This is a genomic window from Desulfatiglans sp., assembly GCA_012513605.1.
Taxonomy (GTDB): domain Bacteria; phylum Desulfobacterota; class DSM-4660; order Desulfatiglandales; family HGW-15; genus JAAZBV01.
In genome coordinates this window covers 1-57,671 of the sequence record JAAZBV010000002.1, presented here as the reverse complement: position 1 = coordinate 57,671, position 57,671 = coordinate 1, and the positions used below count along the sequence as shown (strand labels likewise).

At 42.0% G+C, this 57,671-nt stretch carries 51 protein-coding genes (1 of these 51 running past the window's edge); 19 read left to right on the top strand and 32 right to left on the bottom strand.

From position 1 onward, the window contains the following. From GX654_00420 to GX654_00390, 7 genes are all read right to left on the bottom strand, one after another. Positions 1–812: the 5' portion of a hypothetical protein gene (locus GX654_00420; GenBank protein ID NLD35316.1), read on the bottom strand. The gene continues 85 nt to the left of window position 1, outside the view; only the first 812 of its 897 coding nucleotides appear in the window; its start codon is at positions 810–812; the stop codon falls past the left edge of the window. Positions 813–907: 95 nt separating this feature from the next. Continuing rightward, a complete protein-coding gene (locus tag GX654_00415; GenBank protein ID NLD35315.1) occupies positions 908–1,699 on the bottom strand; it encodes a thioredoxin domain-containing protein in 792 nt (263 codons plus the stop codon). Positions 1,700–2,011: 312 nt separating this feature from the next. Further along, positions 2,012–2,863 (bottom strand): hypothetical protein, encoded by an 852-nt coding sequence (locus GX654_00410; protein NLD35314.1) that lies wholly within the window; start codon positions 2,861–2,863, stop codon positions 2,012–2,014. 60 nt (positions 2,864–2,923) lie between these two features. After that, positions 2,924–3,442, bottom strand: a complete 519-nt coding sequence (locus GX654_00405; protein ID NLD35313.1) for a hypothetical protein — start codon at positions 3,440–3,442, stop codon at positions 2,924–2,926. A 132-nt stretch (positions 3,443–3,574) separates the two neighbouring features. After that, positions 3,575–4,207 (bottom strand): hypothetical protein, encoded by a 633-nt coding sequence (locus GX654_00400; protein NLD35312.1) that lies wholly within the window; start codon positions 4,205–4,207, stop codon positions 3,575–3,577. A gap of 69 nt (positions 4,208–4,276) precedes the next feature. Continuing rightward, a complete protein-coding gene (locus tag GX654_00395; protein NLD35311.1) occupies positions 4,277–5,104 on the bottom strand; it encodes a hypothetical protein in 828 nt (275 codons plus the stop codon). Between the two features lie 60 nt (positions 5,105–5,164). Next, entirely contained in the window at positions 5,165–5,905 is a 741-nt protein-coding gene (locus GX654_00390; GenBank protein NLD35310.1) for a hypothetical protein, read from the bottom strand. A 1,282-nt stretch (positions 5,906–7,187) separates the two neighbouring features. Between GX654_00390 and GX654_00385 the strand changes: the two genes are divergently transcribed. The 4 genes from GX654_00385 to GX654_00370 all read left to right on the top strand — a co-directional run bounded on the left by GX654_00385 (position 7,188) and on the right by GX654_00370 (position 10,024). Further along, a complete protein-coding gene (locus tag GX654_00385; GenBank protein ID NLD35309.1) occupies positions 7,188–7,553 on the top strand; it encodes a hypothetical protein in 366 nt (121 codons plus the stop codon). A gap of 81 nt (positions 7,554–7,634) precedes the next feature. Further along, positions 7,635–8,051: a hypothetical protein gene (locus GX654_00380; protein ID NLD35308.1), complete on the top strand. Its 417-nt coding sequence runs from the start codon at positions 7,635–7,637 to the stop codon at positions 8,049–8,051. Positions 8,052–8,293: 242 nt separating this feature from the next. After that, positions 8,294–8,719 (top strand): hypothetical protein, encoded by a 426-nt coding sequence (locus GX654_00375; GenBank protein NLD35307.1) that lies wholly within the window; start codon positions 8,294–8,296, stop codon positions 8,717–8,719. Between the two features lie 18 nt (positions 8,720–8,737). Continuing rightward, a complete protein-coding gene (locus GX654_00370) occupies positions 8,738–10,024 on the top strand; it encodes a hypothetical protein (protein NLD35306.1) in 1,287 nt (428 codons plus the stop codon). A 447-nt stretch (positions 10,025–10,471) separates the two neighbouring features. Here the strand turns inward: GX654_00370 and GX654_00365 are convergent, their stop codons facing one another. The 4 genes from GX654_00365 to GX654_00350 all read right to left on the bottom strand — a co-directional run bounded on the left by GX654_00365 (position 10,472) and on the right by GX654_00350 (position 15,097). Continuing rightward, complete coding sequence (locus GX654_00365) at positions 10,472–10,981, bottom strand: hypothetical protein (protein ID NLD35305.1); 510 nt, start codon at positions 10,979–10,981, stop codon at positions 10,472–10,474. A 333-nt stretch (positions 10,982–11,314) separates the two neighbouring features. After that, positions 11,315–12,577, bottom strand: a complete 1,263-nt coding sequence (locus tag GX654_00360; GenBank protein NLD35304.1) for a DUF3237 domain-containing protein — start codon at positions 12,575–12,577, stop codon at positions 11,315–11,317. Between the two features lie 858 nt (positions 12,578–13,435). After that, positions 13,436–14,359, bottom strand: a complete 924-nt coding sequence (locus GX654_00355) for an alpha/beta hydrolase (GenBank protein ID NLD35303.1) — start codon at positions 14,357–14,359, stop codon at positions 13,436–13,438. Between the two features lie 468 nt (positions 14,360–14,827). Then, entirely contained in the window at positions 14,828–15,097 is a 270-nt protein-coding gene (locus GX654_00350; protein NLD35302.1) for an HU family DNA-binding protein, read from the bottom strand. Between the two features lie 518 nt (positions 15,098–15,615). On the opposite strand from GX654_00350, the gene GX654_00345 reads away from it, so the two are divergent. Continuing rightward, entirely contained in the window at positions 15,616–15,783 is a 168-nt protein-coding gene (locus GX654_00345; GenBank protein ID NLD35301.1) for a YHS domain-containing protein, read from the top strand. Positions 15,784–15,858: 75 nt separating this feature from the next. On the opposite strand, the gene GX654_00340 is transcribed toward GX654_00345, so the two are convergent. The 4 genes from GX654_00340 to GX654_00325 form a co-directional block, all read right to left on the bottom strand. After that, on the bottom strand, positions 15,859–17,616 hold the full coding sequence (locus GX654_00340) for an efflux RND transporter periplasmic adaptor subunit (protein NLD35300.1): 1,758 nt from the start codon (positions 17,614–17,616) through the stop codon (positions 15,859–15,861). Positions 17,617–17,634: 18 nt separating this feature from the next. Beyond that, positions 17,635–19,017: a TolC family protein gene (locus tag GX654_00335; protein NLD35299.1), complete on the bottom strand. Its 1,383-nt coding sequence runs from the start codon at positions 19,015–19,017 to the stop codon at positions 17,635–17,637. A gap of 20 nt (positions 19,018–19,037) precedes the next feature. Next, positions 19,038–22,832 carry an efflux RND transporter permease subunit gene (locus GX654_00330; protein NLD35298.1) on the bottom strand — a complete coding sequence of 1,265 codons (3,795 nt, stop codon included), beginning with the start codon at positions 22,830–22,832 and terminating at the stop codon, positions 19,038–19,040. A gap of 178 nt (positions 22,833–23,010) precedes the next feature. Then, complete coding sequence (locus GX654_00325) at positions 23,011–23,244, bottom strand: hypothetical protein (protein ID NLD35297.1); 234 nt, start codon at positions 23,242–23,244, stop codon at positions 23,011–23,013. A 155-nt stretch (positions 23,245–23,399) separates the two neighbouring features. Here GX654_00325 and GX654_00320 point away from each other — a divergent pair, with 155 nt between their 5' ends. The 9 genes from GX654_00320 to GX654_00280 all read left to right on the top strand — a co-directional run bounded on the left by GX654_00320 (position 23,400) and on the right by GX654_00280 (position 30,600). After that, positions 23,400–23,723, top strand: a complete 324-nt coding sequence (locus tag GX654_00320) for a hypothetical protein (GenBank protein NLD35296.1) — start codon at positions 23,400–23,402, stop codon at positions 23,721–23,723. Positions 23,724–24,044: 321 nt separating this feature from the next. Further along, a complete protein-coding gene (locus GX654_00315; protein ID NLD35295.1) occupies positions 24,045–25,118 on the top strand; it encodes a hypothetical protein in 1,074 nt (357 codons plus the stop codon). Between the two features lie 166 nt (positions 25,119–25,284). Then, complete coding sequence (locus tag GX654_00310; protein NLD35294.1) at positions 25,285–26,187, top strand: hypothetical protein; 903 nt, start codon at positions 25,285–25,287, stop codon at positions 26,185–26,187. 45 nt (positions 26,188–26,232) lie between these two features. After that, on the top strand, positions 26,233–26,772 hold the full coding sequence (locus GX654_00305; protein NLD35293.1) for a DUF3237 domain-containing protein: 540 nt from the start codon (positions 26,233–26,235) through the stop codon (positions 26,770–26,772). 1,303 nt (positions 26,773–28,075) lie between these two features. Continuing rightward, complete coding sequence (locus GX654_00300) at positions 28,076–28,549, top strand: hypothetical protein (GenBank protein ID NLD35292.1); 474 nt, start codon at positions 28,076–28,078, stop codon at positions 28,547–28,549. A gap of 327 nt (positions 28,550–28,876) precedes the next feature. Continuing rightward, positions 28,877–29,227 carry a hypothetical protein gene (locus tag GX654_00295; GenBank protein ID NLD35291.1) on the top strand — a complete coding sequence of 117 codons (351 nt, stop codon included), beginning with the start codon at positions 28,877–28,879 and terminating at the stop codon, positions 29,225–29,227. Positions 29,228–29,507: 280 nt separating this feature from the next. Then, the gene (locus GX654_00290; protein NLD35290.1) at positions 29,508–29,645 is read left to right on the top strand and encodes a hypothetical protein; all 138 of its coding nucleotides are present in this window, start codon (positions 29,508–29,510) and stop codon (positions 29,643–29,645) included. Positions 29,646–29,797: 152 nt separating this feature from the next. Then, positions 29,798–30,112, top strand: coding sequence for a YbjQ family protein (locus GX654_00285; protein ID NLD35289.1), 315 nt, complete (start codon positions 29,798–29,800; stop codon positions 30,110–30,112). 8 nt (positions 30,113–30,120) lie between these two features. After that, positions 30,121–30,600, top strand: coding sequence for a YbjQ family protein (locus GX654_00280; protein ID NLD35288.1), 480 nt, complete (start codon positions 30,121–30,123; stop codon positions 30,598–30,600). A 270-nt stretch (positions 30,601–30,870) separates the two neighbouring features. Here GX654_00280 and GX654_00275 read toward each other — a convergent pair whose 3' ends face one another. The 9 genes from GX654_00275 to GX654_00235 all read right to left on the bottom strand — a co-directional run bounded on the left by GX654_00275 (position 30,871) and on the right by GX654_00235 (position 41,955). Continuing rightward, a complete protein-coding gene (locus tag GX654_00275; GenBank protein NLD35287.1) occupies positions 30,871–32,334 on the bottom strand; it encodes a trimethylamine methyltransferase in 1,464 nt (487 codons plus the stop codon). An 87-nt stretch (positions 32,335–32,421) separates the two neighbouring features. After that, the gene (locus GX654_00270) at positions 32,422–33,318 is read right to left on the bottom strand and encodes a glycine/betaine ABC transporter substrate-binding protein (protein NLD35286.1); all 897 of its coding nucleotides are present in this window, start codon (positions 33,316–33,318) and stop codon (positions 32,422–32,424) included. A 32-nt stretch (positions 33,319–33,350) separates the two neighbouring features. Next, positions 33,351–34,091, bottom strand: coding sequence for an ABC transporter permease (locus GX654_00265; GenBank protein NLD35285.1), 741 nt, complete (start codon positions 34,089–34,091; stop codon positions 33,351–33,353). Beyond that, positions 34,079–34,756 carry an ABC transporter permease gene (locus tag GX654_00260; protein ID NLD35284.1) on the bottom strand — a complete coding sequence of 226 codons (678 nt, stop codon included), beginning with the start codon at positions 34,754–34,756 and terminating at the stop codon, positions 34,079–34,081. Before GX654_00260 ends, GX654_00265 begins: the two co-directional genes overlap by 13 nt. A 33-nt stretch (positions 34,757–34,789) precedes the next feature. Beyond that, positions 34,790–35,914, bottom strand: a complete 1,125-nt coding sequence (locus tag GX654_00255) for an ABC transporter ATP-binding protein (protein ID NLD35283.1) — start codon at positions 35,912–35,914, stop codon at positions 34,790–34,792. A gap of 29 nt (positions 35,915–35,943) precedes the next feature. Then, positions 35,944–37,275 carry an FAD-binding oxidoreductase gene (locus GX654_00250; protein NLD35282.1) on the bottom strand — a complete coding sequence of 444 codons (1,332 nt, stop codon included), beginning with the start codon at positions 37,273–37,275 and terminating at the stop codon, positions 35,944–35,946. A 69-nt stretch (positions 37,276–37,344) separates the two neighbouring features. Further along, a complete protein-coding gene (gene asnB, locus GX654_00245) occupies positions 37,345–38,964 on the bottom strand; it encodes an asparagine synthase B (protein ID NLD35281.1) in 1,620 nt (539 codons plus the stop codon). A 221-nt stretch (positions 38,965–39,185) separates the two neighbouring features. Next, positions 39,186–39,683, bottom strand: a complete 498-nt coding sequence (locus GX654_00240; GenBank protein ID NLD35280.1) for a MarR family transcriptional regulator — start codon at positions 39,681–39,683, stop codon at positions 39,186–39,188. Between the two features lie 139 nt (positions 39,684–39,822). After that, positions 39,823–41,955 (bottom strand): AsmA family protein, encoded by a 2,133-nt coding sequence (locus GX654_00235; protein ID NLD35279.1) that lies wholly within the window; start codon positions 41,953–41,955, stop codon positions 39,823–39,825. Between the two features lie 318 nt (positions 41,956–42,273). Between GX654_00235 and GX654_00230 the strand changes: the two genes are divergently transcribed. From GX654_00230 to GX654_00220, 3 genes are read left to right on the top strand one after another with little or no spacing between them, the layout of a single operon-like run. After that, the gene (locus tag GX654_00230) at positions 42,274–44,691 is read left to right on the top strand and encodes a hypothetical protein (GenBank protein NLD35278.1); all 2,418 of its coding nucleotides are present in this window, start codon (positions 42,274–42,276) and stop codon (positions 44,689–44,691) included. Further along, positions 44,691–45,641 carry a glycyl-radical enzyme activating protein gene (locus tag GX654_00225; GenBank protein NLD35277.1) on the top strand — a complete coding sequence of 317 codons (951 nt, stop codon included), beginning with the start codon at positions 44,691–44,693 and terminating at the stop codon, positions 45,639–45,641. The genes GX654_00230 and GX654_00225 overlap by 1 nt, the downstream gene beginning before the upstream one ends. Positions 45,642–45,662: 21 nt before the next feature. Beyond that, positions 45,663–48,656, top strand: coding sequence for a DUF748 domain-containing protein (locus GX654_00220; GenBank protein ID NLD35276.1), 2,994 nt, complete (start codon positions 45,663–45,665; stop codon positions 48,654–48,656). On the opposite strand, the gene GX654_00215 is transcribed toward GX654_00220, so the two are convergent. From GX654_00215 to GX654_00190, 6 genes are all read right to left on the bottom strand, one after another. Beyond that, a complete protein-coding gene (locus GX654_00215) occupies positions 48,657–50,018 on the bottom strand; it encodes a PQQ-binding-like beta-propeller repeat protein (protein ID NLD35275.1) in 1,362 nt (453 codons plus the stop codon). A 2-nt stretch (positions 50,019–50,020) separates the two neighbouring features. Then, positions 50,021–50,440 (bottom strand): putative toxin-antitoxin system toxin component, PIN family, encoded by a 420-nt coding sequence (locus GX654_00210; GenBank protein ID NLD35274.1) that lies wholly within the window; start codon positions 50,438–50,440, stop codon positions 50,021–50,023. Beyond that, positions 50,437–50,664, bottom strand: coding sequence for an AbrB/MazE/SpoVT family DNA-binding domain-containing protein (locus GX654_00205; GenBank protein ID NLD35273.1), 228 nt, complete (start codon positions 50,662–50,664; stop codon positions 50,437–50,439). Before GX654_00205 ends, GX654_00210 begins: the two co-directional genes overlap by 4 nt. An 84-nt stretch (positions 50,665–50,748) precedes the next feature. Beyond that, positions 50,749–51,459 (bottom strand): RNA pseudouridine synthase, encoded by a 711-nt coding sequence (locus tag GX654_00200; GenBank protein ID NLD35272.1) that lies wholly within the window; start codon positions 51,457–51,459, stop codon positions 50,749–50,751. Next, positions 51,456–53,333, bottom strand: coding sequence for a U32 family peptidase (locus GX654_00195; protein NLD35271.1), 1,878 nt, complete (start codon positions 53,331–53,333; stop codon positions 51,456–51,458). The genes GX654_00200 and GX654_00195 overlap by 4 nt, the downstream gene beginning before the upstream one ends. 131 nt (positions 53,334–53,464) lie before the next feature. Next, complete coding sequence (locus GX654_00190; protein ID NLD35270.1) at positions 53,465–54,598, bottom strand: substrate-binding domain-containing protein; 1,134 nt, start codon at positions 54,596–54,598, stop codon at positions 53,465–53,467. 264 nt (positions 54,599–54,862) lie between these two features. Here GX654_00190 and GX654_00185 point away from each other — a divergent pair, with 264 nt between their 5' ends. Together GX654_00185 and GX654_00180 are read left to right on the top strand one after the other, a co-directional pair. Beyond that, positions 54,863–55,852, top strand: a complete 990-nt coding sequence (locus GX654_00185; protein ID NLD35269.1) for a hypothetical protein — start codon at positions 54,863–54,865, stop codon at positions 55,850–55,852. A gap of 148 nt (positions 55,853–56,000) precedes the next feature. Beyond that, complete coding sequence (locus GX654_00180; protein NLD35268.1) at positions 56,001–56,288, top strand: zinc-ribbon domain-containing protein; 288 nt, start codon at positions 56,001–56,003, stop codon at positions 56,286–56,288. Between the two features lie 316 nt (positions 56,289–56,604). Here GX654_00180 and GX654_00175 read toward each other — a convergent pair whose 3' ends face one another. Together GX654_00175 and GX654_00170 are read right to left on the bottom strand one after the other, a co-directional pair. Beyond that, on the bottom strand, positions 56,605–56,808 hold the full coding sequence (locus GX654_00175; GenBank protein NLD35267.1) for a hypothetical protein: 204 nt from the start codon (positions 56,806–56,808) through the stop codon (positions 56,605–56,607). Positions 56,809–57,187: 379 nt separating this feature from the next. Beyond that, on the bottom strand, positions 57,188–57,505 hold the full coding sequence (locus tag GX654_00170; GenBank protein NLD35266.1) for a nucleotidyltransferase family protein: 318 nt from the start codon (positions 57,503–57,505) through the stop codon (positions 57,188–57,190). Between the last annotated feature and the right edge of the window lie 166 nt (positions 57,506–57,671).

Below are 57,671 nucleotides of genomic sequence, written 5' to 3'. Positions count from 1 at the left end.
TTTCTCATCTTGAACATATGGAAGTCGGGAAGAGTAACAAAATGTACATAGGCAACCACAACCCCAGCCTCAACATCAACCAGCGGGATACGTCTGGGCTTGTGCTTAATAACAAGCCCTTTAGGCGAGCAATCACCTGGGATATATTCTTTTCCTTCAAAAAAGCCACCTTTTGTTGTCATATACCCATTTTCCCAGCGGTGGCAGGGTTTGGCAAATGGGGTACCATATATAGGCTTTCTGGTGAACATATCAAAGTAATCATCGGCTGCGGCTATCATTGCTAGACGTGAACTACGTTCTTCAATTGGGAGAATTCCTTCCCAATCCTGATCTTTTGTTTCTAATACAGCAATAGCTCCTCCACGTGGAGTATGTTTCATAGCAAATTCCTTTTCGCGTGCAATAATCGATTCTATTTCAGTGATCTTTTCGTTTTCATACTGAAGCCTGACTCCCATAAGTATCGGTCGAAATTTTCCTTCTTTATTCTTTTCTTCTATAACTGCCTGTGTGTGTGTACCGCAATTATATGTATCTATGAGATGACGAGTCATTAGTACTTTGCCAGCTGTTTTCCAGAGCCCATTACCTACCTTGGTTTCCACTCCGTTCTCCGTGTATTTTACATCAGGAGAAAAGGGCATCAATGAAGGGTCATTTGCTGCAAGGGCATCAAAATATTTATTTGCAAGGCTTTTTAGATTTGCTCTCGTGGAAAAGCTGTCTTTAGCCGAGGCTGTGCCAATAAATATTACGAAAAGAGCAATAAAAAAAACAGGCACTGTCCGCAAAACCTTGGATACAAACATTATTCAAACCTCCAATTTTTTAAAAAATAAATATATAATTTGCTTGTATATAGTCGCTTTATACTTATTTTCTATTCTATTAAAATCACAATGCTCTATATTTTATTTTTATTTAAGTCTGCCAAAACCGTATCTATAACCATTTGAAAATTGGCTAATGGCAAAGCTCCTTGTATAAAAGATATTCCTTTTACTTTTTGTGGGTTAGAGTGATCTTTTGAAGCAAGAACAAAACATGGAACACCTGATATTTGCAGCTTTGAAGCTAATTCAAGGTTTTTAGCTAATTTTTCATTATAATCTTTGCTTGCCATACAATTTTTAAATTGATTTATATCAAGATCAATAGAGGTTGCAAGTGATGTAAGATCGTTAATTGCGTCCTGGTTAGACATCATTTCATTATGCATTTCTATAAACTTACCTTGTTTGGAAGCACAATAGGCAGCTCCAACAGCTTCATTTGCCATATTATGACCGGGAAGTGGTTTATCCATAAAAACATAACGTAGTTTTCCTGTTTTTATATATTTTTCAAAAATATCAGGATATGTCTCTTTTGTATGTCGGGCACAAAACGAGCATTGATAATCGGAAAATTCAATTACTACTAATGGCGCTGATTCGTTACCAATCACCGGATTATCCCCAAGTTCAAACTCAACATTATAAACAATGGCTCTCGATGGGACCGGCATTGTTGGATTATTACCTTTAAGGAGCATATCTTTTATAAACTTTATTTCTTCATGCAAAGCTTTTTGCCCCTCCTTTATTTCATCTAATTCCTTTTTTAGTTCAGGTGTAATATCTTTTGCAATAACAATGTTGTGTACACCTAGCAATAACAGCATCACAATCAAGATTGTTCCAAATTTATACAACATGATTAACTTTCCTTTCTCAATCAATTTCTTATGGATAACGAATATTTATTTTAATTGTTAGCTATAGAACGTTAAGAATAAAACATGATTTTAATCGATGAATTCAATACTGCCACATTTTTTCCTGAATTAAGTAAAGATACTAAATGGCTCTCACTGCTTGTAAATACATCCAGAGAACCGTTTAGTATCTTTCATCTCAAATAAATTCCAATCAGCATATCCGATTAGTTCATTATTATTAATAATAAATATTTAAAATTCAAATGGTAATATATAAAATATCAACTTTATTTACATACCTAATTTTGGTTATTCTTCAGCGTTCATCATTCTTATAATCTCCTCCTGGCGTGCTTGCTCAATAACCGTTAAGGAGTGGATATATCTTAATTTTCCGTTGACAATGTAAAAAGTATGTGAATCAGGGTTTCCATGGTATGCGCCATATTGGGCACTTGAGTCTGTTTTTCCAAAATAACAGAATACATTTACCACCCCACTTTTCTCATCAACAAAGTATTCCCGCTCAACATTGTCCAGTGCGTAATTAGCAAGAACAGCTTTGCAGCTTGGGTTGGTGTCGTTTCCTGAATATTTTTTCCCTCCCTCAAGGTGGGCGCAAGGGTTACCCCATGGAACATCTATCTTCTCATATGTGAAATAATCAAAATATGCATCAGCCGCTTTTATTAATCCATCTCTTCCTATCCTGTTTGGATTATGTTCACTCCAGTCTTCTTTTTTTGCTGCTTCTAAAAATCCTTTAGCATCAAATTCCCAATCACCGTCGGTCGTCACTATTGCAGCGATCTTTGTAACCATATCATCTTTCACTTGAATTTTAATATCTATGACATACGGATTAATATCGTCATCAACAATAACTTCAGCGAATACTGTACATGTTTCAGTGTCATAAAAGTTCCGTTGGAATGAGATTGGTAATGCTGTATTTAAGATACTTTCTGTAGAACTTATCTCCTGTTTGTTCTGATTGAATACAGTTGAATTATTTATAGGCAAAAGACTTGGCTCTCCCGCCTTCTGTGCATTAAAATATAAATTCGCATATTTTTTTAAATCGCCTCTTGAACAATCCTTGGCATTTATTGGTGTAATAAACAATATCGAGATGATACCAAATATAATTAGTTTGATCATTTTTACCCCCTGTTTTTCATTAAATGTGAGAAGTTTTTAACATGTTTCCAGATATTTTCATTAGTTACGTTTCTCTCTTTTATTTATGTCACTTTTTAATAAATTTTGTTCTTTCTCAATAGTGGCTCCTTTTTCATTTGCTAGTTGGATTAAATATCCCTCAATATTATTATTCTTCATCTTAAATAATTTTGATGAAATTCCTCCCTCAGAATATATACGTATATATTTTCCATTAATATCATAAGCTTCAATAAGTTCATTTGAACTATCTCTAGCGCTAACTGAAATGCCCATATAATTTGATTTATGATATTGCTTATATTCTATCAGTCTGCCTTGGTGTTTCTCTTTATCATCAGATGCAATTCTTGTGGTATTTTTCATCTCTGTATCAATCATATTTCTCAGATTATTTACCTCATCATTATTTAATTGGTAATTTGGATTCTTAACTCCAGAGTATAGACTGATCATAACCTCCCATTTTACTTGATTGGAGGCTATACTTACCTGTGAAGTTAATATAAGGGTTATAACTGTTAATAAAATACTTTTTATATATCTGTTATTCATCATTTTTTCTTCCTTTCTTATATATTTATTATCGAATAATAAACTCAGTGTCTTTGCTTTATTCAAATATTAATTTTGTATACCGATACTAAAACGGGTTATTATCAAAACCGAATAATAACAATAATAGAGATTTTATTGTATCGGAGCGCCTGTAGCCCCCTGCTCTGTAGTACCTGCACAATAACAGAAATATGTACCTCCAACTGTATAACCTAGTGAGGCTGCAGCATCTTCAGGATCGGTTATATCTCGCCAGTCATCATAATCATAATAATTTATAGCAAAACTTGAACCTCGCTTATGAGACCATTCACCCCCTGGTCCATCCTGCCGATAAAAGTGAACATCGCCAGGAATAGATGGATTATTTGGATCATATGGTTTAATAGCCATATATACTTTAGTTCCCCCCGTTAGACAACTTCCCGATGCTGAACTAAGACTTATATTCAAAGTCAATTTTTTTTTCATATCAGCCAATACGCGACTGACCATTTCACCTTCATCTTTCAAACAACAATCAGTTGCATCAAATGGGAAGCATTCATCAAAACCTGATCCATATCCAGGAGAATGTGGGAATGTACTTTTCATCGTGTTAAATGCGTAGCTATAACAGTTATTATTAATCCTGACATCATAAGTATCCCATGGAGAACTTTGATAAACAGGACCAACACACTGAGCATATATGTATATGCCACAACCTATCAATAAGACAATTATCACAGTGCCTAGAATCATTTTCTTTTTTATTTTAGTCATTTTTCCCCTCATCATAAATTCGATTTTTTGCTGTAAACTTACAAATTCAAAATCTTGTATTTAGTAACATTATTTATTTCTAAAAGAATTATAGAATTCGCGATCTAGTTCAATGCTTTCATTTACTTCATCACCCGGTAGATGACCTATTGGAGCATCGTTAGGAACCATAGGTTCGTTTTTAATTATCCTTTCTTTTATATTTTTCTGCATTTTCCAATAATGTGATCCGGATATATAGTCGTACCATGGTGAGCTTACTGGAGGAAGTTTATCATTTGCTAGAATATTAATTTGTGGAATAACAGGGTCAATTATTATTGGAAGAGCTTTTAAATCGTATTGAGGATAGACTGCGAATGCTTTGTATGAAATTTCTTCATCATCGAATTGTACCTTTACAAAGTACTCTAGATAAAATGCCTTTTTTCCAAAATCCTTATTAAAGGTACTATCTTTAACATCGATACTATCAGACCATTGTACCTGATACATTAAAGAACAGATATCATCATTGTTAACGCATTTTTCTATCCGATCCAGTTCCAAATACTTGCCATGCCTTTTTTTAATAAATTCATTATATACGTTCTGAGTTGTATATCGCATATCTGTGATACTTACTTTTAAATAATCCTTTTCCCTTACATTTAAATTATTCTCATTATTATAATTATCTTGTTCGGCTGTCTGATATCTAACTAATCTTGCATATATATCCAATATTTTACTGTCCATATCCCATGAATGTTCAACACGTAATTCAATGGAGTTTTTTAGATTATGTGGTTCTTTCCTTTTCTTTTCTTCTGCCGACATGGAAATTGACAGGCAACTAATTATCATTACTAAAATGATACACTTGAACACTTTCCAGAATGATCTTTTTTTAAACATATTATTTTCTCCTCACAGAGTTTGGCAAATAGATGGAGCCCCTAAATTGATTCATTGTCTCTATTTCACAGTAATGATTTTCTCATTTTCAACAGCTTTATGAAGCACTACAAGAAAGTCAGTTATCAAAGCGTTTGAATATCTCCTGACCATCGGATCATTTCTATTCAAATTTATGGGGAATATAGAATTTGAACTGAAATCCATTCCGTATATACTTTGTACCCCTGCAGAAAGATCATAATATTGATCATCATCTCCTTTATTAAGAAAGATGATGTAGTTTTTATCATTGTCTAATAATCTGGCATCAACTGGTACCTTAGTCACAAATACTCCATCTGCATATCCCCAGCTTCCACCCTGCCTTCTGATTTTGATGACACTACCGCTAACAATATCTCCTTTTGCAGCTTCTTGGACAAATACCTTGGATACTGTATAAATTTCTTCATTATCATCAAGGTAACTCTTGTTCTCAATGATTTTACCTATAATAATATCCTCAGAATACCTGATTAATGTTTGAATATTGGGGACAATGGTCCCATCGTTTAACTTAAAGGCAATGGTCGCAACTTGTCTCCCGCTCCTATCTATCAACGCCTTTGCCTGCATATATAATTTCCCCTTTGGTAGAAATTTTTTGTAGTATTCTCCCTCATGAGCATTTAATGTACTCACTTTATCTTCAGCCTTCTCCCCATTTGATGCTATAGAAGTCCCAATGCATATAGCTGAAAGGCTCATAACAATACATAGCGTGAGTATCAGTTTATCCAACTTACTGTTTTTATACATATTAATAGCACCTCCTAAACCTACCTTTTAATAAATATTATTTTAGGTTAATAGCAAGGACAACTCATATCTGGAACTGAGTAATATCCATTTTCTATTATATAGCCGTTTCCCATACCGCAAAAAATATTATTATATCCGTAAATAAAAATTTCATATTGCGTATACAAGAAAGTACATCTAAGTCCAGGAGCACAACATTGACTCATTGTGAGGGGGAAGGAATATACATAAGCAATTTGATATTGCGGAGCACATGGATTTGATACAATTTCACATGTGCAGTTGGATGGATTCCAAATACCTTGCTGTGCAACACATTGATTTGCTAACATAGAATCGCAACCTCCGCATTGGCAGTTATAGGGATCTACAACTCGCCCTATGCTGCTGCAATAAGCTGCTATTGAAGAATTACACCCTTCACAGGTGCATGATGATGAATTAAAGACTCTATTCTGTGCTATACATTGGGCTTCAATAGCAGGATTACAACTGCATGTGCAAGTTGTCGGATTCCATATTTTACCAGAAGACATGATACATGTATTTGCCGTGGATGAATCGCAGCATACCTCTGCATAAGCAACTGTTGCAGGCAAAATGGTGCAACATATAAATAAAAACAACATTAGGTATTTTTTAAAAATATTTTTTTTCATCTTATATAATAACACTCCTTTCCTTTAAAATATAGATTTTGAATACTTGAATTCTTATAACTATTTTGAATTCAAAATATTTTCAGCACGCTCTTTTAAAAAAAATGTTGTAAATCGATAAACTAAAAAAGACTTCTCAGGAGCTAGGATAGATTGCCGAAGTAAAACCCCCCTCCCAAGGAATTATGAAAAACGTTATCGGTAATTATCTGCCTGTTAAAAACAAAAACAGAAATATATGATCGACCTGTTACTGTCAAGAACAAATAGTAATAAATTTATTTTTTACTATTACCTTTATCTCTTCACACCTGCTTGCATTTCATTCGAATGCTGCTAACATTCCGCACCTATGGCGCTGTTGATAGAGCTTTCAGCGCACAGGCGACAAGCTAAGGCGAAAAGCAAAAGCCTAAAGAAACAGCTCACACAGAGGTGCAAAGAACACTAAGTAAATCAAATGCTTTACATAACATTTTTATATTTTTTAACTTTGTGAGCTTTGTGACTTTGTGTGAAAAATGATTTATTGACACTTGCCCCGATTTTACTATACCCTTCAAATATTCAATAAATTCCAAGGTCCCTTAATATCTGTTTATTATACTATGGGTCGCCGTATGATATTTAAAATCTCCGGATATATCCTTTTCCTGCTCCTGTTACAGCTTATTTTAACCCTTACCGCCTGCGGGGAATCTTCAAAAGATAGCACGCCTGATAACAGGTCCAGTGATGCACACGGCTCTTCTGTTATAAACTGGGGAGAGGAAGTAAACCTGGATGAAATGATAGCAATGGCTAAAGAGGGGAAGATCAAAGAGATACAATGGCATGTATTGCCTAATATCCTCAGGGCAGAGACCGGGGATGGAAAATTCTTCCACCTTAAAAACGAGAATAAGGGGGTAGACCTTCGCAACACACTGATAAAATCAGGTGTCAGGATAGGAGATGGAGGCATAGAGTTCAAACACCTTTTCTGAGACTGAAAAGGCCCTGGTGAATAGCCCTGGTTCAGGGCTACCGATAATCAATAACGACAGAAAGAGAGGATTGCAGATAAAATGATGACACTTGCAATTAATGGTATTGCACTGCTGCTGTCAGCAGTCGTTGTCGGGATAGCAGTTTATAAATGGCATATCATCAGGGACAGGAAACAGATCCTTTCAATTACTGGCAATGCCCTGAAAAATAAAAAAGCTATCATAAGCGGGGTTATTACAGCAGCCCTTTACCTGGCCGTATTTATCTTCATGGGAGGCAAAGGCGGCAGGGTTCATCTTCTGTTCGGGCAGGTGATATGGAACACAACACCGTCTGATATGGCTAAAGGGTTTATACTCTCAATCCTGGTAATGATATCCATTGCGCTCTTTGTTTTCGGTATTGGGGTACTGGGCGCTGAACAATCCGGCAGGAAAAGCGGCATGGGATTTTTCGGATCCCTGCTGGCATTAATTGCAGCCTTCTGCCCCTGATGACTTCCAATATTATCGGCCCTGGGCGGGGCCGCGGGCGCCATGTTTATAAGCTTCTGGGATGTTCTTGCTGTTATATCGGCAGCATTATTGATTTTGAGTATCTTATATACGGCTGCAAGGCTGAAAGCTGCAAAAGGCTGAGGCTGACCATCTAAAAAGGTCCTGGTTCAGGGCATTGGGATGGCAGATAAGACAAACAAAGAAAAGAACAAATTATCAACTAAAGGAAAGGAGGGATCATGAAGAGGAATAAAAATGGTTTTTTTATCACCCTGTTGGTAATCCTGGCAATGCTTTATTCATGCGGCAGTGAGCCGCCTCAAAAGAGTGATATGGATATAAAACCTGCCGCATCTCCAAAGGTTACCCTGACAGTGCTGAACCCTCAGGGCCATGTAAAAAAGGATAAAGTCCTTGCGCCACGTCTGGACACACTTGAGGGTAAAAAGATCGCCATGTACCTGTCAGCTACGCCTGACCAGGTGTACGCGGGCAAAGGGGCAGAACTCTATGATATGCTGGAGAAGATGTTCAAAGAAAAATATCCTAACACACAGGTTGTTCACTATGCTGAACTGCCCATGAAGTTTATGCCGGAAAATGAGGTGGTGGATGCAATTATCGCTGAAAAACCCGACGGGGTTGTGGTCGGCTTTGGGGGGTGATGAGGGTGCATCGGTGCGATGGGTTCCATCGCCATTACTCTTGAAGAAAAAGGTATCCCGACTGTTACACTCTATAACGAACGCCACGAAGAGCGTTTTATGGGCGTAGTTCTTTCAAAGGGGTACATAGATTATCCTGGCATCAATTTTAATGAATATGAGACCTTTACATCAGAAGGCATAAAGGGGCTGGCCCCTGAGGCATTTCAATTTATTGAAAAGGGGCTGATGAACTGGAGGCCTCAACACATGATTCTTAAAGATGATAAATGGGTCCCCTCAGAAGAGGCCTTTACCTATACTGAACAAACCTTTCTTGAAGCAGAGGAAAGTTTCAACAGCTCTTACCTTGAAATGGGCTGGGGGGATGGGCTACCCCTTGTCCCGCCCACCCGGGAACATGTGAACACAATGCTGGGTGGCACACCCATTTCCCCTGAGACAATAATCGGTATCTGGGGGCCATCCAATGCGGAATTTTCTATCGAGAAGATTGCAGTTGTATCGGCAATGGCAGGCGCCAGACCGGAATATATGCCTGTAATTATCGCGGCCTTAAAGGCCATAACCTCTGTCAAATGGGACAGCTACTGGCCCGTGATGAGGTCTGCGGCCCCCCTTGTTATTGTGAACGGCCCCTATGCAAAGAAGATAGGGATCAATTCATCCTCAAATGCATTTGGGCCCAATCACAGGTACCCTGCCAATGGCTCCATAGGCCGGGCCGTAAATCTTGCACTCTCCGTTATCCCCGGAAACGGGAGAGGTATAAAGCCTTCAAACCTGGCGGGAAACACCGGCACATATGCAGGCATTGTAATAGCCGAATCCGAAGATGTGTCATCCCTTGGCGCGGGATGGGAGCCGGTGAGTGTTCAGCTCGGCTACCCGCCTGAAACAAACCTTGTTACTGTGCTTGGTATAGACCAGATGAATATGAGTGTTATGGGGTCATTAGCGAATCTGGCAGCGGGCATTGCGCCCAACAAGGATATCTGGCCACAAAGCCAGAAGGTGTGGGAGGAGCAGTATGCAGGGGTACTGGTGGTTACAGAGATGCAGAGGGTGACTGCCGGTCTGATGGGGGATGCCACCAAGGCAGGCTATGCAAAGGAGTTATGGGACATGGCCCGTGTACCCTTGGAGAAATTTAAAGGCCTGGTTCTGACAGACGAATTTGGAAGGCCCACTGAACCGGGTAACTTCGTTAAAACGTTACTCGCTGAACAGGATGTCATTAAAAAAGGGGTGCCAGTGGCGGCAGCACCAGGGAATTTCCTTGTTGTGGCTACGGGCGGGCATTGAGGCTGAGCGCCCTTTTCGTGGCTCGGTGCGAGCCGCTGGATGAGTGTCCCGGTTTCAGTGAAGATTGAACTGCCCTAGTTTTTAAATCAGCATCTATGAAGCCTTTGAGCCCTGAAGATTAAAACCTTCAGGGCTTTAAAAAACTTTTATATGAATTATGCTTGCTCCTATAGTGGGTGTAAATGTTGTTTAACATGTCGCCCCGATGGGGCTTTGTTTTGTCTAATAATCTATTTTCTATTAAGATGCTACCCCTACGGGGCTAAATAAAACACTTCTAATCATGTCATGTTATAGCAACACAGATGTGAAATATTAACCATCATTTAGGTGTTACTGCTATAGAGAAGCAATAACAGCACCGTAGGTGTGGCATGTTAATAGCACTATGTGTATCATTTTAATTATCAGCCCCATAGGGGTGACATGTTTTAGAACAACAATTTTCTACTTTATCAGGTTTCCTGCATCATCAATCGGTTTTCCATCCACATTCAGTCTCTGTGTACTGCCCGGTTTGAATTTACTGTACTGCCCGCATAAGGTGATGTCCTGAAAAATTATGGGCTTTTCCTTGTCGTATATTTCAACAAACCTTAAAGGGCAATGGAGCATCATGGCCTTAACAAAGATAATGGTAGACTCTTCTATTATTATTTTTTCCAGGTGTTCCATATCGTGACCCAGATAGAGTTCAACTACCCCGCCCAGTTCACCCCTGTTTAAAGGGTCTGATCCGCAGAAAAACAAGAACTGGTCATAATCGTGATAAAAGGTCTCCCCTTCCATGGTAAATGGGTGGGTAATAAGCCACGAGGCAATATTGAAATTACTCTCTCTATTCTGATTTATGTACAGTATGGAAGGATTATTGGGTGCAGTTCCAAAAAGATTATCAGGAGGTGTTACAACAGCGCTTTTAAAGACATATTTACCAATATCAATATTCATTGACATAAGGCACTCTCCAATTAAGTTTTCGATAATAAATAACAGCGTTCAATATAGGATTCGGGAGCTGCCGCCCTGATCTGTTCCAGGTGGCTTGCCTTAAAAGAGCCTTCTTTGAGCAGCGGGTCATAAAATATCCCGATTTTACCAGTGTGTGCCAGTTTCATATATCGTCTTTACTTGATGAACCCTTTTTCCCAACTCATCCACCGTTCGTACCAAGCTACTGCGGTGGACGAATCGGGCAAAGAATCAAATCTTTAATCTGTAACTAATTCACACCATCTTTCAAGGCTTATAAGTCTACTATCTTTGGTACTTTTTTTGCCTTGATCCTGATCACTTCACGCTTTCATAAAAGGTAAGTGATACACCACCCGAACCCATTCCCGGAGGCGAACTCAGGTACAGCCCGTTGTTCAGATATGCGTATTTGCTGTCCACCCTCGCCTCAAATGTGGGCGCCAGTTTTCCAAACCCTCCGGCATTACGTACAATGATCACCTCACCGTCGCTGGTCTGCCACAAATAGCGCGCATCGATCGTTGCCGGGTTAGAGAGGTTCTGGTAGTCCGCACCCGCAGCCAGCACCTTTCCCTCAATCTTTCCGCTGACTGTCCCGCCGGTGATGGGGATGATGTTGCGGTTGCTCCTGCCTGTCTCTCCCACCATCTGGCCCGGGCTCAGGGTTACATTCTCTTTGATCAAGAGTTCACCCTGTTTCTCATCCATTGATGCCCTACGGTAGTCCCAGGACTGGTCCTGAAACCCCGACGGCTTTGATACCCTGATCGAGTTTACCTCATCCGGCTTCATTGCGACTTTCGATACATCAAATATACTTATCTTCATGGTTCCTGCTTTTAGGTCCAGCTCACGTCTCCCGGCAAACTTCCCCGTGTTCAGCCAGCTATGGCTGCTGGCGCTCGACGCCTCAAATTCCGGCACTATCCTTACATCGCTGGGATCCGCTGCAGCTCCTGCGATCCTCAGGTAGATGTACTTACCATCGTCGGCCTGCAATACGAATATCTCTTCAACCTCCATTGCGCCGTTTGAAAAAGACAACTGAAAGTCCAGGCCCCCGAACATCACTGAACCTTTTATCTTCTCTCCGGTTATTGTTCCCCCCTTAACAACATAAACGACCCTGTCTCCATAGGGAGTCCTGCCCATATTATAGGTCTGATCCAGTTTCATATCAGCAACCAGAACAGGCTTTCCCTGTTCAGGCACAGGTATGCCGTCTGCCATCCCGCATTGCCATGACTTGTGTGGAATCAGTATCTTCTCCATTCCTGTATACTCACCTTCCCCCTGCGTCACCCCTGCCTGAGCCTTTAAACCGCTCTGAGGATAATCAATAACCGTTTTCCAGGCCAGCTCCTGCAGGGCACGATTGAAATTTTCTTCCCGATATTCCGGCTTGCCGGCATTTTTCAGTATACCTGGGACAGGCAGGCCAACCGGGCTCACGCCGTACATGACTGCAAAATGCAGATAGGCGTTCAGGGCAATTACCGGTTCAGTGGGATGTCCGATAACATCTTTGAATACCTCCCCCTGGTCAGTCATACCCGGCATCTCTTTATTATAAATCATTGACCTTAAAGCATTGTGTGCCTGGGCAGTCGGAACAAGGTAAACAACAGTCCTGCCTGCTTCCCGGTTTAGCTTCATGGCCAGCTCTTCGGCTGACCTGTTGTTTTTGATATTGATTTTGGCAATCTCTTCGGGGGTTTTGTTGTAATCAGGTTTGCTTCCGAACATGCCTCCACCAAAACCTCCTGGCCCGCCTGCCCCTTTAGGCGCAGGTTTACCTGCAGGAGGTGCACCCGGAGGAGCGCCTGGAGCGCCGCCTCCTGGGCCTCTTCCGAACATGCCGCCCATCATGCTTTCCATGTCATTGTTATCCACCAGACCCATACCTGGCCATGATATCTGGATATAGAACTTTGTATTCGGGTTATGCTCCAGACCCAGTTTAACAAAGTTGTCAATACCCGGGTCAGGCATGCCGATTGGAGACATGACAAAGGCCTCTACTATTCCCTCCTTAAGGGCCTTTTTCGCCTGATTCTGATCGTCGGGCAAATCCCAGTGCTGTGATGTACGTGACACACCAAGGCGCTGGATGCCCAGGACCTTATGGTCTTTGATGCCGTAGAATCCTGCAATCTCGGCCAGGACAGGGGGCATATCCCACATAAGACTGTGGGATGCGTAAAAGGCGCTCTTTCCATCAGGAACCTTTCCTGTTTGGGCAAGAGATGTCCCTGAAACTATAATTAAAAATAATGTGAATAATAAAAATATCTTTTTCAATCTTTAACCTCCCGGTCTGTTAGTAAAAAAGAGGGAAGAGCATAAATAAGTTATGAGCTGCAGAATAGTTATTTCCTTATTTATACTCCCCCTCTAAATTAAAAAACTGGTACTTTATATGCTTATTGTAGCGTTTTAAGGGATCATCTTTTTTTCATATTTCCACCCTTCACGAGTGCACATACCGCAGTCTGAGCCTGTGAACATCTTTTCACCAGCCTTGTCTTGCTTCAACTGCCATTTCAACCATGCTGTGGCAACCACTCCAAACTCGCCGCCATTCGGCTCATGATATGTACCGCCGTGCCCTACATCATAATTAGCAATGGCCACAGGGACCTTGTCAATCTTTGCATAATCATCAATGGCCTGCGGGTAGGCAATATCAGTCGGCCCACCGATGATATAGATTGTGGGCGAATGCAGTTTTGCAAGGACCTCTTTACCGACTTCAGGCATATTCATGAGCGGGGCACCTGCGCCTGCTTTCGGCGCACCCGCATTAGGCATGCCTTCTTTAGGCATACCCTCTTTAGGTGGCGCCATTTTTGGCCTTCCGCCAGGGCCGAAAAGCCCGCTGTTCATTACCATGAGTGTCTTAATACGGGGATCAGGGGCAACCTCAAGTGCCTGGAGGCCGCCGCAGCTCATACCCGCTACTGCGATCTTTGATGGGTCCAGTTTACCATGGTATTTACTGTCTTTGCGCGTGTTCTCAGCCGTTGCCCAGTCAATGGCCTCAATCATCTGGGCGGATTTAGTGCCGCTGCCCATACCCATCATGCCGCTGCCTTCAGTCTTGGATTCTGCAACATAGGGGCCAAGGGCAAGAACAAGAAAACCATGTGATGCCACTTCAGCGAGGAAGTTGGCGTGCATACGGGAGGAACTGGAGCACCCTCCATTGCCCCATGCCATCACCGGCATAAGATTCGATTTACTAAATGGGCTCAAGTCCTTTGGCCGGTAAATTGTATGATTGGGTAAACTTGCATCACCTTCTACAATTGCCACAGCATAAGGCCCTGAACCCTCTGTCATCGGCCCCATTTTAGGCATACCGGCTGGTGGTTGAGCGAACGCATTCGCTATAATAAAACAAAATGCACATAACAATACACATACAAATCTACTCATACCCTTTCCTCCTGTTTCTATGTTAATAAAAAGACAAGCTGTTTTACTGATTTCCGATCATCCCTGCGACCTTATGTTAAAAAATCAGCCTTTCACTGCTGTTCAAAATGAAAATATTTCTCTTTTTGGTGTGGAGTATATGGCTCCATGTTTTGTATGTCAATATACATTTCTTTTCCTTTCGAGGGGGTAGCCATGTGGAGGGAACAATTAGTGTCGTATTAATGATGTACTGTCAACCATAGACGCATAAAGCTATGACAGGACAAGACGGCGTGAGAGGAAGAGACCATAAAAAAAGCCTTCATCCGGGTAATAAACCCGAGTAAAGGCTTTTTAAGTGAAATATGTTTTCCGGAGTATTGTGTTCCTTGAACCCCTTTCTCCCAACTAGTTCACAGCGTCTTTCAATGCCTTGCCGGCTAAAAACTTCGGAGCATTCTTTGCCTTGATCTTGATTGCCTCTCCGGTCTGGGGATTACGGCCTGTACGCGCCTTCATTTTGTTTACCTTGAAAGTGCCAAAACCGACCAGTGTAACGGTACCCTTCTTTTTAAGTGTTTTGGTAATAGAATCAAAAATACAATCTACCGCTGCTTGTGCCTCTTTCTTTGTGCTTACAACCTTTGCCACTTCATTAATCAAATCGCCTTTGTTCATGTTTTACGCTCCTTTTAAAGTTGTTAATAAAGCTGATAGGGAATTATGGATACTTACAACTAAAATGCAAGCATAAACTGATAAATAATGCACTTTTTCCAATAATAACATAGCTCCTAGCGTTTCTGTTTTATGCAGCAAACAAATGTCAAGAAGTTACCGTTACGAAAGTTACTATTGACATACAACATATCCATCCTTATGTTTTTTTAACAAACTGGATATTTTCCAGTAACTCAGTAAAGTTACATCAGTGAGTACATGAAAGATATGCACATAAATCGGTTTGTATTAAATTTCACAATGAAACCTTATAGTACCGCTTAAATGTGTGCATATTTTAAATTATAGGAAAGGATAAAACAGTGATGAATAAGGCTATCAAACTATTGACCGTAGTAGTGCTGATAACCGGCGTTTATATTCTTGCCGGTTGCGGCTCAGAGAACGACGACCACGCAGGACATGATCATGCGGTTCACAATCATGCTGCCCAGCAGGCCGAAGGTGAGGCAGCAATGACGGGCGAGCAGACACTATGCCCTGTTATGGATGCGCCCATCAATAAGGAATATTTTGTCGAATATAAAGGCAAGATGGTCTATTTCTGCTGTCCCGGCTGCGAAAAACAGTTCCTTGAAAATCCTGAAAAGTATCTCCATAAGCTGCCGCAGTTTAAGCAGTAGGATTTTACAGAGGTTTTTATTGTGGCGTAGGGCCAGAGGCATGGACTTTGCAAAGTGCCTGCAAATGTGATGGGACTAGTGCTGATGCCCCTGAATTTGTTTTGACTTTGATCCGATTTCCCCTTTTCCTCTGACTATCTTTTTTACCTCACCGCAAGTAAGCATTGCATCACCAAAGTAGGGATTCCTTATCTCCTCAAATTCGCTCAGCCAGTATGCTCCCCTGTTATTCAATGCCATTGAACAATATGCCACATAAACAGTCTCTGTCTGTGTCCCGAATGTCTCTATGGTTTCAATAATCTGGTTTGATAACAATGAAAATATTTCACGCTGTTTTTCAATCTCTTCAGCCTGCTGCAATTGTTCCGCGTTTTCTTTTACTTTGGCCTGATGCTCCATCCAGACCGGGTGAGCCTCTTTGCTAAGTAATTTCATCTCCATTTTATTCAGGTTAGTCTCAAGTTTCCTTGCATTGGCTTGTGTCAGTTGAAAATTGCCCTTAACCAGACTGTTTTTTATTTCAAAATATTGGTTTACAAATTCTGACAGATGTTCCTTAAACATATCGGGCACATCAATACTGTCATATGCTTCACGATTCATCATACTGTAGTTGCCGCTTAGTTGCGCTGCCGCATCAATGGCGAAAACCCCGTTCGTAACAATTTCTTCACCTTCGGCCAGACCGCTTTCCACAATATAATATTCACCCAAAAAAGCGCCCAAGGTAATTTCTCGCATTTCAAAGGCGGGAAATTCGGTATTCGTGACCTTCACATATACAACAGAACGTTTGCCTGTCCACAAGAGTGATGATTTCGGGATTACGAGAGATTTATCACTTACTGACAAGCCTGCTTTGACTCTGCCTTTTACAAACATTTCAGGCTTGAGTGTGTTTTGGGGGTTGACCAGTTCAGCCCTGACTGATGCTGTTCTTGTCTGGGGATTGATTAATGGATCTATAAAAGAGATGCTGGAGGTAAATTCCTTCCCCGGGATAGATGCAGCCGTGAAGATAACCTTTTGGCCGACCTTCATAAATGGAAGGTCGCTTTCGTAAGCATCCAGCAAGACCCAGACATTGCTCAGGTCCCCTATTTCAAAAAGAGGTGTGCCTTTATTTACAAAATCGCCTTTGGTAATATATCTTCTTATCACTATGCCTGACTGGTCAGCATAGAGATCAAATTCTGTCAGCACATTTCCACTGTTTTCTATTTCCAAAATCTGCTTTTCGGTAATTTTCCATAAACGCAGTTTTTCCTTTGATGCATTGTAAAGCGCAGGATTAATACCCTTGAGTTTTAAAAATTCGATAAGCTCTTTTTGCGCAGTAACCAGTTCAGGGGAATAGATGCTTGCCAGTTTTTGCCCTTTATTAACCGGCTGCCCGGTAAAATCTACAAAAAGTTTTTCAATCCGGCCTGAATAATTTGCCGTTATTGTTGCCAGTCTTTGTTCATTGATGGCGATTTTACCTGTAAGGTATACTTCGTGTTCAGGCGAAACTGTTTTTACCCTTTGGGTTTGTACGTTTGCCAGCGCTATTGCTTGTGGCGACATTGAATACACAAAGGGACTGCTTTCTTCCGACCCTGATTTTGTAGTCAAGGGGATTAAATCCATTCCGCAAATCGGACATTTGCCCGGTCCGTTTTGACGGATCTGCGGGTGCATGGAACAGGTGTAGGTTGTCTCTTTAACCTGTTCGTGAATATGGGTTTTTTCAGAACAGTGATCTGTTTTAAAAAGCAGCCATCCTGAAAATAGACCAGCAATGAGCACTAGGCCGAATTGAAAAAATTTATTTTTTAATAGTTGTTTCATTTCTGTTCCTTTTAAGTTTTAACGCCCCATCAGCCGTTGTATCATGGCAACTGCTATGTTCCCGTCAATGAGTGCATCCAGATATTTTAAGCGGTAATCCAAAAGCTGCTGCTGCATTCTCAGCACATCTTCAAAACTGCTTCCTTCGGTGGTGTATTGCACCATGAGAATATTCAAGACCTGATCTGCAAGTAAGGTCTGGTCTTGATACAACTTTGACCTGCGCTCTGCATCTTTGTAATCTTTCAGGACATCTTCATAATTCACAATTAACTGGTTACTCACATCCTGCCTTTGTTCAATGACTGATTGACGCATAAAGGCAGATTCATTGACAGATGCTCTATATTTTTTTCGCCAAACCGGAATGGTAACAGTAAACATCGGCATCAGCATATCCTTTCCATTATCCATACTTTCGCTATTGGCCCTCGGTTTGAAAATATCATATTGCAGGCCCACTCCAATCATCGGCAGACCCATTTTCTGATTCATTTTTCCCTGTGCAATGTAGGCTGCCTCTTCCTGTTCCAGCATTTTCAACATCGGGTTATTGTCCCTGATGCTGTCAGGGATTTCATTAAGAGGCGCCGGCAATGATGAAGCCAGGATCGTATCAGGTAATATTACAGGTTCTTCTTTGTATCGGTTGAGCAGTTGATTGAACCGGGCAATGATTGGAATTTTACTATCTCCCAACAGTGAAAGGCTATTTTTGAGTTCGTTAATCTCCATCTGCACACGCAGCACATCAATCATACTGCCGCTGACAACCATATTTTTCATTCCATCTGCTTGCGGCATATTTCCGGAGGAAGAACTCCCGGTTGATGTCTGTCCCCGCATACCCATTCCGCCCATACCGGTTCCCGGAATATTTATGTTTTGATTGCCTGCCCCCCCCATTCTGTCGGAGCTGCCTGAATTGCTGCTGCTCTGTCCGCCGCTTTTAAATTTTGTTATGGCAACCTGCTCCATTGTCTTGAGCAACTCGATATTTTCACTGGTAATGGCAATTTCTTTTTCCAGTAATTGCAAAGCATACCAATTTGCCCGCACTTCATAAAACAGCATTGATTTGGCTTCATTAAACTCTTCAAATCTGGCTTTTGCCATACAGGTCATTTCATCTCTGGCTGCTTCCAGTGTTCCGAACCACGGAAACATCTGCATCAATGAGATTGATCCTGTCTGATCACCAATATAGCGTTCCATCGGCATTATAAAATAACTGAAACCAAGTTGCGGGTCAGGCAGTGAACCGACCTGCGGCACACGTTCCAATGCTGCCTGATACTGCAGGTATTTTGCCTTCAGACTGGGATTGTTTTCTGCCGCAATTACCAGGTAATCGTCTAACAATTTCCCGGTGGCCGTTCCCGAGATGGCAAACAGAAGCAATATGGTTATCATCTTGATTTTCATCTTATATCTCTTTTAGTTAGATATTCCTCCCGGCTGGCGTACAACACGGGAACAACAAACAACGTAATTAAAGCAACTGCCATGCCCCCGAAAGCGGGAATTGCCATTGGTATCATTATATCAGCGCCCCTTCCGGAAGATGTAAGGATCGGCAGTAATGCCAGTAAGGTGGTTGCTGTGGTCATTAAACAGGGTCTTACCCTTTTCATTCCTGCCTCCAGTACTGCTTTCCTTATTTCAAAAATATTTTCAGGCTTATATTTTTTGAAACTCTGCATCAGGTAGGTTGAAATAACCACCCCGTCATCCGTGGCAATCCCGAACAGGGCAATAAAGCCCACCCAGACCGCTACACTCAGGTTATAGGTTTTCATCTGGAACAGTTCCCTGATATTGATCCCAAACATGGAGAAATCCATAAACCAGCTCTCACTATACAGCCAAAGCATTACAAAACCACCTGAAAAGGCAAGGGTAATAGCAGAAAAGATCATCAATGATGTTGAAGTAGAGCGGAATTGAAAATAGAGTATAAGAAAAATAGCTGCCAGCACCAGAGGTACTACGATTGCCAGACGCTTTTCCGCCCTCACCTGATTTTCGTAACTTCCTGAAAATTTATAACTCACTCCTGGTGGAACCTTTAATTCTCCCGAGGCGATTTTTGCTTTCAGAAAATTGTCAGCATGTTCAACTACAGTGACCTCCGAAAATCCGTCTTGCTTATCTAAAAGCACATAACCCACTAAAAATGTATTTTCACCCCTGATCATCATCGCTCCAGGACGATATTCAATTGCCGCAAGATCGCCTAATGGTATCTGTTGCCCGGTGGGTGCGGGGATTAAAACCCGCTTCATAGCCTCAGGATTGTCCCGCCATTCCCTGGCGTATCTTGCCCTTATGTTATACCGCTCACGCCCTTCAACGGTGGTTGTTAAGGGCATTCCGCCCAGTGCCACCTCCAGATACATTTGAACATCGGCAATATTCAACCCGTAGCGGGCAATGGCGGTGCGGTTGATATCAATTTCCAGATAGGGTTTACCCAGACTTCTGTCAGCATAAACCGCTTCCGGTTTTACTGACGGCACCTCTTTAAGCAGTTGTTCAATTTCCAGGCTGAATCCCTCTATGCTTTTGAGGTCAGGGCCAAAGACCTTTAACCCCATTGGCGCCCGCATTCCGGTTTGAAGCATCACCAGACGGGTTTCAATGGGCTGCAGTTTAGGCGCTGATGTTACTCCCGGAATATCGTCAGTGGCATTCACTATTTCATTCCAGATATCATCAGGAGTTTTAATGTGATCCCGCCACTGACGAAAATATAGTCCCTTATTGTCAGGAATGAGTTCACCTTTATTATCTTTAATAAATTTCCTATGTTTATCCACTTTAAATCGAATCGGATAACCGTTTTCATCATTGATGTATTCGGTTTTATAGAGAATAATATTTTCAAACATTGAAATAGGTGCCGGATCAATGGCAGTTTCCGCACGCCCGGCCTTCCCGACTACCATTTCCACCTCCGGGATTGCTTGCACGCGCATATCCAGTTGCTGAACATATTTTATATTGGCTTCTACGCCAGAATGAGGCATTGAGGTAGGCATCAGCAGAAATGACCCTTCATTCAGGGCCGGCATAAATTCCTTCTCGATTCCAGGGAAAGTATGCGACAGGGAACTCCAGACCGGGGTTGTGCGGATGTTCCAGCCTCTCTTGTCCGTCATTTTCGTGATAACACTAAAAACTCTGTCAAACCCCAACCAGATATTCACACCAAACAGAATTATCAATAGAGGCAGAAACAGGAAAATCTTTTTATGCCCCAGGCACCAGTTTAGAATAACAGGGTAGCCGCGGATGAACAGTTTGAAGCCACCCAGAACCACCACGATGATTAAAGCAATAAAGAGAAAATTTAACAGCAGGCTATTTGCTACACCTAATGGCATCCATTCCACAGCTAATAACAGCGATACAGCAATAGTCACAATGGCGATAGTTACTGTATTGTGATAATTATTGATAAAGGTATTTAGATTTTCAGAGGGTAATTTTTGCTCTACTGCAAGGTTTCCAAGGATGTTATTTACACCTAAAATAAATAATACAAAACCGGCCCATATTGACCACCATAAAACGATAATACCTGAGATGGTTAAAAGAATATTCAACGCAGCACGATAAAGGTTTCGAATAGTTTTAAGAGAAAACATCCAATAGGCGAAAGCAGGCATCATGAACAGGGTGATGACCAATGCCGCTGCCAGTGCAAAGGATTTGGTATATGCCAGAGGGCCGAACAGCTTCCCCTCGGCAGCCTGCAGGGTAAATACTGGAAGGAAGCTCACTATGGTGGTTGAAACTGCTGTCAGGATTGCGGAAGCCACTTCAGTAGAGGCATTGTAAACCGTTTCAATCAGTGGCTGACCGGGCGGGGCTTCTTCATTATGCCGCAGGATATTTTCCATCAGAATAATGCCCAGATCCACCATCGTCCCAATTGCGATGGCAATCCCTGAAAGGGCGACAATATTGGCATCTACTTTCAGGTATTTCATCATTATGAAACACATTAACACGGCAAGGGGCAGCAATGCAGAGATCATGAGGGAGGCCCGCAAATGGAACACCATAATAATGATAACAATAATGGTGATCAGTATTTGCAGGCTTATTGCCTCATTGAGTGTGCCGAGCGTTTCATAGATCAATTCGGTGCGGTCGTAAAAGGGAACAATGGTGACTTTTGATACAGTGCCCTCCTCCAGTGTTTTGGAGGGCAGGCCCGGACTTATCTCATTGATTTTATCTTTAACGTTTTGAATTACCTTCAAAGGGTTATCGCCATACCTGGCGATTACAACACCGCCCACGGCTTCCGCCCCGCCCTTGTCAAGGAACCCGCTATGCCCACGAGATGCAGGGCCTATGTTTACTTTGGCAATATCACGGATACGAATCGGAATATTGTCAGTGACCTTAACTACTGCCTGTTCCAAATCCTGTAACCTTTTTACATAGCCTAAACCTCGAACATAGTATTCCACCAGATTCATCTCAACGGTGTTTACCCCGATGTCAAGGTTGCTGCTTCTGATGGCTTCCATGACCATCATCATGCTTACATCGTGAGCTTTCATAGCCACCGGGTCAAGGTCAACCTGATATTCTTTTACAAACCCGCCAATGGAAGCGACTTCTGAAACACCTTCGGAAGCAGTAAGACCATATTTGACATAAAAATCCTGGATGCTTCTCAACTCGTGAGTGTCCCATCCTCCGGCGGGCCTTCCATTTTCATCCCTGCCCTCCAGTGTGTACCAGTACACCTGCCCCAAACCAGTGGCGTCAGGGCCTAAAGCAGGTGAAACACCCTGCGGCAGAATATCTGACGAAAGGGAGTTGAGTTTCTCCAAAACCCTTGTCCTGCTCCAGTAATACTCTACGTTTTCATTAAAAATGATGGCAATGAATGAAAGCCCGAACATGGAGGTGCTTCGCACAGAGGTAACTCCGGGCAGCCCCAGCAATGCAGTGGTAAGCGGATAAGTAATTTGGTCTTCTACATCCTGGGGGCTTCTTCCCATCCATTCGGTGAAAACAATCTGCTGATTTTCACCAATATCAGGAATGGCATCCACCGGGACAGGATCTCTCGGCAGAAAATCAATATTCCAGTTAAAGGGAGCTGTTACAATGCCCCAGGCCACAAACAGCGCAAGTAAAAGCACTGTAATGAGCCTGTTTTCAAGGAAGAATCTTATCAACTTATTAAGCATAATTCAGTCCTTTGAGAAGCGCTTAATATTTATGTTCATTATGGTTTGCGCCTTGTTCGTATTTACAGCACACAGACAGCTTATAAAAACAGCATCATCAGCTCTTTCCTATTCATTTCATTGAGTATTTTGTAACTATCATACAAAATAAAATGAGCAGCGCACACCTGTTTTTTTATTATTCTCTTTTATTGTACGCACTCTCCAATTCAGCAAGGTCAAACTTCTTCATTCTTAAAATGTATCTGTAACCCCATACTTCAAATGAGACCACATCCACATCACCCGAAGGGGTATCATGCAAAGTCGTCATATTGATCACCCTGGGACCATTCCCGAAGACATCACCATAAAATTCAGCCGCCTCCCTGGCCTCCTTGTCAAACCACAAATGTGGAACTATTCTCTGCATACATCCCTCCTGATTAAATTTTGAAATGATATATTAATCACCTGCTCTTTTCGTGTAAATCAGGTGGATACTGTATTCTCAGAAAAGTTATCGTATATATGTTGTCAGTTGGATAAGTGTTTGCGATTTGAATCAATACAATGGGTTTACAGTTAATGGGTTGGAAAGGAAAGGGAAAAGAGGTGGGAGCTGATCGCAATGATGCGCTTGATACTCGATGGTTTACAGGGAATGATAAGGATATGATTTGTAATCTGCTTGACTGCATCCAGGAACCTTTAATATCGCAACGCTGGCCACTCTCCAATACAATTTATGAGTCAGTCGGCATTTCAAATGAATTTGTAATATATCCTGGCGTTACCCACACAATAACTACTGAGATGTTTAATGATCTGCTGCGATTTTTTGAAGCTCATCGTCCTCCGCCAAACAGAGCGAATCCGGCAATTTTCATGCTGTTATTGGATGACAAGTAATAGCAGCAGGCTGATGTAGCAGGAAAATCCAGTGTCTGGCATAACTATTCACAGGGAGATGATAAGCTCAAAGCTGAGGGCTGAGGGCTGAAAGCACATGATTCAAAATTTCCGGCGTCGCCAAGGCTATGCCAGGACAGGCAAGGTTACAGATTCAAAATTTTAATTCACCATTCACAATTCACAATTCACAATTAAGGAAAAGTATATTGACATACAATATCTGCCTTCATATACTCCACGACACATAAAGTTGTATATTATCAATCAACCATTTGTTTTCTATTATTAGAAGACTGCATTGTTCCGGAGGATTCAAAGATGAAAAAAACAGCATTTTTATTACTTACTATTTGTCTTACAGTATTCATATGTGCTTCGGTATCAGGAGCTCAGGCAGGAGAAGCGAGTTGTACCCGCGAGGCGCTTTCAAAGATAACAGACCAGTACTTTGAGTCTATTCAGGCACACAATACATCTGGTCTGCCGCTTTCCTCTACAGCAAAATTCACTGAAAACGGCATTGTAAAAGAGGTTGGGAAAGGCTTTTGGGAAACCGCTGGCAAGCCCCTGCTCAAACGCACCCTGATCGACACCCAAAAATGTACAACAGCCACAATTGCGGTAATAGAAGAACCATTCAGCTCTAAAACAGTTGGAACAGGCATGGGAGGGGGTTTTGGCGGAGGGGCAGCCCCCGGTGGAGCTAAACCGCCGGCAGGAGCACCCAAAACCTTTGCCGGGGCAAAAAAACCCCCTGCAGGCCAGACAGGTGACGGCAATGTTGCTGCCCTGTTTGCAGGCCCCACAGAATTGCCTAAAGAGGGGACAGTCCGCCCGATCCTCTTTGCAAACAGGCTTAAGGTTGAAAATGGCAAGATTACCGAGATTGAGACTATCATAGCCAGAGAGAGGGATTTTGCATTCAATCCTCAGAAGGTACTTGAAACAAAAGACCAGGACTGGGATACGATTTTACCTCCCGAAAAACGGGCGCCCCGCAAGGTCCTGGCGAATGCTGCTGATAACTATTTTGCACTGTTCGCAGAAGGCTCTACCGCAAGCGTACCATTTGCAAAGGTGTGTGACCGCTGGGAGAATGGTTTTCTGACAACTGGGATGGACCATGACTGTTCGCCCGTGACCTTCATAAAACGAATGGGCTCGAGTATGAATCATGGACCGAGGCGCGTATGGGTAGATACTGAAAAGGGGATATCCATTGCATTTATGGCATTTTTAGGAGGAGACTCAGTAAGTGAACAAAGCCCCACAGGAGCAGGTCTTATGGATTGCCATATGTTCAGGGTAAGAGATGGTGAGGTAGATCTGATCCATTCGATTGTCGGGCCCCGCGCTGCGTCAATGGGCTGGCCACTTGAACCGATTGAATAGGATATTAACCGCCTGAAACCGGATAACGCCCTGACTGCTATGTCAGAGAATGATCCCGGCATATTTTTAAAGCCGGATAATTCAAATGACAATTACTTCAGGGCGTTTTAAAGGATAGATATTTGATATGCATTGATCCTGTATTCAGATTACCATGGAGAGATATATGTATAATACACATCCTTCTCACAGAGTAATAACGATTGCCGCGTTTTTCTTAATCATTAACCTCTTTTCAATTCAAACCGCGCCTGCCCAGGAGTGTGACAGGGAGTGCCTGAAAGGGATGATTACTCAGTATATTGATGCCCTGGTGGGGCATGACCCCTCAATGCTGCCACTGGCTAGTGATGTCCGTTTCACAGAGGACTCAAAGATCATGAAACTTGGCGAAGGGCTGTGGAAGACCGTGACATCAAAGGACTCATTTCGCCATGATTATCTGGATACGAAAAAGCAGGTTGCAGCCACGCATATCGTTGTTCGCGAAGGTAATAACCAGGCGCTCTGCTCTGTGCTGCTTTATGTGAAGGATATGAAGATCACAGGTATTGAAACCCTTATTGAGCATATTACACCTGAGTCACGCATCAAGCCGAATCAACTGGGCGCACCCATCAGCGGGATGAATGACCCGGTTCCAGCCGGTAAAAAACAGTCGCGCGAATCCCTGATAAAGATCGCCCTCACATACACAGAGGGTCTTCGCATAGGCAATTTTACTGATGCAGGGACACCCTTTGCCCCGGAAACCTACCGTGTTGAAAACGGAATAATAATGGCCGGTAAGGGAAGCAAAATGGAGAATAGCGGGATGTACGAGCAGTACATCACTCTGCACCCGGGCATCATAGCGAGCGTAGCCGCAGTGGACGAAGAGATGGGCATAGTATTACTCTGGATGAATTTCGGTCACACCGGTTCAAACTACGGTGAAGGCAACGCGCTCGTGACCTTTGAGGCCTTTAAAATCTGGGGCAATGAAATTCACTCTGTACTTGCATTTTTCCGTTCCATGCCCATCTCTACAGCGCGCTTCTGGCCTGCAATTGACCCGATTCCCAGGTAAAAGAAAAGTTATATTAAGCAACCCTTTATCATTGGAGGAAAGATCATGAAAAGATTCTTTATTGCGCTTATAGCACTTTCCGTATTCGTTTTGCCCTCAACAAATACACCGGCAGATGACCTGCTGCCTAAACCCGATCTGGAATTTTTATTTGAAGTAGCGGCAACGCTGGCACCACCACAGGAGCTGGGTAAAACCACATACGGTAACCGCAGGATAATCAATATTACAGGCGGTACTGTTACAGGCCCTAAAATTAAAGGAGAGGTACTGGCTGGCGGAGCAGACTGGCAGATAGTTCGCGAAGACGGCACTGCTGATCTCATGGCCAAATACAGCCTGAAGACCGATGATGGCGTGATCATCCTAGTAGAAAACACAGGTATAAGGACTGCGCCTAAAGAGGTACTCGCCCGCCTTGCAAAGGGCGAGAATGTGCCTCCCTCAGAGTATTACATGCGCACCTCGGCAAAAATGGAGGTAAAAGCAGGTAGCAGATACGACTGGCTCAATAAAGCTGTTATTATATCCACGGGTATGCGAAAGGCCAACAGCGTGGTCATACATTTTTACAGGGTTTTGTAGCTTAAGTTAATATTTTCGTAAACACGATAAAGTATATTTTCACCACGGAGTACATCCGCCTTCGCTGAAGCTATGGCGGGACAGGCGGAGAGCACGGAGAAATACCTTTTATTTTAATATTAATAAATATTTTTTTCTTAGCGCCCTTTGCGTCTTTGCGGTTAAATTATATTCCTTTACTTCAACTATACAAGAGCACAGAGAGAACGAAGTAAAAGTCGGGAAGATAAAATCTCCTTGAACTCCGTGTCCTCCGTGGTTAGCTATAATAATGTATGTTATATGTTACTGAATTCATGAATTTCAGATCGAGCTTGTACCCATTTTTAATACCTTTAAAAAGGGGCATAAAATCTGGCTGCAGATAGCCTGTGAGAATAAGGATTATAACCAGTGGGACTCGAAAAGCTCCTATGTCACTGATCCTTCTCCACTCTCAATTGATATCACCGTTTACCATAACAGGGAGTACCCGTCTCACCTTGTATTACCGGTGGTGAGGGATATGGAGAAATGCATAAAGGTCAAATCACCTTTATGTGACTTTCTGCCGTATTAAAAGTAAGAGGTGGAAAGGGGTAGTGGAAAGGTTAATCAAACTATTGGATTTACTTTTTTACCTACGTACCCTTTTTGACACTGTCTTCATTGAGCATCCGCAGCTTTCGGCTATGCCGGTTTGATTTATCCCCAGGCTATAAAGCCTTAGGATTTCTAGATATTTGGTCATGTATATGACCTCCTTAATAATGAATTTACATCGAATCTCGATGCATTAACCCATTATAAAGTCTCTTATGCGGTTTGGAATCAGACCGGATTGTCTGGAACATTCAACAGGAATAATTGGAACTTTTCAGCCGGAATGGTTGGAACCAATGACCGGTCTCACTGGGAAAAATGATGCGGAATATCCATTAGCAAACTGTAGGTTGTTAGTTGTCTTAACTTCAGTCTTCAACTTGCTTTTTTCAGTTCTTCAGTCCCACACTGATAACCCCGTTTTTTTGTACGGCCATGCATCAAACCAGGTTGGTTTTATATGATATGGCAGGAAAAATAAGCTGCCCCGCTGCAAGCAGCGGGGCTTATAAAAGATGGACTAAATCTAATCAAAATGTTGAGTTTTGCAGTAGATCAATACCTCGCTCAGAAATGATAAATAAAAACGAGCTGAAATATTTTAATCAGTATCATCCATTTTTTTATTCAACACATTGTCATTTTTTCTTACCAGGAACCTCATAAAGAAGATAAGCATGAAAACCCATAAAATCGAAGTTACCATGCGAAAGGGAAGAATATGATGAAATACTTCACTCTTGATAGGTGGATTGCCGACCAAGATCTCGATGCCGACAGCTCGGAAAATTTGCGAGCCTACGAGGACTATGAAAAATATCTATCAGGAATACAAGCAAGGTTGCCTAATGGTCTACAATGGCTATTGTCAGAATTCTGCCTGGTCGATGCTTCCCTTCGGGAAGTCTCTATCGATATACCATCGTCAAAGGCAAGCCTGCGATTTGATGCTGGCGATGTAACCATGCAAGGGGGCCGAGATATCACTCTGCATTATAGAGGTGTTGTGGCTGTTCGTTCTACTGGAGACCCTGAAAAAGGTCTACCTGGGCCTTGCGGCTTTGGCGACTTGGGCAATGATGAATTGGAACTACTGAACGATGGTCTCATCGAACATAGGTTTATCTTTTCTAGTGGTATTCAACTTATGCTTCGCTTTGATACAGCAGAGTTGGAAGAAAACCAAGAAAGATAGTATCCTCTATGGAAACGACCAAACTTAGGAAAGGACGCACAACATGCTGCTTGTAAGGAAGCGTAAAAATCACGCTCCCCACAGCAGCGTCGTTAGCCATGTGAACTATGAAAATATTTGACCTTTTATATCAAATTGAGAGACGCCCAAGTTTATATTTCAGTAAAGTTAATATATTGGCTTTGGAATCCTTCTTACATGGATATTTGGCTGCACATGATTGTTTAGAACAGGACGAAAAATGTGATGTATGCGAATTTCAGGAATTCAATGACTGGGTCAAGTGTAGACTTCACTCTGAAAAATATAGTCGCTTGGAGGAGTCTATTGCTTGAACACTTTGATGAAAAGGAAGCTTTCAAAAAGTGTTTTGAATATATAAATGAATTTAAAATACGTAAATTCAGCCTTATTGCTGAAATAAGAGATATTATGCTTAGGCAACGTTCTGCAAATAGTGAAGAAGAAAAAGAGACGATATATACTACAACAATACGTCTCGGCAAATATACTCAAGACCCTGGCTATTGGGTCAAGTTTAAAAAACCAGATATTAGCAGATTAAGTGGTTTTTATAATGATATTGAGTTTTTTGAGAGTCTTATTGGAATCTCAAGAGAAGATTGGATATTTAGCCATTTTGGCAATGTTGCCAAAATTGCTAAATGCTATATTTAAAAGTCAACATAATGGCTTTTTGTGTTTTTATAGGTCAGACTTTTTGATTTGTATTACCATTAAAATCATGAAACAGGCAAAATATTTTTTCTTTTTTTATGAGTTGAGGGTGGATTATCTGATTTCGCTTTTCCATCCTAGCCAGTGTATAATGCGATGGAGGCGAGGCAGGTCGGGTAATGACAGGGAAAAATGGCCATGACCATCATCAAGCAAGTGTAAACTGGAGCCGGTATAAACAAGAAGGGTAATTATACAAATGCGGTTGCAGGGGCAACCTATGTGGTTACATCCTGCATCACCATATGCGGGCAGGCACGGAGGCCTGCCCTACAGTTATACCCAATTCTATGAGATACACCTTATGCCCTTTGCTACCATTCAGTCATTTATACTGCTACCCGAAAATTGTTTTTAGACAAGAGTGATCTGACTTATCTATCAATAATAAATATCTTATAATTACCCCCTCTTTTAGGCTTTGGATAGTATCAGCTTGACACCCAGCGCTTTTTTGCACAGTATGATTTTGCATTTCAATTCATTTTCAACCTGAAACTGGAGGCAATTATGATTCTGACCAACATTGAAGAGGTTCCTGGCAAGACAATAGTTGAACACTATGGGCTGGTATCAGGGAGTACGGTTCGCGCCAAACATTTAGGAAGGGATATAATGGCAGGGCTGAAGAACCTTGTTGGTGGAGAACTCAAGGGGTATACCGAGCTGCTTGAGGATGCAAGGGAACAGGCAAAGGAGAGGATGATAGCACAGGCAAGGGAAATGGGGGCCAATGCAGTCATAAACATAAGGTTCAATACCTCATCAATTGCCCAGGGTGCCAGCGAGTTATATATCTACGGAACAGCCGTAAAGGTTGCATAGGTAATCATATGTCCGAAATTACAGGTATAATAATTTATCTGGGAATCCCGGTTGCATTAATTATCATTGCCCTTTTTACCGGAACTATCATAGAAAACAGACACTATCAGTCGATCGACAAAAGAGAAAAGGAGCTTGCCCATATTGCACTCCTGAACGGTAAAAGATATCCCGATGAAGACAGAGTAACCAGTGCAAGATTTGTCAGCGGATCAGTCGTAATATCTTATGATTATTTCAAAAGGTTCCTTGCAAGTTTGAGGATGATATTCGGGGGCGAGGTTAAATCATATGTAAGCCTCCTGGACAGAGGCAGGAGAGAAGCGATCCTGAGGATGAAGGGAAAATGCAGGGAGGCCGATCTCATAGTAAACCTCAGAATCGATACAAGCAGTATATCAAAGGGCACACAAAAAAAGGGCATCGGCTCTATTGAGGTCTTTGCCTATGGCACAGCCATATACTATTCAGAAAAAACAGGATCATGAGAATAGTTAATAAAAGGGCTGTAAAAACATTGGAACTACCTCCCAAACAGGTTCTTAGGCGCCTTTTCGCATCCTGTATAAGTTTTTCAGTGGCAACAGGCTCTGGTTTGAACTACTTCAGCCACCTCTGGTGATACCTCCTTTTTTTGGCAATCTCAAGTGCAGTACCGCAAGCATCCACATCTAACTTGTTTGCAGAAACCCCTTTAACAACCCATTGACCCTAAAAAAAATGATTTTATTGCAGGTCAGGGCGTATTATTTTCCTGCTCATATTTTCCTATCCAACAGGATATTGAACTTTTTTCTAATTTCCGTATCAATATCTTCAGGAATATAACTCCGGGAGGGTTTATCAAGAATTGATCTTGCTATTTTTCTTGCCCTCTTGCTAATATCCAGGCCTCCATCTTTCTTCCATCCTGACCTGCTTTTCTTGTCAGTCACACCGTTTCCCATATAATATTCATCATAAAGGTGTTCCATGGTGTGTGCGGACATCATAAAATTACCGCCTGCTCCTACTTCTTCAATAACATCCAGTGCCATGTGTTCTTCATCACAGTTTATTCCTTTGAGTACTTTACAGGCATTGCCTATGATCTCATCATCAATAACAAACTGCTCATAGGCTATCGTAAGCATGGATTCAAGCATACCCGCAGCATGATGAACATAATTTGACCCTCCCATTGCGGCAAGGAGGGTAGTAAATGCCTTTTCGTATCCTGCCTGCCCATCGGGTATTTTTGAGTCTGTAAGGCCCGATGAATTATAATTGGGTATTTTTACATAATCAGATAACTGATGGACCGCAGCATTCATCATTCCGCATTCAACGGCACCTCCCAGATATCCCATTGTCTTGAGGTTAGCCATCCCGGGTATTCCTCCGTAAAGGATTGGCGCCCCAGGATTTGTAAATTGGCATATAGCTATCCCTGCGAGTTGTTCAGCGTGCAGTTGGGCGAGGGTTCCGGCCATGGTTAATGGTGATGTTGATCCCGCCATTGGTGCGCATGAAAGGACAACCGGAATACGTTCCTTAACCGCTTCACGCATGATATGGGTAGACTGGGTGCACAGCTTCAGGGGGCTGATGGCAAAGCATGTTATCATTGATATAAAAGGTTTTGCCTTAAGTTTTTCCTTTCCGCCGGCAATTATTGACGCCATATTGATAACATCAGCCAGTCCCTTCTCATCATTGACTCCTGACATCACATGTTTTGATGTTGCTGACAAACATGCGTAATACATGTTTATATCATAATCCGCTTTATCAATATCAGTAGGGATACATGGCCTTACAAGAAAATGTATGTTTTCAAGTTTATCTACCAGCCGTGAAACCATCTCCAGGTCTTTCAATGTTGTCGGTCGAACCTCATCTGTATCCATATCAATTATTTTTACTGCTGCGCCGCCTGTTCCCATATAAACCTTGTCTTTGGTTAAACACAGGTCATTTTCCTCCTTGCTCCCATAGAGCACAACCTTTTCCGGGGCCTTTGAAACAGCTTCAGCAATCATATCAGGGGAAAATCTGATAATCCTGTTCTCCGTATCCAGTTTTGCGCCATTTGAACCAAGTAATTCTGCTACCTCTTCCAGCCCATGTTCAAATTTCATCCCTGTTTTTTCAAGGATGGACAGAGCTGCCCCGTGCAGTTTTTCAACCTGCTGGGGTGATAAGGGTTTATACTGTCCCCCTGAAAGTCCTGATAAATTCATTTTTTCCTCCTGTTTAATATTTACTATTAGTTATTACAGTCAGGTTCCCCGGTTTTCACTTGAACCCTCGACCCCTTGAACCCTTTTCTAAAATATAATCCCCTGATCCTTTAACCATTTCAGTCCGACTTCACTGATTTCCTTATGTTCAATATCCACCATTGCATTCAGACGCTGCATTTCCTTAGTAGTAAGCTTTTCAGCAACAGGCTTAAGGATATCTTTTATTTCCGGATATTCATCCAGCACATCTTTTCTGATGACAGGTGCAGGATTATACACAGGAAAATACCCTTTATCATCCCTGAGAACAACAAAACCAAATGAAGATATTCGACCGTCCGTTGCAAAGCCCATTGATACATCGATCTGACGCTCCTTCAATGCTTTATAGACAAGACCGTCATCCATCTTTATCAGTTTATTGTAAGGTATGGAGAAGCCGTACATTTTCATGAGAGGCTTAAATCCGTCAGGGCGCTCCCAGAACTCGGCGCCCACTCCCACAACAAGTTTCTTCTTGTTTCTGTTTATATAATCACCCAGGTCACTTATGCTTTTTATGCCCAGGTTTTCTGCCTGTTTATTTCTCATTAGCAATGTATATGTGTTATTGAATTGAACAGGATCAAGCCAGATCAGACCCTTAACTGAGTCGGTGTTTTTAACCCAGTCATAGCATTTATCATGATCGGTCATGATGTCCCTGTCTTTCTGCTTGTGGTATATCGTGTATGCAGTCCCTGTATACTCATAATAGAGATCGATCTGGCCCTTTTCAAGGGACTGTCGCGCAACTGTTGAGCCTACGCCTGTCCGCATTTTCACATCAAAGCCATTCTTTTCAAGAAGTATTCCGGCCAGTTCAGAAAGAATATGCTGTTCGGTAAAGTTCTTTCCTCCAATTACTATTTTTTTCTCTGCATATGCAGTTATTGAAATGGAAAAAATAGAAAACAATAAGACCGGTATAAAAAGAAACATATTTTTAAATCTATTCATATCATATTTCCATACTAAACAGCTTTTTCATCAAGTCTAAGCCCCTTTGGAATGATTAAGAAGCCAAGAAGCCCACAAAGATAATCCGCAAAGAGGGCAAGCAGGGTTGTTGGTATTGCGCCTGCCAGAATTTTATCCATTCTCATTAGTGAGATACCTGTGAAGATATGGTCTCCAAGTCCGCCAGCACCAATTAAAAAGGCCAGGGAGGCTGTTCCTATATTTATTATAAGGGCAATCCTGAACCCAGTGAGTATCACCTTCATGGCATTAGGTATTTCAATCTGAAAAAGTATTCTGCATTCAGACATACCGATTCCCCTGGCCGCATCAATGATCCATGATTGCACAGAGGATATCCCTGCCAGTGTATTCCTGGCAATGGGCAGAACTGAATATATACAAAGCGCAAAAACCGCAGCCTTAAAACCTATTCCAATAAAGCTCATAGAAATGGCTATGACCGCCAGGGAAGGTACTGTCTGTCCCAGACCCACAATATACATGACGACCCCTGAATATTTTTTAAACTTTGGTCGGGTAAAGATAATGCCAATTGTCAACCCGATAAATGCAGCGGCAGAGATGCTTACAATCACCATGTTTATATGCTGCAATATAAGGTTTATGGTGAAACGCATCTCAAAGGGATCAGAAAGATATTTTATAAATCCGGCCCTTTCAATGAATACTCCCGCAGCGACCAGAATCACCAGCAGTGTAAACCTGTATGCCTTAAATGTTAACAGATGCATTTGTTTCGCTCCCTTGAGACAATAAGTCCCTTTGGGGTCAGTAACCTTTCAACAAGCGCCATAAATAAATCAACAAATATTGCAAGCAATGCCACCAGGAGGGCACCTGCAAGTATCATCTCATCATATGCCCTGGCTATACCCTGCTGTATAAAGACACCAAGTCCGCCAGCCCCGATATAGGCTGCGATTGCCGCTATGCCAATATTCATAACAGCCGCGGTTCTTAATCCTGAAATTATAACCGGAACAGCCATTGGAATTTCTATCTGCTTCATTCTTGACCAGCTTCCCATCCCGATTCCCCTGCCTGCTTCAATAAGAGACGGCGGTACATTTTTTACGGCAGTATAGGTGTTTCTAATAATTGGCAACTGGCTGTATAGTACCAGTGCTATGATGGCCGGCACCTTTCCAAGGCCATGGCCGAACATGGATAAAAAGGGAAGCATGATTCCGAAAAGCGCAATTGACGGAATTGTCATAAGAATATTTGCTGTACTGATAACCTTTTCAGCAACTCGATCATTTCTTGTTATTGCAATACCCGCAGGAACCGCAATGAGCGTGGCAATAAAAACAGAGAAAAATACAATCCAGATGTGTTCCAGGGTCAGAGCCCAGCACCTGTCTGCGTTTTTATATATATAATCCAAAATACTCATGTTATTGACTCATGCTTTTCATATGTGCGGATATTATAATTTATTTTTTTTGTAGATATCCCTGATACATCTCTGGATATCCCTGTAGCTGATAGTCCCTGATATAAGACCTTCACTGTCAACAACAGGAAGATGCCTTACTTTACTTACCAGCATGTGGGACATAACATCTCTAAGGCTTTCGTCTTCATGGATAACCCTGGTAAATGGTCTTGTTACGTTTGTGACTTCTGTATCAGTATCTTTTAGCGCCTCGTCATTCACATATCCTTCCGGTCTGCCTTCATAAATAACAATCATAAATTCCAGGTTGTTGTTTCTCAGTTTATTATGGGCGCTCTGCGTATTTTCATTATTAGAGACAACATTTTCATGAACCGCCATCATGGCATCACTGACCTTTAAAATGGCGAGGAGCTTAAGAGTCCGGTCAGAACCGACAAAATCAGATATATACGTATTGGCCGGACGTGTGAGAATTATTTCAGGGGTATCATACTGAATCAGTTTTCCTGCCTGGAATATGGCTATTTTATCACCCATTTTTATTGCCTCCTGAATATCATGGGTGACAAAGGCAATGGTCTTCTTCAGTTTTTCCTGGACTGCCAGGAATTCATTCTGGATATCTTCTCTGTTAATAGGGTCAATAGCCCCGAAAGGTTCATCCATTAAAAGTATATCAGGATCAGCAGCAAGACATCTTGCAACTCCAACTCTTTGTTTTTGTCCCCCCGAAAGCTCTGTCGGATACCTCTCTTTTACTGCATCCGGGTCCAGTCTCAACATGAAAAGAAGTTCGTCAACACGCTCTTTGATCCGCTTTTCATCCCATTTTAAAAGACGGGGCACAACCGCTATATTTCCATATATGGTTTTATTTGGAAATAGTCCTATCTCCTGAATAGCGTATCCCATGGACTGCCTTAGCTTCACACCATTCCATGTCGTTGTATCCTGATTATTTATGAGGATGTTTCCACGTGTAAGGGGGATAAGCCTGTTTGTAAGCCTGAGCAGTGTAGTTTTACCACAGCCTGATGGGCCCAGAAATACAACCAGATCTCCCTTTTCAATCTTGAAAGAGATATCTTCAACTGCATTTACCGCGTCACTCCCCTGTCCGAAGGTCTTGTATACATGGTTATACTGAATCATCGTTGGTTATGAACTACAGGTTAAACAGCTCAACTCCATGGAAAAGGGCTGTTGGATTCCGGCAGCAGCTCCCCTGTCTCGTATCTTTTAAATCTGAAGGGATCGAGGAGACTCTGTTTTTCTCCAAGGATTTCCTTTGCTACCAGTTGTCCGACACCTATCATCTTGTAACCGTGACTGGAGTCCGCTATGAAATAGCAATTTTCATTAAATACATCAAAGACAGGAAAGTTGTCCGGTGTAAAGGCGCCGAGTCCGCCTGATGGTTCTTTCTTAAATTTAAGATACTGATCTTCATATCTTTTCTGGCAGTGGGCAAGGGCAGATGTCCATGTATGGGCAAATTCAGCCCCTACAATAAAATCAGGGGAGTCTATACCATATGGGTCTACTGCAACTCTATTGCTTGTTACAAGTTCCGGTGTTGTACCGCCCTGAATACCTTTGAAATGATAGTCAGGCTTATAGTAAATACCCCACATTCGATCTGTTATCAGGCTATTGTCTTCGCTTGAATAAAGGGGCGAATCAGTATCAAGATGAATTACCGGAGGCATCCTGCCTCTATTGTCAAGTCCATAATCGGGCTCAACGCCAAGGGTTCCTTCCTGTAAAGACCAATAGGTCCACATCTTTATTTCAGGATGCACCTTTCCATCCAGACCCTTTACTTTTATCGTATCCGGCAAACCCAGCATTTCCCAGAAACTGTTTGCCCAGGGACCGGCGCCTATAATTGTATAATCGCATTTGAAATGGCCTTTTGTAGTTTCAACTCCCGAAATACACCCATTGCTGGCAAATCCTATTACCTCGCATCCTGTCAGTATCCTCACTCCCAGGTTCTCTGCCTTGTCAGCAAGGCGATAGAGTGCCTTTGTGTTGTTTGCATAACCGCCTTTTTTTTCATGAAGGATTGAGGTTACACCCGGTGCCTTCCAGTCACTGAAGACATTATTCTTCATATATTCAAGGCAGTCATTTTCTCCTTCAATAAACTCTGAGTCATAGCCAATGTTCTTCTGCCTCTCATATATGTTGTTAACATCTTCATGCATCGATTCCGGCGAAATCTGCATATAACCTACTGGAAGGTACCCGTATCCTCCTGCGTCCTGTTCCCATATACCCACGCTGTGTGCAATCAATTCCTGCATGGCCGGCTGAAAGTAGTTGTTGCGGATTACTCCGCATGCGATTCCTGATGCGCCGGAGCCTATTGCTGATTTATCAATAAGAAGGATATCTCTCCCTGTACCTTTGTTTTTTATTTTCAGCTCCAGAGCCAGATGATAGGCTGTACTGAGGCCGTGCATTCCTGCTCCTATAACAATATATTTGTAGTATGTTTCAAGTGTCATTTTATTTTTTCTCCTTTGAAATTTTCTTTTCATCATTTAAAAATATTATCAGAAAGGAATATCTAAAATTTATGAGGAAACTCTATCCATTTCTGAATTATTTTCATCATGATTATGTTTCAGTTCTCCATCAACAGTGCCTCTTACCTCTTCGCGTTCCTCGGAAAAATCAAACCCTGACCATATACCTATTGAACCAAGTATGGAATTCTGAGGATGGAATTCCCTGAATATCTTATAATAAAAGGCCGCCTCTCTACTGTTTATTACTGCATTGGGATTTTCAGCTTTTATCTTTTGATAATCTTCTTCACTTACCTGTTCATGGGCAAGCCTTTCTCCCAGACTCTCACAACCCGCCCCCTGGGTGTATTGAACCTTGTACCTCCACAGTATTTCCTCAGGAAGATAGCCTGTACCCTCAAATGCCTTTCTTAAAATCCATTTCTCAATTTTATCATTATTATGCACTCTTATTTTTAATTCAGGAGGGATTTTCATAGAGAGTGCAATCATCTCTTTATCCAGAAACGGTACCCTGAGTTCCAGGCTGAAAAGCATTCCCATCCTGTCCGTCCTTTGCAGGTTAATATTATGAAGATTGTTTATACAGCGACGTGCCTCCATATTAAGTTTATTAACAGGAAAGTGCTTCATATAATGATAACCTGTGAATAGCTCATCAGCGCCCTCTCCTGTTAAAACAACAGTTACATAATCAGCAGCCAGTTTGCATGTGAAATAACATGGAACAGCGCAGCGGACCAGTGAAGGATCATAGGTTTCAAGCTTTTCAATTACCTTCGGCAGAGCATTATAATAATCGTTTTTTGTAAACAATAGCTCATGGTGATTTGATCCAATATAATCCGCAGCAATTCTCGATGCCTTGATGTCATCACTGAATTCACCATTATCGTATTCCATACCTACTACGAAGGTATGTAGATGATGTATTTCATTGGCAGCGATTGCAGCTATAAGACTGCTGTCAAGCCCGCCGCTGCAAAATGCCCCCACATGTATGTCAGGGTCAGATAATAACCGTTTTTTGACTGCCCTGATAAAGGTGTCACGGATAAGGCTGCTTGCCTCCTCAATGTCTGTCAGCATCTGGTCTTCTATTTCAGGGGTTCTATAGAATTCTATAAAACCTTCCTTGGGTGTATAATAATGACCGGCCGGAAATTCGTGCACTTCATCAAGCCCTGCAAGAGACATAGCCCCGAGTTCGGAAGCAAAATAAAGATTATCCTCTTTATATCCGTAATATAGAGGTTTAATACCGATCGGATCCCTTGCCATCATAAAATTATCATCATCAAAAATGGCAAAGGCAAACATGCCGTCCAATTCCTTTACGCAATCCGGGCCTTTTTCTTTATAAAGGTGTAAGATTACTTCCGAATCGGAATCAGTCCGGAATGAATATCTATTTGAGAGGTTTTTTTTTAGTTTTCTAAAATTATAGATTTCACCATTACAGATGATCCCATCCCTGCCGCCATTAGAGAGTATTGGCTGATGTCCACCTGCAACATCGACAATAGAAAGGCGGGTATGGCCGAACACACTTTCACCACTGATATAAATACCCCTGTCATCAGGCCCCCGATGGCCCAGGGCATCAAGCATAAGGTTGACTGTTTTAAAATCTTTCCGGCCTATACATCCTGCTATACCACACACTTTATCACCTTTTTAAAAAAATCATAATTTCACTCTGTGAAGGCTTAATCTGAAAAAACAAACATGGTCTTTTATTGTAGTTCAAATTATACCTACAAATATTATTTCAACTAGAATTATATTAATACAAGTGAAATGTCAAGACAATGAAGGGTTAATCAAGATAACCAGTTAATTTATAAGGATTAATCAGGATAGGGAGTGTGGATCAATATGACAGTTTAAGTGACCTCAAGATCCTGAACATCCAGCATATCTGTAAGTTTTTGCAAAGAATCAGATATATTTTTTATGTCATTTTCGGATAATTTGCTTAGACCATCAAACAGTTTATACTGTATTGGGGGAGGTGCATTTTTGGCAAGAACTTCGCCGTTTTTTGTAAGTTCAACGGTAATAATACGGCGATCTTTGGAAATTCTCATCCTTTTTAAAAGACCTTTTTCTTCCAACCTGTCAATAATACCCGTTATTGTGCTTGAATTGATCATCATCAATCTTGCGATATGGGATGGAGGTAATGATCCATTTTCGTTAAGGGTGAGAAGACAATTGAGCTGTGCAGAACTAATGTTATATACCTTATTTAACTCTTTTGTGTATAGTTCTCCTGCCTGCATCAGCCTGCGAATTGAATAAATAATATCTTTTGTATATTTAAAATGAAAGTCCGACTGTGCAGTTAATGTTATATTTTTTTTTGATTTTATCATAACCATTCCTTAAGCTTACCGGATGTGAATTTTAATTTTGAATTCAGAATAAAGCACAAATTTTTTTTCGTCAATTCATAAAAAGGCATTGTAAGGTTATAAGACCCATTTTTCGGATGTCCTTACAATGCCAGGATTTATAATATTACCTCCCAAACAGGTTCTTTAACGCCTTCTTAGGGTCTTTAACCGCATCCTCTATCAGTTTTTCAGTGGTAACAGGCTCTGCTGGTTGTGTCTCTTCACTTGCTGCGGCCTCCAACGCTGCCTCTTTCCCAACAACCTGTTTCACACCAGTCCTGGCTGCTTCAAGGGCTAAGGCGCATATATCCACATCCGATGATGCTGTCTCAGGAGATGACTTTTTTAAAAGGCCTTTAAGCCCGTCCTTACCTATTACCTTCCCTATCGAGAGTGCTGCCTTCCCTTTATCAATAACCAGTGATGGATTTAAAAGGGTGCCTCCAAGCTTAAAGGGCTGGGCTATTTCACCCAGATTAAGGTTATACCCGGCAACGCTTTTTTTTGCTGTTGGTATCAGAGATATCCCCATCACCTCTGTCTTCAGGTTGATATTCCCCTCGCCTTCCACGCTAATCAGCTCTGTATCAACAGTAAGAACAGTTCCATCTGCTATTCCGTCACGGGCATCAAACCTGGTTACCAGGCATTTTATGGCAGTATAATCCTTTGATTCAGCCCCAGGATTAAGCAGCCTCATAACACCCTTACTGAAATCACTCCCAAGCATATTTACATATTTGTTGCTTACTACCCCATGACTTACTGCAACAGTTGAATAGCCGTTCAGCCCACCCATGATCGCAGCAATGGAAGTCCCCCTGCCCTTGATATCTACATCAGCATCTACAAGACCCTCAACCTTATCCTTGAGGCCCATATTTTCAAGCACCCCGGCAAGCTCCAGCCCTTTTACATTTATTACAGCAGAAAGGTCAGTATCATTGGTCTTTGAGGCAAGATCCAGATTGACACCTATATTGCCTCCACCCATATTCATCTTTAAAGGCTTTAAAGAAAGGCTACCATTATTCATTGTGGAGTCAACAGAAAGGGCGTTTAGCACCATTTCAGATAAAACAAGTTTGTCTATATTGATTTTGAATTTACCATTTACTGCCTTTAATGAATCAAGGTTAAGGGGTTCATCTGAAAAGAGCCTTTCCGTATTTTCATCAGTCTTTACCGATGGTTCAGCCGGTTTATCCGGCGCCTTGTCCTTATTCATAAAAGAGTTCAAATCAAGCTCCTTTGATGAGAGAACAGCATCAATATAGGGGACTTTGCCGGAAAGGTTCATCCCTAATGAGCCATTGATCTGGTTCTTGCCAAGGGTGATCTTTAAACCGCTCAGGTTATAATTTTTTGATGCCCTGTCAGTTATATTACCAGAGATGCCGAATGCATCCTTTAAAGGTATCTCCGTTTCCGCAAGCTTTGATAATCCTGACCAGTCATCTATCTTCACATTAAAATCTATATTGATCCCCTTCTGCTCAGCAGGGTTTTTTATTGAGCCCTTAATGCCAGCTACTGCGCCAAAGGCATTTATAGAGAGGTCTAAAGGCCACTGGGTCTCCGGGTCATTTAGCCCTTTTATGCTCCCTAATGTGCCTGATACCTTAAATGACTCATTATTATATTTACCACTAAGATCAATGGTTAATGGGTTTTCAAAACCTTTGATGCCTGTCGTTAGATTAGTGATGGTCAGGTTTTGAGTCTTACCTGTTTTTCCGTCTCTGTAGGTGATAACGCCATTTTTTATTTCGAGTTCATTCACTGCAAATGCAGGCGGAGCTGCCCCGACGTCAGATTCAGTATCGGGCTTTTTCTCCTCTGTTTTGGCCTTTTTATCTGTATCAAACTGATAGTTACCCTTACCCGTTTTGTCTGTTTCTATTAATACATCAAAATCCTTGAGAATAAAGCGGTGCACCTCTACGTTTCCTTTTAAAAGGGGCATCAAGGAGACCTTTAACTCAAACCTGCCCACATTAACCATATCTTTTCTGGTGCCCCACTCCGCATTCTGGAACCTTACATCTGATAATACCAGGGAGGGGGTAAGCCCTATACCAAGATTAATATCGCTACCTATAACAAGCTCCCTGCCGGTTGCATCATGAACGGCCTTTGATATAACAGGTTTAAGATTATTGAAGTCATAACTGGAAATAATAACTATTACCGCTATTATGACCAAAAGGATAATCCCGCCAATAACTCCCAGAGTCCATTTTAATGGGCGTGCCATTGCACTCCTCCTTTTTTGAATGAAACATGATGGATAAGAAAAATAATATGATGAGGTATAATAATAAAAAACACAGCAAAAATAAAGTGTCTTAGTAATATCTTTTTAAAATGGAGGTTCAGTTTATCTTACTTGCCTAAAATGCCGATTATGTATAGATGGAATTATAAATATTCTGTGTTGCATACAGAACAGGTTTAAGAATTAATATTGATGGATAAAAGCCTGAATCATAACTTGACGAGACAATCTCAATGACTTAAGTTATTATTTAATTAATGGCTTTAATTAATAGGGTTTACCAGGTTTGGAGGATTTATGTACACATTAAGCCCAATAACACCACGCGTGGCAAAGATACGTGAAAAATACCGCTCTACAAGGCCCAGGATATGTATAGCGCGTTATAAGATAGTAACCGATTTTTATATGGAAAACCCTCAGCTTCAGGGTATTCTAAAAAGGGCAAAGAACTTTAAAAACCTCTGTGAAAAACTCCCGGTTCATATTAATAAAGACGAGGTTATTGTAGGGTGGCAGGGGACCTCTTACAGGTGCTGCGCCCTTTATCCTGAGATATCCTTCAGTTGGTTTCTTGATGAATTAAAGGCTGGCACCATTCCCTTAAGGGATACAGACCCCTATGATATAGATGAAAAGGATGCGGAATATGTGCTCGCTACTGGTGAGTTCTGGCGCAAGGAGTGCCTGAGCGCAAAGGTTGATGAATATATACCTGATGGTTATAAAAAGGCGGTTGGTAACGGGGTCTCAACCTTTGGCATAAAGGGGGTTTGCCAGTCACCTGTAGGCCATTTTGTGGCAAACTTTGAAAAGGCCATAAACAAAGGCTTTGGGGCCATCAGAAAAGAGGCCCAGGAAAAGATGGATGCGCTTGAAGGGGTGATGTTTGGCGACAGTGTTTATAAATATAATTTCTACCGCGCCATAACAATAGTATGCGACGGGATCATTACCTTTTCAAAGAGATATGCAAAGGAGTGCGAAAGGCTTGCTGTCATAGAAACCAGTCCAGAAAGGAAAAAAGAGCTAATAAGAATGGCAGAGAGCCTCAACTGGATAATGGAAAACCCATGCCGCACATTTCATGATGCGATCCAGTGCATATACCTCTATCAGATATGTCTCTGCCTTGACGGGCAACAGCATGGCATTTCATTCGGGCGTTTAGATCAGTACCTTGGGAAATTCTATGATGCGGACATCAAGGCAAAAAGGATCACACACGATGAGGCACAGGAGCTGCTTGATCTCTTTTATCTCAAGGTAGCAGAGATGAACAAGATATGGCCTGCGCTTGCAACCAGGTCAAGCCCCGGTTATACGAGCGGACAGCTCATGACACTGGGTGGCGTTACACGGGATGGCAAGGATGCCACAAATACCGTTACATACATGATGCTTCAATCGGCCGGAAGGCTTATACTCCATGACCCGCCACAGTCTTTGCGAATACACAAGGGAACCCCTGATGCCCTGTGGGAGGCCGCGATTGAGACTACACAGATTGCAGGCGGAGTGCCTACCTTTGAAAGTGATGACATTATAATCCCTGCTTTAATGGCAAGGGGACTGCCCATAGAGAGCGCACGAAACTACTGCCTGATAGGATGTGTTGAACCGCAGAGTTGCGGAGATGAATGGGCAGCACCTGGCGGAACAGGTACAGAGTCCTTTTTCAACCTGCTTAATGCATTCATCCTGGCAATCAATAATGGTTATAACCCCATGCCCGGTTTTGACGGCAGTATGAGCGGCCAGACAGGTTTACCCACAGGATATCTCTATGAGATGAAGAGTTTTGATGAGGTGCTGGATGCAGTTAAAAGGCAGATAGAATACTTTGCAAAATGGCACATAAGTCTCATAAACACCTTTGAATATGTTGCTTCAGAGCATATGCCACTTCCAGTTGTCTCCGCAACAATAGACGGGTGCATGGAAAAGGGTAAGGATGTAATGAAGGGGGGTGCAAAATACAACTCCACAGGCAATGCCGGCATTGCCATAGGCAATATAACAGACAGCCTTGCGGCAGTAAAATACATGGTCTTTGATAAAAAGCTCATAGGCGCGAAGGAGCTTTATGATGCCATCATGACAAACTGGGAAGGAAAGGAAGATTTAAGACAGCGGATATTAAAAGAGTCGCCCCATTATGGCAATGGCAACGAGTATGCGGATCAGTTTGCCACATGGGCATCTGATATATATGCAAATGCCATTAACTCGGGCACAGGATACAGGGGCAGGTATTCAGCAGGGCTCTACCCGGTAACAGCACACATCCTCTTTGGCTTGATGACTTCCGCCTCTCCTGATGGAAGAAAAAGGGGTGAGCCCTTAAGTGACGGCATATCACCTGTTCAGCAGCTTGATAAGAACGGGCCCACAGCAACTGTAAGATCGGTCTCTGCCATTGATCAGAAGAAATTCGGGAACGGCACACTATTAAACCTGCGCTTTCACCCCACAGCAGTAAGAAATGAACAGGGTAAGGAAAAGCTCAAGGCGCTTATTAAAACCTACTTCGGCCTTGGCGGCATGGAGATGCAGTTTAACATTGTTAGCGCTGATGTATTGAGAAAGGCACAGGAGCGGCCTCATGATTACAGGGACCTTGTGGTGCGCATTGCCGGATTCAGCGCCTATTTTGTAGAGCTGTATAAGGAGAGCCAGGAAGATATAATAAAGAGAACGGAGTTCAATTTCTAGTGGCTATCACCGGCAAGGTATATGACATACAGGGCTTTTCAGTACAGGATGGCCCTGGCATACGCACAACTGTGTTTTTAAAGGGTTGCCCCCTGCGCTGCCCCTGGTGTCACAGCCCTGAATCACAGGAGTTTTATACACAACTGAGCTGGATCTCCATGCGGTGCATTGGCATTGATAAATGCGGGAAATGCTTATCTGCCTGCCCCAAAGGCGCCATAACCCCGGGCACAGTCATACAGCACATGGTAACAAAAGAGGATATAAGGCTTATTGATATAGATAGAAATTTATGTGACAACTGTGGCGCATGCGCTAATGTCTGTTACCCTGACGCACTCTATATGTGCGGTACAGATTATACAGTTGAAGAGCTTACAGAAAAGCTTGTAAGGGATAAGCCCTTTTATGATCAGTCCGGCGGAGGTGTCACCATATCTGGCGGTGAGGCGCTTTCACAGCCTGAATTCACAGTGGCGCTCCTTAAGTCATTAAAAGAAAAGGGAATCCACACTGCACTTGACACAACAGGTTTTTCCAGTACAAAAAATATTGATGCGGTACTGCCATACACTGACCTCTTTCTTTATGACCTTAAGCATATGAGAAGTGACCAGCATAAGCAGGTAATAGGCGTACCAAACGAGATAATCATTGAAAATGCAAAAAGGATTGCAGATGCAGGCGGGAAGATTCAGGTAAGGATACCTGTGGTACCAAGGTTCAATGACTCAGAGGAAAACATACGCGAGACTGGGGAGTTCTGCAAGTCACTTGGTGATGCAGTAACAGTTATACAGTTGTTGCCCTACCATAACCTGGGGGTTATGAAACACCAGAGGATCAGTAATAATAAAAAGGTGGCTCAGGCACCTGTCCCTTCTGACGAAAAGATCCAGTCATTAAAAAATATCCTGGAGGAGATGGGGCTTAAAGTAACAGTTCATTAATAATTACACAGAGGGATCGCCATGAGTACAATAAAAACCCGGTTAAAGCTTATCAAGTGGTATCAATGGGTATTAGCTTCATGTCTGTTTTTATATCTTGTTTACCTCTCCCTCTCCTGGTTTTACCTGCCCGGTAAACTTAAAAAGACACTGGAGACCGATGTCTCAACCCTGATAGGTAGAGAGATAACCGCAGGCGATATCCGTTTCAATCCTTTCAAGCTATCCTTAAAAATAGAGAATTTCTCAGTCTCCGATTCAAATGACGGAGCTCTTGCAGCATGGGATAATCTGCTTGTTGATTTTGGTTTATGGAAGTCTGTTTTTTTATTTGGAATAGCCTTTGACGAACTGTCTCTGGATAACTCACGTATTAATATAGTTAAACTCAAAACAGGTTTCAATTTCAGCAATATAATTGAAAAGCTGTCATCATCTGGTTCTGGCAAAGAGAAAGAAGTAAAAAAAGGTAAAAGACCAATTGCAATTAAATTGTTTAACACATCCATCAATAAAGGATCATTCAAATATATTGATAAAAGCACTGCTGACCCTGCGACAGCAAACCTTAATGATATATCCATCCAGGTGAAAGAATTATATTTTGCCACAGGTGACGAGCATCTGAATCCATTTACCATAAATGCAAAAGATCAGGAAGGAGGAGAGCTGCTGCTTAAGGGCGATTACAGGATAGATCCTCTGTATATGGAAGGAAGTATAGGTGCAAAGGATATTAATCTGGCCGGCCTGAGCAAATTTCTTGAAAATATCCTTCCCCTTAAAATAGGGAGAGGAACGCTTTCATTTGATACAAATATCCATATTAAAAATGATACTGATTTCATTTTTAAAATAGATAAAGGGAACCTTGCAATAAAGGATCTTGGCATTAATGACCCTTATCCTGACCCAACCATGCTGAGCGCAGGGGATATTGGCATTCAAAATTTCACTGTTGATATTACAGGGCATAAGGTAATGGTTGAAGAGGTGCTTCTGGACAGGCTGGCTTTAAATCAGTGGATTGATAAAGAGGGAAAGGCAAGGTATGAGGCACTGATTCCTCCCGATAAACCGGAGAACACAGGACAGGAAAAGGTCTCCATTGATACAAAAAAAGAGGTTATACCATGGGATATATTGGTGAAACAGCTCTCCCTTAAAAACAGCACCATTGATTTTGAAGACCAGAACGAAAAAATAAACACAAAACATACGCTCTCAGGGATCAATCTGGATTTAAAGGATATATCCCTTGCCCCTGAAAGCAGGATTTCAATTAATCTTGATGCCATCCTTAACAATAATGGGGAGATAAATATTGATGGCCTTTTAAGCCCGTCACCCTTTTCAATGGAGCTGAAATATAAGCTTGATAAATTCCTCCTTAACCCCTTCACAAAATATCTTGAAGCAATCACATGGCTCACGATAGCGGATGGAAACCTTTTTGCAGATGGAAATGTGTCAGTTAAAAATGACGGAAAGACCTCAATCAATGCAGCCGCCAGCATGGGCGTGGACAACTTAAAGATCAGGGATCTGCGTTCAAATAATCCTCTCTTCAGTTTTAACAGATTAATGCTTGATGATATAAAAGCAGAGGTTGATAAAAGAAAAATTACAGTTGCATCAATCAGCCTTGTAAAGCCAGACCTTGCTGTCAGTCTCTCTGATAAAAAGGTCATTAACCTTGCAGGCATGGTAAAAGAGAAGGAGCAAATAGAGAGTGATGAGCCCTCAAATGCTAAACCAGTCGAATCAGAGCCGTGGGAGTTTGCAATAAATAAAGTCAGTTTGAGTAATGGCACTGTTCTATTTTCAGATAAAAGTGTTAAACCAGAATACAAGACAGGCATGTATAATATGGCCCTGAGCATAGATCAAATAGGTTCACAGGCAACAGACCCATCACCATTTTCATTCAAGGCTGAAATAGATAAATACGCCCCTTTTACTGTCACAGGCACTCTTGATCCAATAAGCCGTCAACCCGGGTTCGCATTTAAAAGCACACTCAAAGGACTGGAGATGACACACCTCTCACCCTATTCTGGTGTCTATATAGGCAACTATCTTAAAAGCGGAAAACTCTCTCTTGACCTTGATTATGCGCTTCATGACCGTAAATTAAAGGGCGACAACAACATAAACGCAAAAAATCTCTATCTGGGTGAAAAGCTTGCTGTTGAGCCCGTTGTTAATGCGCCTGTGGGTCTTGGACTTGCCCTCCTGCGTGACATATCCGGTGTGATTGATCTTGATGTAAATGTATCTGGAGACCTTGATGACCCTGGCTTCAGTGTTGCAGGCATTATAATAAAGACCCTAGTAAATATAATAGTAAAGGCGGCTGCATCTCCTTTTACACTCCTCGGCTCCCTGATACCGGGCGGAGGCGATGACATGGGGGAGATTTTATTTGAACCGGGCAGTTCTCTCTTGAATCAGGCAGGTAAAGATAACCTCAATAAACTTGCTGATGCGCTCAATCAAAGGCCTCAGCTCTCTCTTTCCATAAAGGGCAATGCCTCAAGGTCTGAGGATGTTGCCGCGCTTAAGAGGGGTCAACTCAAACAGATGATTGCTAACAAGCGGGCCATTGAAGTATCAGCGCTAGAAGATGAGTTGAAATCGCAGGAGTTATGGGAGATCGCAGAAAATCGTGCCGCACTGGAGGCAATAAATAATGAGATGGGCCTGTCAGGTGTTAAAGAAAGATTGGAAAAGAGCACCACGGCGGAGGGAGCTGAAAAGGTACAGGAACGCGCACAGGGATCAGAGACACAGGTTAATGATAATACGGTTTATAAAGAGATCCATGATGATATTTTAAAGGCACTGACGATCAGTGATGATAAATTGATATCCATTGCTGAAGAAAGGGCGCTTGCGATCAAACAGTATCTAGTTGATGAGGTTAAACTGAGTCACGAAAGGGTATCGGTAATCAAGACCAGTGGCAGTGATCTGACCGGGACCATTATCAGCATGGGGATTGATGCCATGTAGTTATGATACTAACTTTATATCAAGGCATATCAACCCCTGTTTGAATCTCAGGTATAACCTGCCGTTAGCCAGTATGGGTTTTGTCCATGTTGCCCCGCTCACCTTGCCCCATATCTTTGGCAGTTCCGCAACCTTTACAAATTTTTCAGGATCAGGCCTCATAAGATACAGGCTGCCCTTGACATCTTTACATAAAAGGTAATCCTCAACGGCAATACATGTCCCCCACCCCATCTCTTTTGTGCTCCATTTTTCTGCACCGGTCTCAAGCTCAAGGCACTTGAAATGGCCCTTGTTCTGCATACTGTCACCAGAATAACCATATATATGGTCACCGATAATGAATGGGTCTGAATGGTGTGATGCAAATTCTTTATTTTTCCACACCACCTCTGCACCTGATCTAGTAACTCTTAAGAGTTCACAGCCGGTTTTATAACCGGAGGTGATGAATACAAGATTGTCTTTTATAACCGGTGTGGTGGCATTAACATCATATGATGTCTGCCATTCAATGTCCCACAGTACCTTTCCATCATTAATGGTAATTGCAGCAAGCCCCTTTCCATGAAATGAAAGAACCACCGGTTCACCATCAATCTCCATCATGGTAATTGCAGCATACCCTGCCAGACCCTGCCCGGCCTTCCATATTATATCCCCTGTCATCTTGTTATATGCTATTGTTCGGGCGGCTCCTCCACCGCTAACTATCACAAGGGAAGCGGTTACAAGCGGGGATGATGAAAGCCCCCATGTGGGCTCCTCACCACCTGCATCATGTACATTTTTATGCCAGATTTTTTCACCGTTTAAAAGATTCCAGCAGGCAAGATCGCCACCCCTGCCATAGGTATACACACGGTCATCATCAATCCAGGGGGTTGCCCTGAAACCCATACCATATTCATTCGATGTTTCAGCCTGGTATGATTGTTTCCAAATAAGTCCACCATCTTCCGGGTTAAGACAGTATACAACGTCATTTTTGCCATCACGTCCGCAGACTACAAGCCTGTTACCCTGCACAATCGGCGCAGACCATGTTGCGCTGTCCTCCCCATCACACAGGTAATCTATCTCCCAGACCTTCCTTAATCCGTTTGACCAGTCTGTTTTTATACCTGAAACATAGCTCCTGTTATCACCACTGATATTGCGCCAACTGATCCAGTCTGCCTCTCCTTTTGTAATCGGCTGAACAGGTGAAGTTGCAATGTCACGAACCACCTCTGTATGGGGTTGAACCTTTCTATTTCCAAGCATGATTCCTATTGTGTCCCAGTACATGACTACGAGTACAATAACAGCCAAAATAATGATACCAGCAATTGCCAGCAAAATTTTCATAAATTTCTTCATCTCTATTTCCCTCTTTCATTACTTATAAATTTTAAAAAATCGTTTATGGTTAAAACAGTTACTGGCGGTTCTTTCATACTTAATAAATGATTATCTCCTGAAATAATTGCATACGCGTCTCCTTCAACAGCACACCAAATAAAAAAATCATCCTGCGGGTCATTCTTAATAAAGGGCTTTCCTTTCCGGACAGTAACAGGTTGAAACCAAGGCAAAATCTCAACTGTAATAAGATATTCTATTTCTACATTAGTGAGTTTAAATTTAGGATAGGCAAGAACCTTTAAATATTCATCCATAATTTCTTTTGAGCATAAGGGCAGTATATATTTCTCTTTCCAGAGTGTGACAAGTTTACCTGGTGTCCCATCAAAAAGAAGGGCTGAAACAAGGACATTTGTATCGATAACAACCTTTATCATTTCTTCCTGGCCCAGATTACCGCTTCTTCTACAGTTTTTTCTGAGATACCAAGCTGCTTCATTTTTGATCTGATCCCGTCAATGTCTGTATCATAAACCTTGACAGGTTTAAGTATGACATTTCCTTCACTATAACTCACATCAAAATACTGTACACCCGGAAGACTTGATATAACATCCTTGGGTATAGTGATCTGGTTTTTTGCCGTAAGCTTTGTAAGCATTTCCTACCTCCTTACTTTCCATTTTTAAGGAAATGATATATCACTAGGCAGCTAAAATCAATAGGTTAACATTTATTATTATTTTTAAGATTTAACAGTATAAATATTCAACCTTCGAAAAAGTCTGTTAAATTCTTCAGGTACACCTGTGTCAAAGCTCATTGGCTTACGGGTGAACGGGTGATTAAACATAATAGAACGGGCATGGAGGGCCAGCCTCTTTGATACAGTCTCATCCGGCCCGTATTTTTTATCACCAACCACAGGATGGCCCATTTCTGAAAAATGTACGCGAATCTGATGTTTACGGCCTGTAATAAGATTAACATCAACCATGGTGAATCCTTTTATCTCTTCAATGACCTTATAAGCGGTATGAGAAAGTTTACCTTTTAAAGAGTCTTTAGTCGAATAAACCCTTAGAGCCCTGTTTTCGATAAGATATGAAGATATGGTGCCTTCTTTCTCCTTCAGATTACCATGAAGGATAACCAGGTAGTGCTTTTCAGTCTTATCCCAGTTATCCTGCAGGGACATCTTCACCTGTTCGCTTTTTGCAAAAACAAGTATGCCTGATGTCTCCCTGTCAAGACGATGCACCACATATACCCTGTTTGAGGATTTTGAGTTACCTTTCCTGACATAATCGTTGAGGGTAAAGTGGGCTGTTTTTTGCTTTTCCCGGTCAGTGCCAATGGTTAAAAGCCCGACAGGTTTATTTACAACAATGATATCCCTGTCCTCATAAAGGATTGATAAGCCACCCGCAGGCTGATGTCGTCTTGATTGTGTCATCTCTTGTCACTCTCGCCCGATGCTGCGAATACCTCACCTTCAACAATAATCATCATCCGGCAATTCATGCAGTCAAATTCAAGCCGGTAGGTATGCTGCCTGTCGCTTATCCGCAATGGCTCAACCAGTCCTTTTCTCTTACCCTCTTTTGATTTGAGGCAGGCATCAAGTTCATACCTTAAACAGTACTTTGTGGTCATAACTACCCTGCCTGTCTTATAATTTTTTCTGATCTCATCATCCGACTCAAGGGCCATCTCTGTTACTTTTACCCCGTGACGCTCATAAAATGCCATTGCCCTTGTATTGAGGATATTGGCCCTGTAGTCAAGTTCCTTTTCAGGGGATGATACATCCTTTGGAACGACCTCTTCACCTTTGCTTATAAAGTGTTCAAAACGAGCAATGGTTAATTTTTCAATGACCCTCCGCCTGATATCATTAATAATACTCAGGGGCATAAAACCAGGCTGGCCAGGACTGATAGATATTGATTTAACCCTGTAAGGGGTACCCTTTGTCTTTATAAGCTGGGCCTCAATAGTGGAACGGGCACGTTCCGTTTTTTGTGCTGGCTCAAATGGAAAGGCCTCACTGGTCTCAACAGTTATACCATCCTCGTCTACCACCTTTAGCCTTATGCCTGTTTCATCCTGTTTAAAATCCATGTCAACCGCTATTGTTCTGCATTGAGTTGAACCTTTTAAGGTACGGGTAAAATCAATATCCAGATTCCTGTAGGTTGCAGTACCCTCAGTAATATCGGCCATGCTGTTTGGAAAAACCCTCTCCCCTTCAACCCTGTCTACCCTGCATCCGGTCAGATCATGGTCACTGGTGAAAAAGCAGAGGCCGTCTCCATTTATAAGGTCATGACCTTTTATATTAAAACAATCCCTTTCACACTTATCCACTGTGCCTATAAACTCACCCATGGATTTTGGTGAATCAGGGGTTCCCATCTTTTCACGTACACCATCAATAAAATAATCTGTAAACCCACGGTTAAAACTTTTAAAAGGATCAGGTTTAAAGCCAAAGGCGCATGTGCCGCTGCTGGCCATACAATATTCTGGATTTTGGGCAATAAACTCATCAATATTCTCTCTGTACAGGGCCGTGATATTCTTTACATACTCTATCTCTTTGTACCTGCCCTCTATCTTGAATGAGGTTACACCTGCGGCAACAAGATCACCTATTGCCTTTACACGATTCATGTCTTTAAGGGAGAGCAGGTATTTATCCCTGATAACCATTTTGTTATTACCATCAGTGAGGGTATACTGGTGGCGGCATGGCTGTGCGCATACACCGCGATTTCCGCTTCGCCCGAATGCATACTGGCTCATGTAACACTGGCCGCTGTATGACACACAGAGAGCGCCATGAACAAATACCTCCAGCTCTACCTTTGTGCTGTCTCTGATTGCCCTGATCTCATTTAATGAAAGCTCCCTTGCAAGTATCACCCTTTTGAAACCTACCTCTTCAAGAAATTTCACCTTTTCAAACGTGGTATTGTGCATCTGGGTACTTGCGATCAGTGGAACAGGCGGAAGATCAAGTTCAAGCAGCCCCACATCCTGAATGATCAGGCCGTCAATACCTGCTTCATAGAGTGACCCAATCAGTGCCAAAGCCTGCTCTATCTCAGCATCTGTCAGGATTGTATTCAGTGCAACATAGACCTTTGCATTAAACAGTTGGGCATGCTGAACCAGCCCGGTAATATCATCAATGCTGTTACCTGCCTGTGCCCTAGCGCTGAATTTTGGTGCACCGATATAAACCGCATCAGCGCCGTGGTCAATGGCTGCCTTACCTATTTCAGCGGTACCGGCAGGCGCAAGCAGTTCAAGGGCTTTTTTCACTTATGTGATTCCTTATGACTATCTTCTGTTACCTTATTTATAAAGGTGTTTAAATGTTTTTTACTTCATCTATCCAGGTATATTCAATAACTATCATGTTAGGGCTGCCGCTGATTATTTCAGAATATTTCTTAAGCACCACATGATTTTCTTATAATAAGAGCAGGGTTAACCAGTATATCACGTGGGGGAAGCATGGGATTTTCTATACGTTCAAGCATCACCTGCATGGCAATGGTTCCTATATCCGTGCATGGCTGGTGAATGGTGGTAAGGGCTGGGCTCAGCAACTCCGCATACCTCACATCATCAAAGCCTGCCACTCGGATTTTTTGCGGTACAGCATAATCAAGCGCATCAAGCGTTTTCATCAGGTTTGCGGCGGTAAGGTCATTTGCACACACAATTGCTGTTGCACCATCCTTGATAACACCCTTAATAAAATTATGATCTGCAGGATCACCGCTGTGAACCCATTCGTTTGAGGGTATTACTCCGCTGTTGATAAGCGCCTCACGATATCCAGATATACGCAGGCTCACAGTAGGCGCAGAGCCTGGTCTTGCAAGAAAGTCGATCCTTTTGCATCCCAGACTGATAAGGTGATTTGTAATAAGAAACCCTGCAAGACGATTATCAATACCCACCAAGTCAAGGCCGCTCCTTTGTGGAAAAGGCACTATATCACGGTCAAGCAGAACAATGGGTATGCCTGCCGATTTCATGGAGGATATGACAGACCGGTTAATCCGATCTTTATCTTCACTCAATTCCAAGGGAGCAAAGAATACACCCGCAACCGACTGTCTTATATAGCTTTCACATACCTGTTCAATCAGCAAAGGATCAGGGTTACCCTGTTTTTCACCAAAATCGCCCCATAGAAGTGTATGATGATTTTTCTGTGCAAGACGCGCAATCTGGCCACAGATAGGTTCAAATATCTCAGTGGTGCCAAGGCCGGGTATCAATAGTCCGAAACGCCATGATCTAACCTGCTCATGAGTTTTGTGTACATAGGTGCCTGATCCGACCTTCCGCTCAACAAGCCCCATATTCTGCAGGTCATGCAACGCACGGGCGACAGTAGGGCGCGATGCCCCGAACTGAATTACCAGTTCTGCCTCTGATGGAAGGCGGTCACCCTCTTTGAGCCTCCCGGACTCAATATCGGCCAGCACATATTCAAAAACCTGACGATGCTTGGTCTTGCGGGATTCTGCATCCGCATTTCTTCCGGCTTGTTTATTATGGCTTTCAGTCATCTCCGCTCCTATAGAGAGGCTGATACTACATATTCAATGAAGAAATTGTCAATACAACTTTTCGATTTTGGGTCAGGAAAAGTGAAAATTAAACCTGAAAGTCTGCTGAAATATTTATCTCTTTGATTTCAATACATAATCAGTAAATATATGTAGCTCATATCATGATGATAAATCAGAGATTATATTGAATTGTATAGTACTTTCTATTGACAATAAGTTGTCATTTATAGCAAATATGATTTTACATTAGCGAGTATTGGAATGAAATCAGTTGTATCAGAAAAAGATCATATAACCTTCATAGGTATCGGCGAAGTCCTCTATGATCTATTTGAGGACAAAACAGAGACTCTGGGTGGAGCTCCTTTTAATTTTGCCTTTCATGCACATCAGCTTGCCAGCCAGATGGGTATTGGCAAGGGGTATATTGTGAGTTCAATAGGTACTGACACAAGAGGCAACAGGATCATTGACACACTTAATAAAAAGAAGATATCGACTGCTTATATAGAAAAGGATCATCAACATAAGACAGGTCTTGTTTCTGTTTTTATGCGAAACAGTGAACCAGGATACCAGATAGAGGCTGACACTGCATGGGATTATATCCCAAACAGCCCGGGGCTAAGAGAACTTGCAGAACGGTGTTCGGCAGTATGTTTTGGAAGCCTGGCACAGAGAAATGAGACATCCCGCAATACCATCAGGCATTTTCTTGGGTTTCTTCCACAACATGCAATATGTCTTTATGATATAAATCTCAGGCAAAACACCCTTACAGGAGAAAAATGTTATTCACCTGAAATAATTGAGTACAGTTGTAATGCAGCAACAATCATAAAGGCAAATAATGGGGAACTGAATATAATGCTGGATATACTGGGTTTAACCTGTACATCAGATAACTCCCCTGAAGGGATAAAACATAGAATGGGGATGCTGCTTGCACGGTTTAAAGCGCAGGTGGTTATTGTAACACGCGGTGATCAGGGCACCCTTGTACTAAAACGGGATGGAGAATTTGTCATAACACGGTCAGGAAAGGTTAAAGGTGAAGCTCATCCTGTAGGAGCAGGTGACGCATGCTCTGCCGGAATCCTGTTCGGCTTCACCCTTGGCTGGGATATTAAAGCAACCATGGAACTGGCAAACCGCATGGGGGCAGATGTTGCATCGCATCATTCAGCAACCCCGCCACTTTCGCAGGAAACACTGGATTTTACAAGAAGTCAGCTACTTAATAAACCGTAGGGGCGAAAAATTTTTCGCCCCTACTTTTTCTCGTTACCCACAGTCCGTGCGGACCAGATAAAAAATCCAATTGAATATTCTAAAAAATAGTATTAGAATTTTAATAAATTAAATTTCAATAAATTCTCCATTTTCTGAGGAGGATGCCATGATTAACAAAATAAATAATTATAATCACATCGATGTCATGCATCCTCAGGGCCTTCTGAAAAAAGCAAATCAAACAAAAAATAACAGCACCATTAATAACCACGCCATTTATGATAAAGTTACGATAACAGGAAAAGCCAAGGAAAAAGTAACCTATAGCAGACCAAAAGCCGCAGCGCCTGTCTTTGAATCTCAAATCGGTGTAATAAGTACCTGCACTCAATGCGGCACCTCAATAAAATCTCTTGCCGCTTTCTGCCCTCACTGCGGAACAAAAATAACATAATAATATACTTAATTGTGAATGAAGGTGTTATCTTGTTCCCAAGATCGTAGGAACCAGATAAACCGTAGGGGCGAAAAATTTTTCGCCCCTACTTTTTCAAGCTCCCCGCGTTCTTCATGAGAACCGGATAAAGCACTTTTAAGTAAGGCCCTTCTTATCTCTGAAACTTATTCAGGATTAAAAGTCCTAAAGTATTTTTCGGCGATATTTAGTAATTTTGTATCAGATGTTACAAATACATCAACAGGGAAAAGATTGTGCGCCGTGATAGCCACAGCTAACTGAAGGGACTCAAGGTAGAGGTTCTACAGGTTCATTATCTCTCTCTTTCAGCAATAATATCATCTGAGAGATTGCCTTTAATTCCTTTTGTTAATTTACGGCTCTTTGAAAAAGACATGGAGGGTAAATCGACCTTTGGTATTAAAACAATTTTAACCTTTGTATTTTCCTTTAATGGGATCTTATTTAATATGATCCGACCGTTTTTAATAGATGATTCAGCAATAAACTGTGTCATGTTGCTCTCCTAATTAAATGAACAACATTATCTATGATACTATTATAAATAATTAAATATTAAAATATTTTTGTTTTAACTGGTACAAATTCCCAGCTTCACAGATCACGGTAATACTATAAATACCGGCCTAAGAAATCTTGTTCTCCACGGTCACCGTGGGAACATCTTATCTGACGCTCCGCGTCCTTCTGCCGCACAGCACACACATCAACCAATCTTTTTCTGGTATTGGACTATGATGGTTGTAGGGGTTATTGGACTTTATTGAGCAGATTATTAAGTTTTACTCGGAGATCAGGCAGCTTGTTTATCGTAATTTATATCTGAAACCCTGCTCATGATGTAATCGATTTCGTCAAGCATATGTCTGATATACTCAAGCGACGATAGGGACAAGCTCTACCTCCTTTAAAATATGGGGACCTATGTGCGGACTGAGACCTTCCGGTGTAACGACATCTATTTTTCGGCCTAAAATATCTTCGAGGAGGAAAGAAACGTCCATAAAATTATCAAAGGTATGTTTTTCAGGCGCAAATTCTATGAGGATATCGATATCGCTCAATGTAGTCTGCTCGCCTCGTACAAATGACCTAAGAAGCCCGATATTTGTAACGCCATAAAAAGCAAACTGCTCCTGCTGTTCTATAATACGTTTAATCAGCTCTTCTTTATTGGTTACCTTGATTTTCATGTTCTAACCTCATCCACATCGTGTACACTGCTAAAATACAATCAGTAATTTCCGGTTAAGATGTTGCATAGCACGAGTCCTGGTAAAAGGGGCGGTCTTTTCTTCGTCGATGCTTCCTCCGTTGATGACTTCGTTCAGCTTCTCTTGATTCATTGACAATCTTTAT

Bases quoted from the DNA above. Each gene is read 5' to 3' on its own strand.
- GX654_00200 (NLD35272.1), bottom strand. From the start codon at position 51,459: ATGACACAATCAAGACGACATCAGCCTGCGGGTGGCTTATCAATCCTT.
- GX654_00300 (NLD35292.1), top strand. From the start codon at position 28,076: ATGATGAAATACTTCACTCTTGATAGGTGGATTGCCGACCAAGATCTC.
- GX654_00275 (NLD35287.1), bottom strand. From the start codon at position 32,334: ATGAATTTATCAGGACTTTCAGGGGGACAGTATAAACCCTTATCACCC.
- GX654_00170 (NLD35266.1), bottom strand. From the start codon at position 57,505: ATGAAAATCAAGGTAACCAATAAAGAAGAGCTGATTAAACGTATTATA.
- GX654_00315 (NLD35295.1), top strand. From the start codon at position 24,045: ATGAAAAAAACAGCATTTTTATTACTTACTATTTGTCTTACAGTATTC.
- GX654_00345 (NLD35301.1), top strand. From the start codon at position 15,616: ATGACGGGCGAGCAGACACTATGCCCTGTTATGGATGCGCCCATCAAT.
- GX654_00340 (NLD35300.1), bottom strand. From the start codon at position 17,616: ATGAAACAACTATTAAAAAATAAATTTTTTCAATTCGGCCTAGTGCTC.
- GX654_00270 (NLD35286.1), bottom strand. From the start codon at position 33,318: ATGTTTCTTTTTATACCGGTCTTATTGTTTTCTATTTTTTCCATTTCA.
- GX654_00210 (NLD35274.1), bottom strand. From the start codon at position 50,440: ATGATAAAGGTTGTTATCGATACAAATGTCCTTGTTTCAGCCCTTCTT.
- GX654_00205 (NLD35273.1), bottom strand. From the start codon at position 50,664: ATGCTTACAAAGCTTACGGCAAAAAACCAGATCACTATACCCAAGGAT.
- GX654_00385 (NLD35309.1), top strand. From the start codon at position 7,188: ATGATATTTAAAATCTCCGGATATATCCTTTTCCTGCTCCTGTTACAG.
- GX654_00350 (NLD35302.1), bottom strand. From the start codon at position 15,097: ATGAACAAAGGCGATTTGATTAATGAAGTGGCAAAGGTTGTAAGCACA.
- GX654_00370 (NLD35306.1), top strand. From the start codon at position 8,738: ATGGGTTCCATCGCCATTACTCTTGAAGAAAAAGGTATCCCGACTGTT.
- GX654_00395 (NLD35311.1), bottom strand. From the start codon at position 5,104: ATGTTTAAAAAAAGATCATTCTGGAAAGTGTTCAAGTGTATCATTTTA.
- GX654_00320 (NLD35296.1), top strand. From the start codon at position 23,400: ATGGGTTGGAAAGGAAAGGGAAAAGAGGTGGGAGCTGATCGCAATGAT.
- GX654_00355 (NLD35303.1), bottom strand. From the start codon at position 14,359: ATGCCTAAAATGGGGCCGATGACAGAGGGTTCAGGGCCTTATGCTGTG.
- GX654_00380 (NLD35308.1), top strand. From the start codon at position 7,635: ATGATGACACTTGCAATTAATGGTATTGCACTGCTGCTGTCAGCAGTC.
- GX654_00250 (NLD35282.1), bottom strand. From the start codon at position 37,275: ATGACACTTGAAACATACTACAAATATATTGTTATAGGAGCAGGAATG.
- GX654_00310 (NLD35294.1), top strand. From the start codon at position 25,285: ATGTATAATACACATCCTTCTCACAGAGTAATAACGATTGCCGCGTTT.
- GX654_00265 (NLD35285.1), bottom strand. From the start codon at position 34,091: ATGCATCTGTTAACATTTAAGGCATACAGGTTTACACTGCTGGTGATT.
- GX654_00190 (NLD35270.1), bottom strand. From the start codon at position 54,598: ATGACTGAAAGCCATAATAAACAAGCCGGAAGAAATGCGGATGCAGAA.
- GX654_00415 (NLD35315.1), bottom strand. From the start codon at position 1,699: ATGTTGTATAAATTTGGAACAATCTTGATTGTGATGCTGTTATTGCTA.
- GX654_00185 (NLD35269.1), top strand. From the start codon at position 54,863: ATGAAATCAGTTGTATCAGAAAAAGATCATATAACCTTCATAGGTATC.
- GX654_00325 (NLD35297.1), bottom strand. From the start codon at position 23,244: ATGCAGAGAATAGTTCCACATTTGTGGTTTGACAAGGAGGCCAGGGAG.
- GX654_00330 (NLD35298.1), bottom strand. From the start codon at position 22,832: ATGCTTAATAAGTTGATAAGATTCTTCCTTGAAAACAGGCTCATTACA.
- GX654_00360 (NLD35304.1), bottom strand. From the start codon at position 12,577: ATGATTTATAATAAAGAGATGCCGGGTATGACTGACCAGGGGGAGGTA.
- GX654_00405 (NLD35313.1), bottom strand. From the start codon at position 3,442: ATGATGAATAACAGATATATAAAAAGTATTTTATTAACAGTTATAACC.
- GX654_00280 (NLD35288.1), top strand. From the start codon at position 30,121: ATGTCCGAAATTACAGGTATAATAATTTATCTGGGAATCCCGGTTGCA.
- GX654_00285 (NLD35289.1), top strand. From the start codon at position 29,798: ATGATTCTGACCAACATTGAAGAGGTTCCTGGCAAGACAATAGTTGAA.
- GX654_00260 (NLD35284.1), bottom strand. From the start codon at position 34,756: ATGAGTATTTTGGATTATATATATAAAAACGCAGACAGGTGCTGGGCT.
- GX654_00255 (NLD35283.1), bottom strand. From the start codon at position 35,914: ATGATTCAGTATAACCATGTATACAAGACCTTCGGACAGGGGAGTGAC.
- GX654_00240 (NLD35280.1), bottom strand. From the start codon at position 39,683: ATGGTTATGATAAAATCAAAAAAAAATATAACATTAACTGCACAGTCG.
- GX654_00410 (NLD35314.1), bottom strand. From the start codon at position 2,863: ATGATCAAACTAATTATATTTGGTATCATCTCGATATTGTTTATTACA.
- GX654_00230 (NLD35278.1), top strand. From the start codon at position 42,274: ATGTACACATTAAGCCCAATAACACCACGCGTGGCAAAGATACGTGAA.
- GX654_00220 (NLD35276.1), top strand. From the start codon at position 45,663: ATGAGTACAATAAAAACCCGGTTAAAGCTTATCAAGTGGTATCAATGG.
- GX654_00365 (NLD35305.1), bottom strand. From the start codon at position 10,981: ATGTCAATGAATATTGATATTGGTAAATATGTCTTTAAAAGCGCTGTT.
- GX654_00235 (NLD35279.1), bottom strand. From the start codon at position 41,955: ATGGCACGCCCATTAAAATGGACTCTGGGAGTTATTGGCGGGATTATC.
- GX654_00390 (NLD35310.1), bottom strand. From the start codon at position 5,905: ATGTATAAAAACAGTAAGTTGGATAAACTGATACTCACGCTATGTATT.
- GX654_00305 (NLD35293.1), top strand. From the start codon at position 26,233: ATGAAAAGATTCTTTATTGCGCTTATAGCACTTTCCGTATTCGTTTTG.
- GX654_00215 (NLD35275.1), bottom strand. From the start codon at position 50,018: ATGAAGAAATTTATGAAAATTTTGCTGGCAATTGCTGGTATCATTATT.
- GX654_00180 (NLD35268.1), top strand. From the start codon at position 56,001: ATGATTAACAAAATAAATAATTATAATCACATCGATGTCATGCATCCT.
- GX654_00175 (NLD35267.1), bottom strand. From the start codon at position 56,808: ATGACACAGTTTATTGCTGAATCATCTATTAAAAACGGTCGGATCATA.
- GX654_00375 (NLD35307.1), top strand. From the start codon at position 8,294: ATGAAGAGGAATAAAAATGGTTTTTTTATCACCCTGTTGGTAATCCTG.
- GX654_00290 (NLD35290.1), top strand. From the start codon at position 29,508: ATGTGGTTACATCCTGCATCACCATATGCGGGCAGGCACGGAGGCCTG.
- GX654_00400 (NLD35312.1), bottom strand. From the start codon at position 4,207: ATGACTAAAATAAAAAAGAAAATGATTCTAGGCACTGTGATAATTGTC.